We start from the raw sequence: 56,492 nt of genomic DNA, 5'->3' as shown, positions 1-56,492 counted from the left end.
TCAAGGAACATTTGGAAGCGATTAACCATGCGGAGGCGATTGACTTTATTGAAGAGTTAGTCGCAAACAAAGAACATTTGACCGAGCACGTGTTGAAACAGGTCCATTATTTAGTATTAAAGAGCATTGACAATGAAAATGCCGGGAAATATCGAACATACAATGTGCGCATTTCCGGCAGCTCGTACACCCCCCCTCACTTTTTGCATGTACAAGATGAAATGAATCGATTGTTTTCTTGGTATGAAACGAATCAATATGCTCTTCATCCAATCGAACTGGCGGCTCGTTTCCATTTTCAGCTCGTATCCATTCATCCATTTGCTGACGGAAATGGACGAACTGCCCGCTTAATGATGAATTTCATTTTAATGCAGCATGGCTATCCGCCCGCTATTGTGAAAGCAAACCCAGAACAGCGCCGGAAGTATTACGAAACGCTGGAAAAAGCGAGCGTCGAGGGTGAGGTTACTCCGTTCATTCAACTGATCGCCGCATGTGTCGAAGAAAGCTTGCGCCACTATTTGTACGCGTTAGGGATGGAAGACGAATGAAACAGTACAAGAAAAAGACACGGAAGTGGACATGATTCCGTGTCTTTCTTGCTCCAATTCTAAGGTTGGCATTTGATCGGCTATTCAAGCAACACGTTCCACAACCACGCCATCAAAGGAACGATGACAAAAAAAGCGAAGGCGATGTATCCGACATATCGAATCCACCGGGGAAATCCTCGCCAATCGAGGGCTTCCCGCTTCATCGCCCCTCCCGCAGCGATCCGATCCAACTCTTCGGTCGGCGAAAACACCCGGTCGTCCACCCGTTGAACCTCTTCTATCCGTTGCGTTTCATGCCTCTCTTCTTCTCGAGATCCCTTCATGACGCCCCCTCTTCCCTATGATTTTCCTAAACAGAACAAAACATCTAACAACCGCCATCCCAAACATCCAACCGAATCCGCTTTGCTGTTTTCCTCTGCATTATACCGTCTCTCGTTGTCAGAAAGCACCACTATTTTCCACGAAGGAGGACAAATCCCCCAGAGGGGCGGAAAACGGTCCGTTCCCCGTTGCCCGGAGCCCCCGTTCATTCCTTCACCCGCAGCAGGCGCATGCTGTTGAATGTCACGAGCAGCGTCGCGCCCATATCGGCGAACACCGCGAGCCAAAGGGTGAGCCAGCCCGGGACGGCGGCCACGAGTGCCAGCACTTTAAGCCCTAAGGCGACGGCGATGTTTTGCCGGATGACGGCAAGCGTTCGGCGCCCAAGGTGGACGGTGTACGGCAGCTGGCGCAAATCATCGGCCATGAGCACAACATCGGCCGTTTCCAAGGCGGCATCCGTCCCCGCCCCGCCCATTGCCACACCAATATCGGCCGCGGCCAAGGCAGGGGCGTCATTCACCCCGTCACCGACCATGGCGGTTATGCCGCAGCGCTGTTTCAACTCGCGGATCGCCGAAAGCTTCTGTTCCGGAAGCAGCCCGGCGCGAATATCGGATACGCCCGCTTGGCGGCCAATGGCCTGTGCGGTTTGCTCGTGGTCGCCCGTCACCATCACCACTTCCGCCACTCCAAGGCGCCGCAGCGCGGCGACCGTTTCCGGTGCGGACGGCCGCAGTTGATCGGCCGCGGCGATAAGACCCAACAGCCGATCGGTCGTGCCGACGGCCATCACGGTTTTTCCTTCGTCTCGGAAGGCAGAGATTTGCTTTTCCGCTTCATCGGGCAACTTCCCGATCAAACTGGTGAACAAGGCCGGGCTGCCGATATAATACGTTTCGTTTCCGACAGCGGCCTTGACTCCTTTTCCGGTCAACGACTGAAACGCATCAACTGACGCGTCAAGAAACGGCGCTCCTTCCTCTTCCGCTTTGCGGATGATGGCCGAAGCCAAAGGGTGCTGCGATCGTTTTTCGATGGCGGCGGCGATAGCCAACAGCTGTTCACGTGTCCCTTCATATACGACGACATTGGTCACGGCTGGTTTCCCTTCCGTCAACGTCCCCGTTTTATCCAAGGCCACCGCCCGCAGCCGTCCGATTTGTTCGAGATATACCCCGCCTTTGATGAGCACGCCGCGCCGGGCCGCGTTGCCGATGGCCGTCACAATCGCCACCGGCGTTGAGATGACGAGCGCGCACGGGCAGCCGATGACAAGAACGGCAAGACCGCGGTAAATCCAATCAAGCCACTCCCCACCCATCACGAGCGGCGGCACAAGAGCGATCAGAAGCGCGGTCACGATCACAAACGGCGTATAATAGCGGGCAAACCGGTCGACAAACGCTTGCATCGGAGCCCGCTCCGCTTGCGCCTCTTCCACAAGATCAATCATTTTCGCCAATGTCGTCTCGTCCGCCCGTTTTGTCACTTCAACTTCGAGGAATCCTTCTCCATTCAGCGTCCCGGCAAACACTGCGTCTCCCACTGTTTTTTCCACCGGCAGACTTTCGCCGGTGATCGCCGCTTCATTCACTGTCGAGGCGCCGCTTATGACAATGCCGTCCAAAGCGATTTTTCCACCCGGCTTGACGATCATGACATCCCCGACGCGAACGTCTTCGACCGGAACGGTCATTTCCTCGGGGCCGCGACGAATGATCGCTTCAACGGGCGCCATCTCCATCAACGAAGCGATCGACCGCCGCGCGTTCTCCATCGAATAGCGCTCGAGCGCTTCACTGATGGCGAACAAAATGACAACAACCGCCCCTTCCTGCCATTCCCCGATCGCCGTTGCACCGAGAATGGCGATCGTCATTAACGTTTTCATATCAAACTGCCAGCTGACCAAATTCCGGAGCCCCGTCCAAAACAGTGAGTAGCCGCCGATCACGATCGCCGCCAAATACATCGCAATCGCCAGCATCCCCTTGTCTGCCGCATCCGCCGCAACGCCAAACAGAAGCAGTGCCACAGAGGCGAAGACATTTCGATTTTCTTTTCGCTTCCAAAACGGCTCTCGCTGAACCGTGCGCTCTCGTTCTTCACGAATGGTCAACTGTTCAAACGCTCCTGCCTGCTCAAGTTCATCAATCGTCGCCTCGCCCCAAACGGTGAGCTTGGCGGCGCCGAAATTCACTTTCGCCTCTTTCACGCCGGGCAAGGATTTCACGTTTTGCTCAAACTTAGCTGCGCAGTTTGTGCACGTCAGTCCTTGCACGCGGTATGTTTTGGCCTCAAGCCGATCCAATGTTTGTTCATTCCCCACGGCCGTCCCCCTCTTTCCGATGGGCGAGCGCGACAAGCAGCAGCTCGCGAATATGGTCGTCATCCAGCGAGTAAAAGGCCAGTTTCCCCTCTTTTCGATATTTCACAATTCCTTGCTTATACAAAATGCGCAAATGATGTGATGCCGTCGCCACTGTCGCCCCAATCACGTTTGCGAGGTCACAGACGCACAGCTCCTCTTCACCGCAAAGCGCATACACGATCTTCGCCCGGTTTTCATCGGCAAGCGCCTTAAAAAAAGGGACAATCTCGGCAATTGGTTCATCGCGAAGCCGCCGCTGAACCCGCTCGACCTTCTCGTCGTCATAACAGTAAACGTCGCACACATCATGACGGTGCATTCCTTCTCGCTCCTTGTCAATATTCAAATATTCATTTGAATATAGAATAGCATATCTCCCCCTTATATTCAAATATTCATTTGAATAAAAAATGTGCTCAAACGAAAAATCCGCCTTTTTTGTTTAAAAGGCGGATTCCCTCTTGTGAAGCACGCTTTAGCTGACCACAAACATGTTCGTTTCCTCATTGCCGATTTTGCTTACACATGCTCGCGAAACCAGCGCACCGTCTCCAAAAACGCTTCACGCGTCACTTTATGGCCGGCGTGCGGATCGGCGATGAATTGCAGCCGATCTTCGTTTCCTTCATAAAGTGGTTTAATTTGCTTGTAAAACTCATATGTATAAGCATACGGGACGACTTGGTCGGCTTTCCCGTGCCAGATGAACAACGGCCGCCCGGCGAGTGTTTCCGGCTGCTTGGATAAATCGTAGCGGGCGAGCTTTTCTTTTTCGAGCGCAAGCAGCGTCGGCGGCATCGGGATGTCAATCTGACGCCGTTTCGCTTCTTCCATCATCGCGTCAAAAAAGGCGCTGTAGTTCGGGCAGCCCATAAGCGCCACCGCCGCCTTCACCCATGGATACACAGCGAGCGCGCCAAACGTGACGATGCCGCCCATCGATGTCCCAGCGAGCCCGATCCGTTCAGGATCCGCCAATCCGTGGCTGACAAGGTCGTTTTTCATCTCCTCGATTTCGGTGATCGTGCGCACGACAATGTCCCAAAACGACAGCTGCAATTTTCGTTCGCTCAAGCCTTCGTCCCGCTCGCCGTGAAACAGCGCGTCGGGAAGCACAGCGCGGTAGCCCGCCTCCGCAAGCAAGTAGCCGAAATGCAAATTATGTTCTTTGGCGCTCGTAAAGCCGTGGATAAAGAAAATCAGCGGCAGCCGTTCGTCCCGCTTTTCCGGCTTGACAACGTGAAGAACCGGCACGCCGGCCAACTGTTCCTGTTCAATGATCACCATGGTTGCACAAACCCCTTTTCTTTTTCCATCGCTGTATAGTGTACCATATGGACAGCGATTTTGGAAAAGAGTTACACTATGTAGTGTAAAGAATAACGAGGGCAAAGGAGTCGGACATGAAGCCGTATTTAATCGCGTTGGATTTGGATGGAACGTTGCTCAAAGAGGATAAAACGATTTCTCCATTTACCAAAGACGTCATCCGCCGCGCCATCGACGCTGGCCATTTTGTTGTCATCGCCACCGGCCGCCCGTACCGGGCAAGCCGTATGTATTACGAGGAACTCGGGCTTACAACGCCGATCGTCAATTTCAACGGCGCGTTTGTCCACCATCCGCGCCAGCCGTCGTGGGGCATGCACCATTACCCGCTGCCGCTTGCGGTCGTCAAAGACATTGTTGAAATCAGCGAATCCTATGGAATCAAGAATATGATGGCCGAAGTGTTAGACAATGTTTATTTTCATCAACACGACGACGTCTTGCTTGACATCGTCCGCCTTGGCAACCCGACCGTGGAAATCGGTGATTTGCGCCGCTCGCTCGGCAAAGATCCGACGAGCGTGCTCGTGTACACAGACGATGATCATATCGAGCGGATTCAATCACACTTAGCGAATGTGTACGCCAACGTCATCCACCAACGGCGTTGGAGCGAACCGTGGCATGTCATTGAAATCATCCGCCATGGCGTCCATAAGGCCGCGGGCTTAAAACAAGTCGCCAACTACTTCGGCATCCCAAGGGAGCGCGTCATTGCTTTTGGCGATGAAGACAACGACCTCGAAATGATCGATTGGGCCGGTCTCGGTGTTGCGATGGGCAACGCCATCGAACCGTTGAAAACTATTGCCGACGATGTGGCAAAAACCAATGAAGAAGACGGCGTCGGTGTATACTTGCAGGATTTGCTTCGTTTGTAGTTTCCATCGTTGCGGCTTCCGAGCCGCCTTTTTTTGGCGCCATCCATTAAGGGTGGACGAAAAAGCGCGTTTCTCCAAAAAAGAACCGTTTCGATGCTGCTCCGTTGGCGAACGCTTTGCCGGAGCGTTTTCCTCGCTCTATCGCCAGCCTTATCTGCTTCCTACAATCTAAACGCTGGCTGATGCTCCTCTTTTCACCTTGCTCCAACCGCCTTGCCGTTTTGTAGAGCGACTTGTGTTGTAACGAATTTCCTTACTACTGTTCCCCCCGTGCGGTTACACTATACGTGACGCAACGCGCGTCTTCAACTTTTTAAAGGGGGAATCGGTCATGGGCAAACGAAACAAATCGAAGCGTTTCGTCCAGCAAAGCGTCGATGCGGTTGAACGGCATGACAAGCGAATCCCTTACCATTTAACGTACGCCGAGGCGGAAGCGCGCAAAGCGGAAAAAGCGATGGAAACGTCGCTTGGAGGAGCGTAGCGATGGGCAACCGCCTGTTCCAAGAGGCGCGCAAAGCGGTCGCGCAGGCGAAACAAGCCAAAAGCGGCGAGATCGACATGAGCGTCGACCGCGCCATTGCCATCGCCAAAAACGCCTTGTCATCTGCCTATGCGCATTCCAACACGGCGGAAAAAGCGCAGTTGCGTCAATTTCAAGCCGAGCTTGATGAGCTCACTCAATAACAGCTGCGGGCTTCCCGCAGCTCTTTTTTCTCTCGTCCCCGATTTTCCGTTGTATTCTGAGCTGAAAACCGCTACACTGAACATAGAAACATGAATCGCCGTTCACCTGCGGAAACGGTTCGTTCATCTGATAGAGCCGTGGGGAACACGAAAGGAGAAAAGAGGAGGACGAAAGATGTCCATTCAAATCATCACCGACAGCGGCGCGGATTTGCCTCAATCGTACATTCGCGAGCATCAAATCGCCTTTTTGCCGCTTGTCGTTCATTGGAACGGCCAAGATTACGAAGACGGCATCACAATCGAGCCGAAGCAAGTATATGACGCCATGCGCCAGGGGCATACGGTGAAAACGGCACAGCCAAGCCCGCTGGCGATGAAGGAGCTGTTTTTGCCATACGCCAAAGAAAACCGGCCATGCCTTTACATCGCCTTTTCATCGAAATTATCCGGTACATACCAAACAGCGGTGGCCGTGCGCAGCGAGCTGCTTGATGAATATCCGGAATTTCGCCTGACAATCATCGACTCGAAATGCGCCTCTCTTGGCCAAGGGCTCGCCGTCATGAAGGCAGTCGAGCTGGCGAAACAAAACACACCGTACAACTTGCTTTGTGAAACGATCGAATCGTACTGCCGCCATATGGAACACATTTTCACCGTTGACAACTTGGATTACTTGGCGCGCGGCGGCCGCATCAGCAAAACCGCCGCGGCCTTTGGGGGCTTGCTCAACATCAAGCCGCTTCTCCACGTCGAGGACGGAGCGCTTGTCCCGCTTGAAAAATGGCGCGGGCGGAAAAAAGTGTTGAAACGAATGGTCGAGTTGATGGGTGAACGCGGCGACGACCTGCAAAAGCAAACGATCGGCATCAGCCATGCCGATGACGAAGAAACCGCCTTGGAGCTGAAACAAATGATCGAAGAAACGCACGGCTGCACGCGCTTTTTCCTCTCCGACATCGGCAGCGCCATCGGCGCCCACGCCGGACCGGGGACGATTGCTCTCTTTTTTCTGAGCAAATATATTGAGATCTGACGCCTTTCCCGCTGGACGAAACAAAGGCGCCTGCCCAACACAGGCGCCTGTTTTCATCACCGAAGTTGATCAAGAAGGTTGTAGTAGTAGTACGTTTTGGACCGCATCCGGCCATCCGAAAAAATGAGCTTCTGCTCCTCAAACCGATTCAAATAGCGCCGAACCGTTGCTTCCGGCAAACCGGTCAACTCCGCCATCATGTTCGCGGTAAAAATCGGGTGCTGGAACATGACATTGACAACGGTTCGAATATGATGGCTGTTCACAAGCGCGCTTGCCTTTTCCAAATCTTCTTCATACAAATCGTTTACTTTTTGAATCAATCGAACATTTTGTTTCGCCTGCAAATGGACACATTGCAGGAAAAATTGAATCCATTGCGTCCAGTCTCCTGTGTAGCGTGTATCATTCAAATAGCGGTAATACTTGTGCTTATCCCGTTCCAGCACATCGCTGACAAAAAAGAAAACGCATTTGATTCACGACATCTTCGCTAAGCGGAAGCTTGAAGGGGACAAACGGGTTTCGTTTCATTTTCTATTGCCCTTTATGAACATTTTTATTAAAAAATGATCGTTAAACACCTATATTTACCTTATTACAAACATTTATCTCTATTTTTGCACTTAATTATACTCTGTGGCGAACCATTTGTGAAGAAAAATTCTCCATTTATCTTTCCATAAACTACCTTCCCCTATTTCCATATAGTTTATTTCCATTTGCCGCATACTAATGATGGACGATCGAAACAAGGGAGGGCTACCGATGCCAAACACGAGCGACAACGACAAAAAAGCGCGCGACAACCAAGCGAAGCGCCATGAGAAAAACATGATGCGCGAGAAAAACCGCGAAGCCGGGAAATTCGCGTATTCGAAGAAGACGGATCATCTATGAGCAAAATGACAAAAAGGCGGCCGAAACACCGCCTTTTTCACATTGTTCCCCCCGCACCAAGCCCCCACTTTCAGCATGGCGCTACATGCCGGCCTCTTCCAGCTAAAAGACGAAACCGACCTTCTTGCCTCTTTGATCATTGTTGTCTTTCCTCCCACCTTTTTCTATAATGAAAGTACATCACACGCCCGGGAGGTTGCTTATGTCCAAAGAAAGTTCGTTCGATATCGTATCGAAAGTCGATTTGGCGGAAGTGGCGAACGCCATCAACATCGCCATGAAAGAAATCAAGACGCGCTATGACTTCAAAGGAAGCAAAAGCGACATTTCGCTCGAGAAAGACGAACTCGTTCTCATCTCCGACGACGAGTTTAAGCTTGAGCAGCTGAAAGATGTGCTCATCGGCAAGCTCATTAAGCGCGGAGTGGCGACGAAAAACATCCAATACGGCAAAATCGAGCCGGCCGCAGGCGGCACGGTGCGCCAGCGCGCCAAGCTCGTCCAAGGGATCGACAAAGAGAATGCGAAAAAGATCAACACGATCATCAAAAACACCGGCTTGAAAGTGAAAAGCCAAGTGCAAGACGACCAAATCCGCATCAGCGGAAAAAGCAAAGACGACTTGCAAAAGGTGATCGCCGCCATTCGCGAAGCCGATTTGCCGATTGACGTGCAGTTTGTGAACTACCGCTGAAACAGGCAGAAGCGCGCTGCCTGTTTTTTCATCATATAGAAGAGTGATGTTTATAGGGGGAGGAAGCAAGTGTGTCTGATTGGGGGATGGTTGTTTCGTTTCTTCTCGGCTTTTCCCTTCAATGGGCGTCCAAAAAATTGGAAAGATGGAACGCAGCCTTATACGTCCGGCTATTCGCTGCATTGATTGGAGCGGTTTGGGCATGGTGCGGTTTTGTTCAAGGCGGATTGCTGCAGTCTGTTGCGATGTTCGGCGCGTTTTGGCTCAGTTGTGAAGTCATCCCGCTGCCAAAACGAAACCGCGTGCCAACATATGACATCATGGCCGAACTGCAAGCGAAAGGAGCAAAAGAAAATTCTTGTTCCGCGCGAAAAAACGCGAGCGTTGCTTGATATCGGCTTCTCGGCCTTATTCATCGGCATCGCCATTCCGTATTTTTGGATTGGCTCTCCATCTCCCGTTGTGGAGCTGTTTCTCTTATACGGCTTTTTATCGATGACGGCGGGACTTTTCAAACGGATGGCGCTTTTTCGTTCGCTCCGCCTGTTTTATGACCAACACGACCATGCGCTCTATCTCATCTCTTCCGTTGAGGTGAAGCGATATCCATTGGATCAGTGCGTTGACATCCAAATGCATACAGCCCCGGATATTTTGCAGCTATTCCATCTGTTTCACTTGTTCTCCCCTCATGCCGACTATACCGTCAACATAGGAAAAACGTAGAAACTGTCGTTTCCAGGGGAGCGAGTGTATCTCAATCCTGGATCGCTGGCATCAATGAACATTCTTCCAAAACCGTTGTCTTCACAGAAAGTGATTCGCATCCAGCCGTTTTATCATCCAAGCAATTGGAAGCGGCTGCTTGGAAAAGTGTATTTCTCCGCGGGCCGATGTATTGGCGCATTCATTCGCTCCGCACAACCGAAATCGGATGGAGCACTAAAAAACTTCGATTATGGTGGCGCGACTGTTGGCGCGAATCACTTCCTGATTTTGTGAAAGAGTGGCTGCATATATAGATGCAACGAAATCGTTTCACATATCTTTGACGGAAGACCGAACAACAACCTGGAAACAGCGTTGTTCGGTCACCCGACAGCCGGGTGCAATGACCGGCAAAAGCGATAAATGTTAAACAGACAACCATCATCAGACGCCAACCATTCTTCCGACCAGAACATCGGCAACAGTGATCACCAGCGCCGCTCCGACAATCGGCCTCACAAGGCGCATCGCCTCCCCTTCCCCGCCGGGGCGGCCGATGCAGAAGCAACCAGAGCAAAGCGGCTGAAGCGATCCTTAATCTATTATCGGTATTTCCGAATGACGGGCATCCAATAGGTGCTTCTTCACTGTACCGCCAAGATGGCGTTGTATTAAACAGGCCAGTTCCTCTAACGCTTGATGAAGCGCTTCATGCCTTGTGTCATCTATTGATTCCATGCAAAGAAAGGCGCGCTTCGTCTGTTCGGTGAGCATCGTCCGTTGGGCTTCCCGCCAATTCCAGCAGCGGCATATGACTCCCATGTCATCTTTATACACGATTTCCCCTTCATACGGTGGGTCGTTTTCCTCTCCTCCCAACGGGATGAATGGTTCATTGCCATCCGCCAGCGCCAGCCGGATGTCGCCGACAAATGTGTCGATATCCTCTCCACCACATGGAAGCCCGTAGCGCAATGAAATACAGTTATAGATATCCACAAGCGGGTTGATCGTTGGAATGTGATGGCCGTTTTTCACTCTTTTCAACAGCGCTTCAACCGAACAACGCGCCCCTTTTTTTGTTCTGAATCGTCGAAATGCCTCTCGCCAAACACTGATGACGGGGTTGCGGCTCAACTCTTCAAACTCTAGGAATTTCCGTGCCTCTTTCTCCGCCTCCCGCAGCATTTGTTCGTAAACACTGGCATTCTTGATGCTGTTGTCAATCCCTTGGGCAACGACCACACCGATTTTGGCATGGGGAAATATGGCCCAAACATCGTCTTCAACAACAAAACGTGTCATCATTCACTCCTCCATTTCCTTACGGTTTCGAAGGGTTCGCCAATGCGGAGAATAGTCCTAACAAGATATAACAACAGCCCGCCACCCGGTTCATCACCTTCACACTTCCTTTCTTGGCAGCCAGCCGTTTTCGGATGCCCGCGGCCAACATGGCATACAAGCTGTCATTCAGCAAGGCGAGAACAACAAATATCTCCCCCAAAAGCAAAAATTGACCAGCCACCGATCCAGCAGAAGGCGAAATAAATTGGGGAAAAAAGGCAAGAAAAAAGAGCGCTGTTTTTGGATTGGTCACTTCGACAAATAGAGATTCGTAAAACACTTGCGCCAATGTTTTCTCCTTGGCCTTCGTGTTCGGGATTTCCTCATCCTTGGTGGAAGCAAAAAATAACGTTTTGCCTCCCAAATAGATAAGATAAACGGCTCCTAAATATTTGATCATCGTAAAGGCAGCCGCCGATGTCATCAAAATCGCGGAAACGCCCACGGCTCCAAGGATAACATGGACAGCGCCCCCAAAAGCTACGCCGAGCACCGGTACAACCCCTGCTTTCGTTCCTTGGCTCATGCTCCTAGCCATGATGTACAATACTGCCGGTCCGGGGACGATGAGCAGCGCCGTGGCTGCCACTATAAACACACCGATCGCCGCAAGATCCATCACATCTCACTCCTTCATTTTCTATTTCACTGCTGTTGCTTTTTCATCAGGAAAGCGATTTGCTTTTCGTTTTCAAATGGCATTTGCTCGAGCTGCTTGATGATCCGTTCTTGTCGGTGTGCAGGATGGTTTTGGCTCAACTTGGCTTTTCCTTCGATTCGTTTGATGATGATTTTGAAAGCTTGAATTCCTTTGTTCATGCCGGACAGCATCCTAGAATCGACCTCTGACAGCTGGTAACGGCTGCCCGGTGCTTCGTATTTTTCTACCATATCGTGCAGCGACTGCATGATTTCTTCTTCATCGTCGATCAACTCCACGTTCCCATACACATGGACGGCCACATAATTCCATGTTGGCACCGCCTGGTTCGTTTCATACCAAGAAGGAGAAATATAACAATGCGGACCGTGGAAAATCGCCAAGACCGTCTGATGTTGAATGTCGTTCCATTGCGGATTCGAACGGGCAAAATGGCCGTACAAACACGTTTTCTCTCGATCGAGCAACAGCGGCAAATGGGTGGCAAACAGCTCCCCTTGATGCATCGACACCAAGGTGGCAAAACTGTTCTCCTCGATCACCTCATAGACGACAGACATATCGTTGATGACAAAATGCTTCGGAATATACATCAGTCCTCTCCCCCCATCTTTTCAATTACAGCATTCCATTGTTCACAATGTATAATATAATCAAAACTGACATAAAAAAAGTGACAATAACAAAAAAATAAACATGTCAGGAGGATGAACATGAAGACGATCATTTTTGACTTGAAGGACGGCTCGCCTAAATACAAGCAAATCTACGAAAAATTGAAATCATTGATTGAACAAGGCGACATTCGAGCTAATGAGCCGCTTCCTTCCATTCGCCAACTCGCCGAATCATTAAATGTCAGCCGGAACACAACTTTAATGGCTTACGAACAGCTAGTAGCGGAAGGATATATTCGCGCGGAAAAACGAAAAGGGTATTTTGCCAATGAAGTGGAACCTCTTTTCATTCCAAAAGCCCGCATTTCTGCACGCCAATCGGCAAGGGAAGCAGCAACGTCCGTTGTTGTCGATTTTCGCGCCGATACCGTCGATGCCGATCATTTCCCCGTTAAAGCATGGAGAAGAATTTCCAATCAAGTATTGGCGGCCAAAGGATGTTTTCGCTATGGGGATCCGTTTGGGGAATTATGCTTGCGCAAACAAATCTCCATCTATCTTCTCGAATCCCGCGGGGTGATCACAGAGCCAAACGCCATCATCATTGGAAGCAGCACACAGCAAATACTTCTCTCCCTTGGCCATATTCTAAAAGATGAGTTCAACAGCGTGATCGTCGAAGACCCTGGCTATGACGGCGCCAGAGAAGCGTTTTTGTTTCACCGCTTTCAGCTGGAAACGGTGCCTGTTTCCGAAACCGGCATCGATCTTTCGCCGCTCGAGAACAGGCGATCGCGGCTCATCTATGTCACCCCTTCGCATCAAAGCCCCATGGGAGTCAGCATGCCGATCCAGCAGCGGCACAGGCTCATTCAATGGGTGAACAACGTCGATGGCTATATTATCGAGGACGATTACGACAGCGAATTCCGTTACACGCAAAAGCCGTTTCCTGCTCTTTCCTCCATTGATTCGTCAAGAGTCATTTATCTGGGCAATTTCTCAAAATCGTTTCTGCCTGGGATTCGCTTAAGTTACATGGTGTTGCCGCCGTCGCTTTTGGACCGTTATCAGCAGCGGTTTCGCCTTTTCGAAAGCACTGCGTCCATCCTCAGCCAATTGGCGATGGCCAAATTTATGGAGGAGGGGGAATGGGGCCGCCATATTAAACGCATGCGCCTCGTGTATAGACGAAAAATGGAGCACTTAACATCACTGCTGCGAAAAGCATTTGGAGATATGATCTCCATTATTGGCGAACAGTCCGGTTTATACGTGTTAATCAAAGTTCAGTCGGATTGTACAGAAGAACAGTTGCTTCAGCGCGCCCTATCGTGTGGGGTAAAAGTGTATCCCACTTCGCGCTATTTTGTGAACCAACAGCCGGACCAACCCATGATCAAGATCGGTTTTAGCGGCTTGTCGCTCGAGGATATTGAGCTTGGAGTCCAACTGCTCAAAAAAGCGTGGTGTTGACGACGACTTCAAGGAAAACGACCCTCTTTTTACACAAGCTCCCGGAGTCCCTGTCTTGGCGTGTATTTTTGATCGGTTTCTAATGTCACGTTAATTTTAAATATTTACTTTTTTTCTTTTTTTGTATAATGCAATTAAATACAGGAAAAGAAAGGGTAGAAAAAAATGATCACCGTGCAAGACGTAAACAAAATCTATCCGCCAAACCGCCAAGTATTACATGATGTCTCTCTCGAACTGGTTGAAGGGGATCGGCTTATTCTGTTAGGGCCGAATGGAGCCGGAAAAACTACTTTAATAAGGTGCATCATCGGGCTTACCGCACCAGACAGCGGCAGCATCTATGTCAATGGAGTGGATGTTGTCCGCCATCCAGATGAAGCACGCGAGTCGATTGCGGTCGTATTTGAAGAAGCTGACAACTCCTATTCCTATTTAACTGTTTTGGAAAATCTCTTATACTTCGGCTTGCTGAACAAATGGAGTCGTGCTGAAGCAAAACGAAGAGCCGAACGAATGATGGCCGTGTTGAATCTAACCCCATACGCTGAGCGTCTTACCCAAACCCTTTCACGTGGGATGAAACAAAAACTGGCATTTGCGATCGCCTTAATGAAAGGAGCGCCGTTTTTGTTCCTTGATGAGCCGACTCTTGGCCTTGATGTGGAGTCGCAGCATCATATCCGCACCATGTTAACGGAAGAAAACCAATGGTGGAAAGCCGTTCTCATCACCACCCATGACATTCCTTTTGCCCACGCCGTTGGAAATAAGTTTGTCTTTATCCAAGACGGAAAAATCGTTTGGAGTGGCACAAAAGAACATTTTTCAACTCCAGCCGACCTTGAAACTCATTTTTTGGCCGCTGTTCGTTCCAACCTATCCGCCTAAGGAGGTGAGTCGGTTGTCCCCGCAAATTTTGAATGTCGTATGGGCTTCCTTTTTGAAAAAAAGGGCAGAGTATCGTCGGTATTGGTTCGATTTTACCGTTGGACTTATCATTAAATTTGTCTTTTTTCTCGGTACGCTGTACGCAAGCCCGATACAGACCGGAAAAGAAGCGACGGTCAAACTGTTCGGTTTCAGCCTTTGGTACTTAAGTGCTCATTTGATCTCGAAGCTCGGCAACACGGTGATCGAAGAAGCGTATCTCGGCACCGCCGAGCAAGTGCTTTCCACCAAGACTGCTCCATGGAAAATTTTGATCGGCGTAGTGATCGCTGAAATCGCGTTATCGTCCATGTGGGTGACGCTCTTTTTCATTTGTGCGGCTTTGATGATCGGATTTTCCGAAATTCTCTCGGGAATCGCATCCATGATAACGGAGATCGTCATCTTTGGCGGCGTCAGCCTCATCGGGATGACGGGAATCGGCGTGTTCATTTTAGGGCTGTCCCTTCGCTTAAAGCAAGTGGGAGCCGTTACCGAGGTGCTGCTTTATTATTTATTGATCTTCTCAGGATTTTTTCTATCTTCGAATGTATTGCCGACAGCGTTTCATATTCTCAACTGCTTTTCTCCTCTTTCTTGGGCCGTGCAAGGAGTGAATGAAGGATGGCCCGTATTCTTTCCTGCTCTCGGTATCTCGCTATTCTGGCTGGCCATGGGCTCATTGGTCTTGAAGCAACAATGGCATTGGGCGAGAAAAAATGGAAAAATCGGAAGCTACGTCTAAAAGAGTGGACGTTATCCCTCACCTTTTGCACCCTTTCGGCGAAAATCGAGAGGATGTTTTCGCGACCATGCCGAATGAATCCTCGGCACTCAGGGAAAGCAAAGGAGTTTTCATAACACGGACATCTTGCGCGAAGAGAGCTCTCTTTATTCCGACGCCGGCTGCGAACATCAGTTGATCAACACGGGCAAAGAAGCGTGCCGCTATGATCAGATTATTCACTCGCCTGCTTCGAAAACATGACCCATAGTCATGTCCGCCCAAGGCGTTGCTTTTTTTTTTGCCGTCACATAGAAAGAAATCACCGCATCGACGGCGAATAAAAGAGATGGCATTTCTTTGACGGAGGTGTGTGAATGAACATCGGCCAAGAATATTTGCGAGTGGTGCGCGCGCGCTTTCTCGACATGAAAAAGACCGCCGAACGGGCTATGGACCAATGTTCGGAGGAACAGCTGTTCCATTGCTTTCATGAGGAGACAAACAGCATCGCCATCATTGTCAAACATATGAGCGGAAATATGGTGTCGCGCTGGACAGACTTTTTGTCATCGGATGGGGAAAAACCGGACCGAAACCGCGATGATGAGTTTATTAACGACTTCCATACGCGCAAAGAAGTCATGGATTGCTGGGAAAAGGGGTGGTCTGCTTTCTTTCAGACGCTGAACGAACTGCAAGAAACGGATTTGTTGCGGACGGTCACGATCCGCGGCGAACCCCATTCCGTCATCGAAGCCATTGAGCGGCAAATGTACCATTATTCGTATCATATCGGGCAAATCGTCTATATCGCGAAACAGCTGAACACAAACAACTGGAAAACACTGACCATACCAAGAAATCGAAAAACAACATAGGCAACTCCTTACTCGAATCATCTTGCAAACGCCATCCACCCCTCGGAACCGTCAGCCGATAAAGGTGGATGGCTTCTTTTTGTTGCTTGTTGTTCCTTCCCAATCCTATCGCTTATCGGGATCACGGTCAGCGCCTTGAAAGTTTCACAATACCGACCAACAAACAAACCATCCCCGCTCCCCACGCCCTCCCCGCCTTGCCAAGAAGGAGGGAGATTTCTTCGGATGCCTGCGCATGGGTAAGATCAAAGGAAATCGCCTTCAGCGCAAATGAAACAGCCAGAGACAGCAACAAGAAATGGGCCAATATCCACAGAAACACTCGCCCTTCTCGATTCCTTCGCCAAAGAAAAACGATTGTCACAACCGCGATCAACATCACAACCGAAAAGCCGCCGATGAGCATATCCATCACATTTTCTTCCATAGGCAAATGATTGGGCAACGTTCCCACCTCCTCTTTTTCATCATATCATGTCTTTCTATTCTTCTTCCCTGCGTCCGATCCCTTCTTGTATGTGAAGCCGCCCATGGGCTTCTTCGTTCCCGCGTGCTAGGGAAGCGGCGCAACCCTTTACGCAAACGACAAGCAGGCGCCCATCTCCCTATTACAGAGGGCGGCGCCTGCTCTGATTGTATAGATGCAATGTAAAGCTTTAACTTTACCGGTCATTGCATCCGATTGTCGAGTGACCGAACAACGCCGCTTAAAGACCCAGGAATGGGTCTGTGAAGCGAGTCGTTGTTCGGTCTTCCGTCACGCTAAAGCGTGACGGAGGCAAGCCTGTGGCTTGTGCCTTCGACAGTCAAAAATGGATAAGCCACTTTTTCGTCAAGGATATGTGAAACGATTTCGTTGCATCTATATGGTTACTTTTGCTGCATCTTAAACTCCAAAAACAGCTCGTTGTAGTAGGCGAGCATGTGTTTTCCTAAGTTTTCGTACACTTCGAGATGCCCTGCTGAATCCAAATCGGGGTAAAAGCGCCGATCGCCCGCGATGTCTTTTGGCAAATAGCGAAGCGCCGCGCGATTCGGCGTCGAATAGCCGACATACTCGGCGTTTTGCGCCGCGTGTTTCGGGTCGAGCATAAAGTTGATGAACGCGTGCGCTCCTTCGATGTTTTTCGCTGTTTTCGGAATGACCATGTTGTCAAACCATAAGTTGGATCCTTCTTTCGGCACGACATAGTCGAGTTTGTCGTTTTCCGCAATGATTTCCGCCGCATCGCCCGACCAGACGACTCCAACGGCCGCTTCTTCATTGGCGAGAAGCAGCTTGATTTCATCGCCGACAATCGCCTTCACGTTCGGCATCAACCGGTCGAGCTTTCGCTTTGCTTCTTGCAAATGGGCTTTGTTCGTGTCATTGAGCGAATAGCCGAGGCTGTTTAGCGCCATCCCCATCACTTCCCGCGCCCCGTCGACAAGCAAAATTTGATTGCGCAAGCTTGGATCCCATAAGTCGTTCCAGCTTGTCATTCTTTTGCCGCCAAACATCTCGCGGTTGTAGACGATGCCGACCGTCCCCCAAAAATACGGCACGGAATACCGGTTGTGCGGATCAAACGGCAAGTTGAGAAACCGCGGCTCGATATATCGCAAATTGGGAAGCTTACGGTGATCAAGCGGCAGAAGCAGCTTTTCTTCGATCATTTTGCTGATGGCGTAATCGGACGGAACGGCGACATCAAACGTCGCCCCGCCTTGGGCGATTTTCGCCATCATCGCCTCGTTGGAATCGAACGTTTGGTAAATCACTTTCCACCCTGTCTCTTTTTCAAACTCTCGAATGAGCGCAGGGTCGATGTAATCGCCCCAGTTGTAAACGGTCACCGTTTTGCCTCCGCCGTACCCTTCCGCTTCGTTCAACCGGTGGGTGATGAACATGAGGACGAACGCCGCGATGAACACGGCCGCAAATCCTTGGACAAGCCGTTTCACCTACTTTCGCCCCCCTATCCCGTACATTCGGCCGCCTTTTTGGCTGAGCACATAATAACCGATGACAAGCAGCATCGTAAATAAAAATAACAGCGTCGACAGGGCGTTAATGGACAGCGAAATGCCTTGGCGCGCCCGCGAATAAATTTCCACCGACAGCGTCGAGAATCCATTTCCCGTGACAAAAAACGTCACGGCAAAGTCATCAAGCGAATACGTGAGCGCCATGAAAAAGCCCGCCCATATGCTCGGGGCCAAAAACGGCAGCACCACACCGGACAGCACTTGCCAAGGCCCTGCTCCTAAATCTCTAGCCGCATCAATCAGCGTCGGGCTCATTTCCTCGAGTTTCGGCAGCACCATCAACACGACAATCGGCACACTGAATGCGATATGGGACAACAGCACGGATGTAAAGCCGAGCTTGATGCCGGCTATCGTAAACAGCAGCAAAAACGAAGCGCCGATGATGACGTCTGGGCTGACGATCAGCACGTTGTTGAGAGCGAGAAGAGCGTTTTTCGTTCGCTGCCGCTTGACATAGTAAATGGCGAGCGCCCCGATGACCCCAAGTATGGTCGCGACCGCCGCCGACAGCAGCGCGATGACGATTGTATTCAAAACGATGATGAGCAAGCGGTCGTCGGACAGCACGTCGCGGTACCATTTGAACGTGAACGATTGAAAATCGTGCATCGTCCCGCCGCTGTTGAACGAATAATACATCAAATACACAATCGGCGTATACATCACGGCAAACACGGCTAACAGGTACACACGTCCCCACCAATGCGTCCGTTTCATCGGCTTCCCTCTTTTCTTCCACTTCCTGTCAGGCCGACGATGACCGCCATCGCGATCATTAACACAACAGCGATCGTCGCCCCCATTCCCCAGTTTTGGGTGACAAGAAAATGCTGTTCAATGGCGGTGCCGAGCGTAATGACGCGGTTGCCAGCGACAAGGCGTGTAATCATAAACAACGACAACGACGGGATGAACACCGCTTGGCAGCCGGCCTTCACTCCGCCAAGCGTGAGCGGAAAGACGACGCGGCGGAACGTCGTCCAAGCCGAAGCGCCCAAATCGCGGGCGGCATCGACAAGCGATGGCGGCAGCTCCTCCAGCGCGTTGAAAATCGGTAGCACCATAAACGGAATAAAAATGTACACCGACACAAACACAAAACTGAAATCGGTAAACAACAGCTGCCGCGCTCCAATGCCAAGCGTCTGCAACAGGGCGTTGGCCAGCCCGTACGTGCCGAGCAGCCCTAAAAACGCATACACCTTCAGCAGCAAATTCACCCACATCGGCAAAATAAGCAACAACAGCCATAACTGCTTGTGGCGCGTCTTCGTCAGCCAATAGGCGGTCGGATAGCCGATGAGCAGCGACACAAGCGTGATTAAAAACGCATACCAAAACGAATACGCCATCATTTTCAAATAAATGGGCGTCAACACGTTTTCATAATTCGCCACCGTCCAATGGCCGTCAAGATCCAAAAACGATTCATACACCAAAAAGACAATCGGGGCCACGACAAACAGCACAAGCCAAATGCCATAAGGGATTAAATACCAGTTTCGCCACGCCCGTTCCGTCATGCGCCCTCATCCTCCCTTTCGACTCGCATGACGTGAATCGCTTCCGGTTCAAAACGGAGGCCGACCGTTTCCCCGACTTCCGCCTTTTTCGTCGAATGGACAAGCCATTCGTTGCCGTTTTCATCATAGCCGCAAATTTCGTAATGGACGCCGCGGAATAAGAGCGAATCGACGCGGATGACGATCTGCCCGTCTTCCGGCGCTGCGAGTTCCAAATCTTCCGGGCGGATAACGACATCAACCGGTTCGTTCGGGGCAAAGCCGCGGTCAACGCAAACAAACCGCTTGCCCGCGAATTCGACGAGGAAATCGTCGATCATGCGCCCCGACAAAATGTTCGATTCCCCGATGAAATCGGCGACGAATCGATTGATGGGCTCGTCGTAAATGTCTTTCGGCGTCCCGAACTGCTGAATTTTCCCTTTATTCAGAACAAAAATGTAATCGGACATCGCCAGTGCTTCTTCTTGGTCATGCGTGACAAAAATAAACGTAATGCCCAATCGACGTTGGAGCTCACGCAATTCATACTGCATTTCCGTGCGTAATTTCAAATCCAAGGCTGACAGCGGTTCATCCAAGAGCAACACCTCAGGTTCATTGACAATCGCCCGGGCAATGGCGACGCGCTGGCGTTGGCCGCCGGACATCTCTTGAATGCGGCGGCGCTCATAGCCTTCCAAGTTGACAAACCGGAGCGCTTCGCTCACTTTTTGGCGGATGTCCGCTTCTTTCATCTTTTTCACGCGCAAGCCAAATGCCACGTTTTCAAACACATCGAGGTGAGGAAACAACGCATAGTCTTGAAAGACAGTGTTGACTTGCCGTTTGTTCGGCGGGACGTTTTGAATCGGCTTCCCGTGGAAATAAATCGTTCCTTCCGTCGGTTCGATAAACCCGGCAATCAGCCGCAAAATCGTCGTCTTCCCGCACCCTGACGGGCCAAGCAGCGTATAAAACTTCCCGCGCTCCATCGCAAAACTGACGTCATCCAATACGACCGTTCCGTCGTATTCCTTCGTCACTCGCTCGAAGCGGATGATCTCTTCCCCGTTCACTTCCAGCCCCCCGTCTTCTTGATGTTCACTATTCCTAATTAGAACATAGGAGAGTGGAAAGTGCAACGGAAAAATCCTTGATCACACGTATGAAAACTGAATTTTTCCTGAAGATCCCGCCGTCATTTTTCTATTTTGTCTTCATTGTTTGGACGTGTAAGCGAGATTATGCGGGAGCCAGGGAAGCGCTCTTGATGAACGTGAGAAGCAATGAGATAAGCATGTTGACGGTCGCCTTGAATCCACTCCGCCAACCGATCGCGACTTAGCCTATCAAGGGAATTGAACGGTTCATCCATCAAATACAATTCGACCGGGCGGGCTAAAGCAATCGCAATATGCAGTTTTTGTTTTGTTCCTAATGAATACTGATCCACCGGGAGCGGGAGCATCTCCTCCATTCCAAGCAGACTGCATAATTCGTTCGCTTTGCGGACGTACTGTTGATCCAGCTTCCATAAAAGCCGGAAACATTCGATATTTTCATAACCCGTCAATTTTGAAAACATGACAGTCTCGGATGTCACATAAGACAAATGAGCGCGCATGTCGGGAAGCTGAATCGGATTGCCTTTATAAAAGGCTTGATAATGCAGCTCTCCTTTATCGAGCAATCCCGAAATAATATGCAAAAGAGTCGTTTTCCCCACTCCATTGGGGCCGGTGAGAAGCACGGTCTCCCCTGAAAAAATGGAAAATGAGAATTGCTGAAAAATCGTGGCTCCCCCATCATAGCGATACGTCAAGTTTTGCAATGAAAATAACGGTTCCATCTATTTCTTCCCCTTTTCCTGCTTGGCTCTTCACCAAAAGTTGTACTTGATTTTTTCTGAACTCTATTTACGCTTGTAAGGGAAAATCAACAAATCAGTGATTTTTTCAAATCTTTGTGCAGGAAGCTGTATTGCTTGTCAAGTACATGTTGTGGTGAAGAGCCAAAACTTTTTTCAAAAACATTCTGTGTCTATCTCATCCTTCGCACTAAACGAGAATAAACCCCGCCGTAAAGCAGCACCAATACAATAAATCCTATTTTGATGGGCATGCTGGCCGCTTTTAGGCGAAAAGCAACTCCAATCAACACAACAAGCGGCAGGCTAATCAGAATAAAATACGGCCACGACCATTGTTTCACCCACTTCACTCCTGTCTGCGATGCGGTTTCTAGTAAATTCCTTGTTAATATCATCCATTTTAATCATACACCTTGACTCTAAAAAAAAAGAGAAATCGTTCGACAATTTTGTCTTTTTTACATATTTCGACATATTTCATGCTATTGAAATGAAACAGAGATGCTTTTAAGAGCTTGGTACAAGGTAAGCGTTGATCCAAGAAATTCTTTTTGAAATTTCCTTGCTTCACCGTATTGAATAATTTCGAAAAATACATTAAATTATATAGTAATCATCAAAACGTCACCGCACAATTGCATACGGACATTCTTATCAAGAGAGGGGGAGGGACTGGCCCGGTGAACCCTCAGCAACCTGGCCCGCGGCCAAGGTGCTAAATCCAGACAGGCGGAAGCCTGGAAGATAAGAAGAAGCGAATGAAAAGTCTTCTTCTTATAGAAGGCTTTTTTCTTTTACTACGGAGAAACGGGGGAATCGAACGTGGGATTGCTGGATGAGTTGAAAGAGCGCATTCTCATCGCCGACGGGGCGATGGGAACGCTTTTATATTCGCACGGCATTGACCGTTGTTTTGAAGAATTGAATCTATCCAATCCAGATGAAATCGTCCATATTCATGAAGCGTATATCGCCGCGGGCGCCGACGTCATTCAGACGAATACATACGGCGCCAACTATGTGAAACTCGCCCGCTACGGCCTTGAAGATGAGGTGCCGGCCATCAACCGCGCGGCGGTGCGGCTCGCCAGGCAAGCGGCGAACGGGCGGGCGTACGTGCTCGGGACGATCGGGGGGCTACGCACGTTAAACAAAAGCGTCGTCACGCTCGAAGAAGTGAAACGGACGTTTCGCGAGCAGCTGTTTGTGCTGCTGGCTGAAGGGGTTGATGGCGTGCTGTTCGAGACGTATTACGATTTGGAAGAGTTGGAGACGGTGCTTGCCATCGCCCGCAAAGAAACGGATTTGCCGATCATCGCCCATGTGTCGCTCCATGAAGTCGGCGTTTTGCAAGACGGCACGCCGCTCGCGGACGCCCTTGCCCGCCTAGAGGCGCTCGGGGCCGATGTCGTCGGACTGAACTGTCGTCTCGGTCCATATCATATGCTTCGGTCGCTCGAGGAAGTGCCGCTGCCGAAGCAGGCGTTTTTGTCGGCGTATCCGAACGCCAGCCTCCCGGATTACCGCGATGGCCGGCTTGTCTATGAGACGAACGCGGAATATTTTGAAGAGGCGGCCAAAGCGTTCCGCGATCAAGGGGTGCGCTTGATCGGCGGGTGCTGCGGCACGACGCCGAAACATATTGAGGCAATGGCAAAGGCGCTCGCCGACCGGACGCCGGTGACGGAAAAAACGGTGAAGCGGCGCACGGCATCTGTATCGGTGCAAGCGGATCGGCCCGCGCCGACTCCGCTTCCCGAGCTCGCCCGCACGCGCCGCTCGGTCATTGTCGAACTCGATCCGCCGAAGCAACTCGGCATTGACAAGTTTCTCGCTGGGGCGAAAGCGCTCCATGACGCTGGCATCGACGCGCTGACGTTAGCTGACAACTCACTTGCCACGCCGCGCATCAGCAACGCCGCCGTCGCCACGATCGTGAAAGAGCGGCTCGGCGTCCGCCCGCTCGTGCATATTACGTGCCGCGACCGCAACTTGATCGGCCTGCAGTCGCATTTGATGGGGTTGCATACGCTCGGCATCACCGATGTGCTCGCCATTACCGGCGACCCGTCGAAAATCGGCGATTTCCCGGGAGCGACGTCCGTGTATGATGTGTCGTCATTCGATCTCATCCGCCTAATCAGCCAATTCAACGAGGGATTATCGTACTCGGGCAAACCGCTCGGGCAAAAAACGAACTTCTCGATCGGTGCGGCCTTCAATCCGAACGTCCGCCATTTGGATAAAGCGGTCGAGCGAATGGAGAAAAAAATTCAATGCGGCGCCCACTATTTCTTGACCCAGCCGGTTTACTCGGAAGAAAAAATCGTGCAAATATACGAAACAACGAAACATCTCGCCACGCCGATCTACATCGGCATTATGCCGCTAGTAAGCGCGCGCAACGCCGAGTTTTTGCACCATGAAGTGCCGGGGATCACCCTGTCGGACGAGATTCGCGCCCGCATGGCCGCCTGCGGCAGCGACCCAGTAGAAGCGGCGCGCGAAGGAATTGCCATCGCCAAATCGCTCATTGACGCGGCGTTTGATTTGTTTAACGGCATTTATTTGATCACGCCGTTCTTGCGCTACGACATGACGGTCGAGCTCGTCCGCTACATTCACGAAAAAGAAGCGGCCGCCAAAGAAAGGAAGGTTGTTCATGGCTAACGTCACCTTAGAACAGCAGCTGCAGCGAAAAATTCTCGTCATTGACGGCGCGATGGGGACGATGATCCAAAGCGCCAACCTATCAACCGCCGATTTTGGCGGCGAGGCGTATGAAGGGTGCAACGAATATTTGACCCTCACCGCCCCGCATGTCATCCGCCGCATTCATGAAGCGTACCTAGAAGCCGGTGCTGATATCATTGAAACGAACACGTTCGGAGCGACACGCATCGTGCTTGACGAATATGGCCTCGGTCATTTGGCGCTTGAGCTGAACATCGAAGCGGCCAAACTCGCCAAACAAACGGCTGAGTCGTTCTCCACCCCGGACTGGCCGCGCTTTGTCGCCGGGTCGATGGGGCCGACGACGAAGACGTTGTCGGTGACAGGCGGCGCGACCTTTGAGGAACTCGTCGCCGCCTATGAAGAACAAGCGCGCGGGCTGCTGTTGGGCGGCGTCGATCTTCTGTTGCTGGAGACGTGCCAAGATACGTTGAACGTAAAAGCCGGATTTCTCGGCATTTCCAAGGCGTTTGAGGCGGTCGGCCGCCGCGTGCCGCTCATGATTTCCGGCACGATCGAGCCGATGGGCACGACGCTCGCCGGGCAGGCGATCGATGCGTTTTTCATCTCGGTGCGCCATATGAAGCCGATCGCCGTCGGCTTAAACTGCGCAACCGGTCCGGAGTTTATGACCGACCATTTGCGCACGCTCGCCTCGCTCGCTGACACGGCGGTCAGCTGCTACCCGAACGCCGGTCTGCCGGATGAGGAAGGCCGCTATCATGAAACGCCGGAGATGTTGGCAGAGAAAATCCGCCGCTTTGCCGAAAAGGGATGGATCAACATCGTCGGCGGGTGTTGCGGCACGACGCCGGATCATATCCGCGCCATTGCCGAAGCGGTGCGTGATCTCCCGCCGCGGGCGATTCCGTCTTCGTTTGATGTCCACGCCGTTTCCGGCATCGAGGCGCTCATCTATGATGAAACGATGCGTCCGCTCTTTGTCGGCGAGCGGACAAACGTGATCGGCTCGCGCAAATTCAAGCGCCTCATCGCCGAAGGGAAATACGAAGAAGCGGCGGAAATCGCCCGCGCCCAAGTGAAAAACGGCGCCCATGTCATCGACATTTGCCTCGCCGACCCAGACCGCGACGAACTCCATGACATGGAGCAGTTCGTCCGCGAAGTCGTGAAAAAAGTGAAAGTGCCGCTTGTCATCGATTCGACCGACGAGCGCGTCATTGAACGCGCCCTCACCTATTCGCAAGGAAAAGCGATCATTAACTCGATCAACTTGGAAGACGGCGAGGAGCGGTTTGCAAAAGTCGTGCCGCTGCTTCATCAATACGGCGCCGCCGTCGTCGTCGGCACGATCGATGAACAGGGAATGGCCGTCACCGCCGAACGGAAGCTGGAAATCGCCTTGCGTTCGTATGACTTGCTGGTGAACCGCTACGGCGTCCCCGAGCGCGACATCATTTTCGACCCGCTCGTCTTCCCGGTCGGCACCGGCGATGAGCAATACATCGGCGCGGCGAAAGAAACCATTGAGGGCATCCGCCTCATTAAAGAGCGGCTGCCTCATTGCTTGACGATGCTTGGCATCAGCAACGTCTCGTTCGGCTTGCCGCCGGCCGGGCGCGAGGTGCTCAACTCCGTCTTTTTGTACCATTGCACGCAAGCCGGGCTCGATTACGCCATCGTCAACACCGAGAAATTGGAGCGGTTCGCCTCGATTCCGGAAGAGGAAGTGCGAATGGCTGAGGCGCTTCTTTTTGACACAAACGACGAAACATTAAACGCCTTTATCGAATTTTACCGAAGCAAAATCACCGCCGCCAAACCGGCGCAGACGAACTTGAGCTTGGAAGAGCGGCTCGCCCGCTACGTTATTGAAGGGTCGAAAGACGGGCTCATTCCCGATTTGGAAAAGGCGCTTGAGACCTACTCCGATCCGCTGTCCATCATCAACGGTCCGCTCATGGCCGGCATGGATGAAGTCGGGCGGCTGTTCAACAACAACCAGCTTATCGTCGCTGAAGTATTGCAAAGCGCGGAAGTGATGAAAGCAGCGGTCGCCTTTTTAGAGCCGTATATGGAAAAGAAAGAAGGAAGCACAAAAGGAAAAGTCATTCTCGCCACCGTCAAAGGCGATGTGCATGACATCGGCAAAAACTTGGTCGACATCATTTTAAGCAACAACGGCTACGAGGTGATCGACCTCGGCATTAAAGTCGCTCCGCAGCAACTCATTGAAGCGGTGCGCGAACATCAGCCGGACATCATCGGGTTGTCGGGCTTGCTTGTGAAATCGGCTCAACAGATGGTCGTCACCGCCCAAGACTTGCGCCAAGCGGGCATCTCGACCCCGATTTTAGTCGGCGGCGCCGCCTTGACGCGCAAATTTACCGAAAACAAAATCGCGCCCGAATACGACGGCATCGTCTTGTACGCAAAAGACGCCATGGACGGGCTCGCCCTTGCCAACCAAATCCAGCAGGGCGAGATTGACTACAAGAAAAAAGAAACGGCCGAAAGCGAGCCAACGCGGCAAACGACGGTGGTCACAGCGGTCAAATCGAACGTCTCGACCGACGTTCCCGTCTACATCCCAGCCGATCTCGAGCGCCACGTGCTGCGAAATGTGCCGCTTGACCACATTTTGCCGTACGTCAACTGGCAAATGGTGCTCGGCCACCACCTCGGCTTGAAAGGAAAAGTGAAACGGTTGCTTGAAGAGAAAGACGAAAAAGCGTTGGCGTTAAAAGCGGTCATCGACGAACTCGTCCACGAAGCGAAAGAGCGCCGCTGGATTCAGCCTGCCGGCGTCTACCGCTTCTTCCCGGCGCAAAGCGACGGCAACCGGGTTTACATTTACGATCCGACTGACGGCAAAACAGTGCTCGAGATGTTCGACTTTCCGCGCCAGCCGCGGGCGCCGCATCTTTGCCTCGCCGATTATTTGAAATCGAAAGAAAGCGGCGAAATGGATTACGTCGGTTTGTTCGCCGTCACCGCCGGGCATGGCGTCCGCGAACTCGCCCAGCGCTGGAAGGAAGAAGGCGAATTTTTGAAAAGCCATGCCATCCAAGCGTTGGCGCTCGAGATTGCCGAAGGGTTCGCCGAACGAGTCCATCAAATTATGCGCGACCGCTGGGGCTTCCCGGACGACCCGGATTTCACGATGGAAGAGCGCTTCGCCGCCAAATACCAAGGCCAGCGCTACTCGTTCGGCTACCCGGCCTGTCCGAACTTGGAAGACCAGGAGAAACTGTTCCGTCTGCTTCATCCAGAAGACATCGGCATCCGTCTCACCGACGGCTATATGATGGAACCCGAAGCATCGGTTTCCGCGATCGTCTTCGCCCATCCGGAAGCGCGGTATTTCAATGTGTTATAAGCGGGGAACGAGAAACGAGCTGGACTATGTGAGCCAGCTCGTTTGCTTTTTACGCACCAACCCTTGGCCGCGGAGATGTTTCCCGTTTTTTAGCAAAAAAAGACGAGGAATTGGCGATCTAGGAAAATCGCGATGTTTGTTCAAGTGTCAACCATCATTGATTCAAATGATGGATTCAGGCATATAGCATTCCACGCCAAGCCGACGAAAATCTTTTTCGTTCCAGGTGATGATCCCTTGGATGGATGCAGTGTGCTGCGCCAGCGCCGAAAGATACGCGTCAGCAAAATCGACACTGCAACGGGCGTAATCGTCCAATGCCTTTCCAACAACTTCTTTGTCTATCGTCTTAATACAAGAAGCCTCCATGATTTGCTTCAGCTTACTTGCGATTTCTCCTTTCGTATACCCGTACCGTTTCGACTCGAGCACCCAGCAGCATTCCGCCACGACAAGAGGATGCAATAGAAACGCAAATTCACCGTTGACCGCCTTTTCAAATACCCGATAGGCAACCAAAGATTGTTTCTCATCGTCATTGGCTAAAAAACGAATGATGATGTTCGTGTCTAAAATATACACGTTTTATCCTCTTCTCCCTATCATCTACTCCACGTCTTTTTCCCTCTTGGACATCCGTTCCTCTTTCGCCTGTTTGCGAATATCCTCCCATGTCATCGGACGACTGTCCCCCCTAGGCGGCATGGTGCCGAACAAAGATAGCAACGCATCTTTCTTTTTCACCTTTAACGTCACCTCTTGATTTTCCCCATAAACAAACGCGACTTGGTCTCCCGGTTCTGCCCCAAGCACTTCTCTGATCTTCATTGGAATCGTCACTTGATGTTTCGAAGAAAGTGTGGAGTAATACGTATACGTTTCATGTGAGGATGGCTTCATCACAAATCCTCCTTCCCTCTTTGCTAATCATTTTATCTTTGCTTAATCAAAAAGTAAAGATTGTCTAATCCCCCAAGACTTCTATGGCAAGAAACGAAAAAACAGAAGAGAAAAACATGTTCCCCAAATTTCCAGATCTATTGAACAGCACGGTCCATCCCCTCTTCACACATAATTCCCCTCCTCCGTCCCATACTAACGATGACAATACATGCTAAGGAGGAACAAACATGGTCACAAAGCAACAAACGACGCTGCCCCCGCAGCACCAGACGCGCCAGCCCGGCCTGCAAACGGAGATGAACCCGCAGCCGGTCACCATCAAAGACACCTATAAAGGAAGCGGCAAGCTCGAAAACAGAGTCGCCATCATCAGCGGCGGCGACAGCGGCATCGGCCGGGCGGTCGCGGTCCATTTTGCCAAGGAAGGAGCCGATGTGGCGATCATCTATCTCAACGAACATGAAGACGCCGAAGAAACGAAACGGCTTGTCGAACAGGAAGGAAGACGGTGCCTGGCGATGGCGGGAGACATCGGGGATGAAGCGTTTTGCAAAGAAGCGGTGAAACAGACGATCGAAGCGTTCGGCAAGCTCGATATCGTCGTCAATAACGCCGCTGAACAGCACCCGCAGCCGAACTTTCTCAACATCACCGCCGCGCAGCTGGAAAAAACGTTTCGCACGAACGTATTCGGCTGCTTTTTCCTAACGAAAGCGGCGCTCCCGCACTTAAAGAACGGAAGCGCCATTATCAACACCGCTTCGGTCACCGCCTACGAAGGAAACGAACAGCTCATCGACTACTCGGCGACAAAAGGGGCGATCGTCGCCTTCACCCGCTCGCTCGCCAAAGCGCTCGTCGGCCAAGGCATTCGCGTCAATGGCGTCGCCCCAGGCCCGATTTGGACGCCGCTCATCCCGTCGACGTTCAAAAGCGAGCAAGTCGCCACATTCGGCGCCAACACCCCGATGAAACGTCCCGGCCAACCGTGCGAAGTCGCCCCGTGCTACGTCTTTTTGGCGAGCGACGAATCGTCGTACATGACCGGGCAAATGCTTCATGTAAATGGCGGCAAGTTCATCAGCGATTGACCGCAGCCACCGCTGTTGCCAATCATTTTTAACAAAATCGCGTTACCTTTTCTCACAAAAATATGGCGTGATTGTAAAAAAACGAGTACGATAAAGCTACGATGTTCCTCTACTTCTTTACAAGGTGCCCCTCTTCTCTCCGTCCACTCCGGAATGGGGTGGATTTTTTTTTTCACGTTAAAGGTTCACTAAAGGTAGATCGTTTATCATCATAACTGTAAGGCGGCCGCTTACAACCATAATCTCAAGGAGGTATCACCATGCTCAACAAAGTATTATCTATGAAGACAGCCAAAACGAAAGCCGTCGCGATCACGCTCGGCACAGCACTTGTCACCTCGTTAGGAGCGGTAACAGGCTTTGCTGCAAATTCAATGAACACTTTTCCTGTTTTGGTTTTCGTGATCGTACAAGCCTTGATGATATGGTGGGCAGGAATCTCCCGGTGTTGCTTGAACTTGATCCATTTCAGTTTGGGCAGCTTGATATAGCCATCTGAAAGCTTGATGTTGCCATTCACCATATTTGTGGTGTACGACTGTTTCGCCTTGCGGTTTTTGAACTTAGGAAATCTAGCGCGGCTAGAAAAGAAGTGTTGAAACGCTTTCTGCAAATTCAATTGGGCGTTTGCCAGCGCAAGGCTGTCCACTTCTTTTTAAGCAACGCGATTCATGATGTGATATTGTACATGGAAGCTGCCGTGACTGACAAACATATTCAGCTCACGTGTTCCATTGAACCTGACGTCATGATAAAAAGTGATCCAGAAAGAATCAAACAGGTGATCGCCATTTTATTTGAGAATGCCATCAAATATACAAATGAAAACGGGAAGATCGATCTATCTCTCATGAAATCAAAACGTCATATTGTATTTTCCATAAAAAACACCGGGAAAGGGATCGGGAAACAAGACTTGCCAAGTCAAATAAGCATCGACACTCCGATTATCCAAAGGGTTGCTTAATTTTCCCTTAATTTTTTCGTTTCTTCCTTCCAAGCTTGAACATACACTGTCCATTATGCTTTTGCATGATGATCCCAAAAGAAACCGTGATCATGCCCGAAAACGAAAAAACGCCCGCCAATACGACGGACGTCTCTTTGCCAACACCGCTTCTTTCTAACGCTGTGCACACGACCCCCGCTCCACAAGCCGGTGGGGAATGATGATGCGCTTGATCGGTTCATTCGGGTTGGTGATTTTCTCAATTAAACTTTTCGCCGCTTCATAGCCGAGCTGAAAAATGCCGATGTCAACCGACGTGAGCGGCGGACGCGACATTTCGGCGAGCAGCGTGTTGTTGAAGCTGACGATCGAAACATCTTCCGGGACGCCAAGCCCCATTTCATCAAGCGTTTTCAAGATGCCGAGCGCCATGAGATCATCAGCGACGACAAGCCCGGTCGGCGGCTCAGGCAACGAAAGAAGCTCCTTCATCGCCTCTTGGCCGCCTTCCTGCAAAAATTCTGCATGGACGACGTATTCCGGCCGGTACGGAAGCCCCGCCTCCTGCAAGGCCGCGGCGTAGCCGGTTTGGCGGTCGACGGTCACCAAATATTGCGGATTGCCGCCGACAAACGCGATGCGTTCGTGCCCGCGAGCGATCAACCAGTTTGCCGCATCTTTCCCCGCCTGGACGTTGTCGTTGTCGACATGGGTCACTTGTTCCGCTTTTTGGTGCGGTTTGCCGATGACGACGAACGGAAAGCCATGCTTTAACAAGTACTTCATGAGCTTATCGTTTTGCCGCGAGTAAAGCAAAATAACGCCGTCGACGCGCCGTCCTTGCAGCATCTCCACGACTCGCTCGTAAATGTCGTTCTCTTTCTCTCCGGTCGACATTTGCAAAGCATATCGCTTTTCATGGGCGGCTTTGCTGATGCCGCGGATGACTTCCGGGAAAAACGGGTTTTGCAGCGCTTGGTCGGCGGAGCTCGGCATGACGATGCCGATCACTTGCGTCATTTGGCTCGCGAGGCTGCGAGCAATAAAGTTCGGGTGATAGCCGAGCTCTTTCATCGCTTCGCGCACCCGCTGTTTCGTCTTCTCGCTGATGCGCGGGCTGTCGGCGATGACGCGCGAGACGGTTGACGGCGCAACGTTCGCTCGTTTCGCCACATCTTTAATCGTAACGGTCATAAGGTCCCTCCTTTCCCTCTATTCCGGCATCCGCTTCGCCCGTTTTTTCACCAAATACAAAAACAAAAGAAACAACACGTAAACCGATACGATGGCGGCGATAAACGGAACGTTGATCCCCGTTTTTTCCCGCAGCTTGTATACTTCCGCCGTTTCGCGATCGAGCACAAGGTCGTAGCCGTCATCATCGCCGCGGACGAGATCGTCCAATAAAAAGCCGCGCAGCTCTTTGTTTTTTGGCAACTGGTCGTTCGTTAGGTGAACGTGCTGCGTTTCGCCCGTGTTGTTGATGGCGATAACCGTTGTTTCATCTTCATATTGCCGTTTCCACACCGCCATGCCGTCTTTTTCATACAGGAGCGTAAAATCGCCGCGCCGCAAAGACGGCAGCTGTTGGCGGAGCGGGCCGATTTTTTTCAAGTAATCGATGATCTCCGGATCGGCGCGGAAATCCATCAAGCGGCGGTTGTCCGGGTCTTCGCCGCCGTTCATGGCGATTTCCGTTCCGTAATACATGATCGGGATGCCGGGGGCGGTGAACAAATACGTCATCGCCAGCTTGATGCGTGAAATCGGATTGTTGCGGTTGTCAATCGCGAGCTTCGTAAACCGCACGGTATCATGGTTGTCCAAAAACGACCCGAGCAAATACGGTCGGTCGTAAAACGTTTTGTTGTATTCCCAGACATCATACAGCGGGCGCAGTGACGCATCGCGCCTAGCAAGCGACTGCTTCACCGCGCCATACAGCGGGTAATCGACAAATCCGTCGATGCCGTATTTGCCGTATTCCGCAATATAGCGCGGATCGTCGCTCCACACTTCGCCAAGAAGGAAAAAGTCTTGTTTCACCGATTTGACTTCTTTCGCAAACTCCTGCCAAAACGATTTCGGCACGTGGCGCACTGTATCGAGCCGGTAGCCGTCAATGTCGGTCTCTTTAATCCACCATTTGGCAGCGTCAATTAAATACGTTTTGACCTCTAGATTTTCCTGCGCCAAATCAGGCAACCCATACACCCAGCCGTTTTCAAGCTGTGTTTGGTCGTTCCAGTCGAAAATCTCTTTTTTCGGGTGAAACCAATCTTTTTTCGTTGGGTCATGTAACCATGGGTGATTGTAACCGACATGGTTGGCGACAAAATCCAAAATGACTTTCATGTCGCGCTTGTGCGCTTCTTTGACGAGTGTTTTCAAATCGCCCAGCGTGCCAAAGTGCGGATCGACTTGATAAAAATCTTCAATCCAATAGCCATGATAACCGCCCGGCATGTTTTTAAAAATCGGCGTCAGCCAAATGGCGGTAAATCCCATCTCCTTGATGTAATCGAGTTTCGCCGTCACCCCTTTCAAGTCGCCGCCGAAATACCCTTTCGGATCGTTCACATTCACGTTCTGGTCGTTTGTCGGATCCATATTGTTAAACCGGTCGACCATAATGAAATAAATGGCTTCATCTTGCCACGTCCGTTCTTCTTTCTCCGCCGCCGCAGCCGGCATGGCATAAAAAAGAAGGAACGGAAGGACGAGCAGCATAAAGAGCCGGTTCCCCATTTCCATTCCTCCCTTCCCGATTCATTTGCTCATTCGGAAACGGGTAAGCCCACTATTTATGATAGCGGTTCTTACCCTTTTGTGCCACCGGCCGTTAAGCCGGAAATCAAATACCGTTGCAGGAACAAAAAGACGACGGCGATCGGCGCGGCAATCAAAATCGAGCCGGCGGCAAAGCGGGTGAAGTTGTTCGCAAACCGGTCGCTGATGAAGTTAAACAGCCCGACCGCCAATGTAAATTTATCCGGGTCGCGCAAGACGATCGACGGCAGCAAAAAGTCGGTGAACGGCGCCATAAAGTTGAACAACGCGACAACGGCCAAAATCGGCTTGGCCAAAGGCAGCATAATGCGGAAAAAGACGCCGAAATGCCCGGCGCCGTCGATGCGCGCCGCCTCATCCAGCTCGCGCGGAATCGTATCAAAGTAGCCTTTGACCAGCCAGGCGTTAAACGGAATTTGTCCGCCTACATAAATGAGAATGAGCCCCCACAGCGAATCGAGCAAATGGAGCATATTGAGCAAAATATAGATCGCGACCATCGCCATGAGCGACGGAAACATTTGCAACACTAAAAACAAATACAGCCCCGTTTTCCGCCCGACGAATTTGTAGCGCGAAAACGCATAGGCGATGAGCGCCGTAAACAAGACGGACAACGCCGCATTGGCCGCCGCGACAAACAAGCTGTTTTTATACCAAAGCAAATAGTCGCTCTCTGGGCTTGTAAACAGCCACTTGTAGTGTTCAAACGACCACTTCTCCGGGATGAGCGATGCCGAATACAGGCTCGTTCCTGGATTGAGCGACATGCTGATCGTCCAAAGGAGCGGATAGGCGATGACGACAAACATGAAGGCGATAAACAAATAAATAAGCGCTACTTCCACGCGCGATTTCCATTTGCGGTTCATCAAATGTTCCCCTCCTCTTTAAAGGAACGGGTGCGCCGGAACTGGTAAATGGCAAACCCGCTGACGATCAAGCCGATGATGAGCGAGATCGCCGCCGCCATATTGTAGTTGTTCGTCGTGAACGTCAAATCGTACACCCATGAAATGAGAATGTCCGTCCCCCCGGCGTTTTGTCCGCGCACGGCGGGTCCCCCGTCGTTGAACAAATAGATGATGTTAAAGTTGTTGAAGTTGCCGGCATATTGCATAATCAACAGCGGCGCCGTCGCATACAAGACGTGCGGCAGCGTGATCGATTTGAACTTTTGCCAGCGCGTCGCTCCGTCGATGTCGGCCGCTTCGTACCAGTCGCGGGAAATGCTTTGCAAAACGCCGGTAAACAACGCAAAGACGAACGGGAAGCCAAGCCACGTTTGAATCAAAATAAGCGCCACTTTCGTCCAAAACGGATCGGTCATCCACGGGATCGACACCCCAAACAAACTCAACACTTCGCGGTTGATGGCTCCGAATTTGTCGTTGAACATCGCCGCAAACACCAAAATCGTGACAAACGCTGGCACGGCCCACGGCAAAATCAACACCGTGCGGATGAACCGCTTGAACTTGATGCGCGGGTCGTTGACAAGGAGCGCCAAAAACAGGCCAAGGGCGATTTGCGCCGTTGTCGCCACCACGGTCCAAACGATCGTCCAGGCGAGAACGCTAAAAAACGTGCTTTTCCAAATCGGAATCGACACTAAGTTTTTGAAGTTTTCCAACCCAACCCAATTCAACAAATGGCGCGGCGGCGAGTGGTACAAGTTGTAGTCGGTAAACGCGAGCGACACCATAAACAACAGCGGCAGCACCACGATAAACAACAGCATCACAAGCCCGGGCGTCACAAAGATGTACGGAAACCCCCGATCCCACGCATGACGGCACGATTCGATCAGCGATGGGAACGGCTCGCCGCGTTGCCGGCGGCGGGCATCGTTGCGCGCATCAATGATGTTCGCAATATGCAGGGCGGCGGCAAAAGCGATGATGATGACCGAAACCAATCCTTGAATCAAGAGAAAAATCGAATGATCAAGCATCGGGATTTCGCCAAGCGTGACGAGTCCCCACAGCCCGATGTTCAAAAAGTTATAAAACGTCAGCAAAAACGAAGCCTCAATGATGATGAACAAGATGCCTTTGACATACCGGCGGTTGTACAATTGCCCAAGGCCGGCAAACAACAGCGACAGCGCCATCGCCACCGCCGGCCGATGGCGGACGTTTGCTTCCGGCATTCCAATCCCCCCTATCGTATGGATAAGAATGGTGGATAGGGCTGATCCTATCCACCACGATATCACGCGTTATTTTCCAGCGCCGCTGGCGGCGATTTTATCTTGAATCGTTTTGACCGCCTCACTCAGCACCGCTTTCGGGTTGTCGCCTTTCGCGATAAATTGCAAGGCATTGCCCATCGGCTCCCACACTTGCGACATTTCCGGCACGTTCGGCATCGGCTCGCCGTATTGGATTTGCTCCGCAAAGCCGGCGATCAGCGGGTCGTTCGTAATTTTCTCATTTGTCAACGCTTTTTCATTCGCCGGCATTTCACCTGCCACTTCATAGTAATGGAGCGAATTTTCTTCGTTCGTCACAAATTTCATGAAATCGACCGCCCATTCTTTGTTTTGTGAATAGGCTGATAACATCCATGTTTTCACGCCGACGAACGATTTCGGATGCTCGCCGTTGTCTAAGACCGGCAACGGTGCGGTCGCTAATTTGTCGCCCAACGCTTCTTTATACGACGCGATGTTCCATGGTCCGGTGATGGCAACCGCCACATTTCCTTTCGTAAACAGCCCGTTCATAATATCGCCGGTGATTTCTTTCGGAATGTAGCCGTTTTTAAACCACGATTGGACGAGCTCGGCTCCTTTGACGGCTCCATCATTCGCGAGCCCAATGTCGCTTATGTCGTATTTGCCGTTTTCATTTTTAAACACATAGCCGCCGTATCCGGCGAAGAACGGATAGACAAAATAGAAGTTGGCTGCTTCCATTAAAAAGCCATATTGGTCTTTCGCTGCATTCGTTTTTTCCTTGGCGATCTTCATCAAGTCTTCCATCGTTTTCGGCGCTTCTGAAACTAAGTTTTTATTGTAGAACACGCCGTACGTTTCGACGACCATCGGCACGCCGTACGTTTTCCCGTCATAGGTGACCGCGTTGATGGCTGTCGGACTGTACTCGCCTTTCGCATCGCCAAGGTCGACTGGATCGGCCAATCCTTGCAGCACAATGTCGCCGATGCGGTCATGCGGCTGGTAGAACACATCCGGCCCTTTGCCAGCCGGTCCGTCGAGCGCTAGTTTTTTCGTTTGATCGAGCATGTTGACCCCAACCATCTCGATTTTGATTCCGGTTTTTTCTGTGTACTTTTGAAAAATATCCTTTAACGCTTGTTTTTGTTTTTCATCATCGTTCACCCACACGACGAGTTTCTCTGGCTTTTTGTCCTGTTCTGCCGTCTTTTGGTCGTTTCCTTTCGGCTGCTGGACATCGCGCTTGGGACCGCAGGCACCCAGCACGCCAATCAACAACACGGCCATGAGAAAGAAAGATAACGCTTTTCTCATAATCCCCCTCCTGTCATCATGACGGAATCTTAGCGGTACAATCATAAGGAAAACGTTTGCGCAAATAAGTTTTAATCCTTTCTATGAAAACGATTGCACCACTCATCTCCATTATAACGCTTATTTTTCATTTTACAAGCCTTTTTTCTATAAAATTTGACTTTTCTTTTCTCTTAACGTACTTTTTATTATAGCTGAGCATTAATGCAAACGGTTGCTTCAGATAACAAAGGAGGAAAAAGAAAATGAGGAAAGAAGCCATCCACCACCGCTCAACCGACCATTTCGCTTATGCTTATGACAGCGAGACGCTCCATCTCCGGCTTCAAACAAAGAAACATGATGTCGACCACGTCGAGCTGCTTTTTGGCGACCCGTACGAATGGCACGATGGCGCCTGGCAGTTTCAAACGATGCCGATGCGGAAAACGGGAAGCGACGGGTTGTTTGACTATTGGCTCGCCGAAGTCAAACCGCCATATCGACGGCTGCGCTATGGGTTTGTGCTTCGAGCTGGGGGCGAACAACTGGTCTATACGGAAAAAGGATTTTACCATGAAGCTCCGAGCGACGACACCGCTTACTACTTTTGCTTCCCCTTTCTTCATCGGGTCGACCTATTCCAAGCGCCGGACTGGGTAAAAGACACCGTATGGTATCAAATTTTCCCCGAGCGGTTCGCCAACGGCAACCCGGCCATCAGTCCGAAAGGGGCGCGGCCGTGGGGAAGCGAGGACCCGACGCCGACGAGCTTTTTCGGCGGCGACTTGCAAGGAATCATCGATCACCTTGACTATTTGGCTGATCTCGGCATCACCGGCATTTACTTGACGCCGATTTTCCGCGCGCCGTCGAATCATAAATACGACACCGCTGATTATTTTGAAATCGACCCGCACTTTGGGGACAAAGAGACGTTGAAAACACTTGTCAAGCGCTGCCATGAAAAAGGGATCCGCGTCATGCTCGATGCAGTCTTCAATCATTGCGGCTATGAGTTTGCCCCGTTTCAAGATGTGTTAAAAAACGGTGCAGCGTCTAGGTATAAAGATTGGTTCCATATTCGCGAGTTTCCGCTCCAAACGGAGCCGCGCCCGAATTACGACACATTTGCGTTCGTGCCGCAAATGCCCAAACTCAATACCGCCCATCCGGAAGTGAAGCGCTACTTGCTTGATGTCGCGACGTACTGGATTCGCGAGTTTGATATTGACGGCTGGCGGCTCGATGTGGCAAACGAAATCGATCACCAATTTTGGCGCGAATTCCGTCAGGCGGTGAAGGCGCTAAAGCCCGATGTGTACATTCTCGGCGAGATTTGGCATGACGCCATGCCGTGGCTGCGCGGCGACCAATTTGACGCCGTCATGAACTACCCGTTCACGGACGGAGCGCTTCGCTTTTTCGCGAAAGAGGAAATCAGCGCCCGCCAGTTTGCCGATATCATGGTCCGGTTGCTTCATTCGTATCCGAAACATGTGAACGAAGCGGCGTTTAACTTGCTTGGCAGCCATGATACACCAAGGCTGCTTACGGTTTGCGGCGGCGACGTCCGCAAAGCGAAGTTGTTGTTTTTGTTCCAGCTCACGTTCACTGGTTCGCCGTGTATTTACTATGGCGATGAGATCGGAATGACGGGGGGAAACGATCCGGAATGCCGGAAATGTATGGTGTGGGATCCAGAGAAGCAAAACAAAGAACTGTATGAACATGTCAAGCAACTGATCGCTCTTCGCAAGCAATATCGGGCGCTTCGACGCGGCGATGTCGCTTTTCTCGCCGCCGATGATGAAGCGAACCATCTTGTTTATGAAAAAACGGATGGCAATGAAACGGTCATGATCATCATCAACCGGAGCAACGAAGCAGCAGAAATTCCCATGCCGATCGATGCGCGTGGAAAATGGCTGGTCAACCTTCTGACAGGGGAGCGATTCGCTGCAGAGGCGGAAACACTTTGCGTGTCCTTGCCGCCGTACGGGTTTGTGCTTTACGCGGTCGAAAGCTGGTAAGGCGACTGAGCGGGCGGTTACGGACAAACATATCGGTTGCCGGTGCAGAGGACAAGCTGCACCGGTTTGATCTTTTGCTGACCGTCCCCATCTATACCACCGGCATAGAAGAAGGTCAATTACGCCGCGCCATGCGCCGATATTCGGTCGGCGTGATTCCTTCCACCTTTTTAAACAGGCGCGAAAAGTAGGCGCCATCGTCAATGCCAACCCGCTTGGCGATCGCCTCAATCGTCTCGTTCGTCTCCGCCAACCATTGCTTTGCCTTTGACAACCGATAATGCGCCAAGTAGCGGCTAAATCCCATGCCCATCGTTTTTTGCATGCAGCGGGTGATGTAGTCCGGGTGGAATCGGAGCTCCTGCGCGAGCATGTCCAGTGTAATCGGCTCGCTGAAATGTTTCTCGATATACGCAACCACCGCGGCGCTGATCTGTTCAGACGCACTCGGGACGGAAAGCTCTTGTTTTTGCAAGTGCCAAAGGAATTCGATGAACAACAGCAGCTGCCGGAGTGGCTGATCGATATCCCGCCGAATGTTTTGTTCCACGATTTGACTTAGCAGCTGTTCCACCCGCTCGCGCTGCTTGACTTCGCCATATTGACGGATGGAGAGCCGGTATTGGATCGGCTCGGTGTATGTCGCCTCCTTTTCGATCACGATCTGCCGGCTGACACCGCAATCGGAAACGACCGCAAAGTCTGGCAGCAAAAAATGAAGCCAAACCAGCTCCGTCCGTTCTTCGCATGGGCGGTGTCCGTAATGTTCCCTTCCCGGAATCAACAACAAATAGTGTCCACTGCCAACCGCAAACTCGCGCCCGTTTTCTGTCATATACAAACAGCCTCGTTTCACGTAAAGCAAATCAAAGACGGAAAATGTGCGGCGGAAATGCTTCTTTCCTTCCAGAAATACACTTTCCGCCCCTTTGATGAACACCGGCAGCGGCGGCATGGAAAATGTGACCGTATCCATCGGCCTCTCCCCTCTTTTGTCGGAAATGTGCAAGCAAAATCGCTTCTTTCTCTTTCCATTATGCAACAAACTAGCTAAACTGAATATATCGTTCAAGTCGGAATAAGAAAAAGGAGTTGTCTCAACATGCGCCATGAGGCCAAAACGCGGTCACTGTTTTCCTTGACGTGGCCAATTTTTATTGAAACGCTGCTCTATATGGTGATGGGCAACGCCGATACACTGATGCTCAGCCAGTATTCAGATCACGCGGTTGCTGCCGTCGGGGTGGCGAACCAAATCATCACTTTAACGATCGTGCTGTTCAACTTCGTCGCTTTAGCGACAGCAGTGCTTGTTGCTCAATATTTAGGCGCCCGCCGAGAGCAAGAAGCCGTTGACGTATCGCTTGTATCCCTCGTGGCCAATTTGTTGTTCGGATTGTTGTTAAGCGCCATTCTCGCCGCATTCAGCGAGCCGATTTTGCGAATGATGGATTTGCCCGCCGAGCTGCTCGATGAAGGAACCCATTATTTGGCGATTGTCGGTGGATTTTTGTTCATCCAAGCGCTGATGATGACGGTCGGCGCCATTTTGAAAAGCTATGGCTTCACCCGTGACACGATGTATGTGGCGGTTGGCATGAACGTTTTGCACGTCATCAGCAACGCGGTCCTCATTTTTGGCTTGTTTGGCCTGCCCGCCCTCGGCATCCAAGGGGCTGCTATATCGACCGCCGCCAGCCGTGGCATGGCCTTTCTCGCACTTCTTGCTTTGTTGCGCAAACGAACAAACATTCCGCTCGCACCAAGGGCGTTTCGCCGCCTTCCGTTTCACTATTTGCGCTCACTGCTGAAAATCGGTGTTCCGGCAGCCGGGGAACATCTTTCGTACAATACGGCGCAAATGGTCATTACGTATTTCATTACATGGCTTGGCGCTGAGGCATTGACCGTCCGTGTATACACGCAAAACATTATGATGTTTGTGTTTTTATTCGGCATCGCCGTCAGCCAAGGAACGCAAATTCTCGTCGGCCACTTCGTCGGGGCCGGGCGATACGAGGAAGCCTACGCCCGCTGCTTGAAAAGTTTGTACAGCGCCATCGCCATCTCAGTGTTGCTGGCCGCAGCCGCCTATTGGTTTGCCGAGCCGTTGCTGTCGCTCTTTACCGATGACCGCTCAATGATTGTTCTTGGCCGCAAACTGTTGCTGTTAACGATTATCCTTGAACCGGGGCGCTCATTTAATTTAGTGATTATCAGCTCGCTTCGTGCCGCTGGCGATGTGCAATTCCCTGTCTATATGGGCATTTTGTCGATGTGGGGCGTCGGCGTGACCATTGCTTACGTATTTGGCATCGCCCTCGGATTTGGCCTCGTCGGCATTTGGCTGTCGTTCATCGCCGACGAATGGCTGCGCGGACTGTTGATGCTTTGGCGCTGGCGGTCGCGCGTCTGGATGAAAAAAACGATGGTGCCACAAGCAAAAATGGCGTAGCGCCGCCAAATCGAATAAGAGCTGCGCGTAGGCGCAGCTCTTATTCTTTAATGCGAATGCCGTAATGATCAAACCAAACGTGCACTTGGCCAAGGTAAGCGAGCAGCTGCGGACCGGTCATGAGCTGCCCAAACCACGGCACTTGGAACGACTTCCCTTCTGTTTCAATGAGCGCCAACAATTTTTCCCGGTCGAAAAACTCGTGCAAAACCGAAGAGCGGTCATGGAGCAACTGCTCAAGCCATTGCTTGACAAGTTTCGTATATAGAGGATGGTGCGTTTTCGGATAGGGGCTTTTTTTCCGGTAGAGCACCTCTTCGGGAAGCAATCCCTCGAGCGCTTTTCGCAAAAGGCCTTTTTCTCGTCCTCCATACATTTTCATATCCCACGGAATGTTCCAAACGTATTCGACAATGCGATGGTCAGCGAACGGCACACGCACTTCCAAGCTTGCTCCCATGCTCATCCGGTCTTTTCGGTCAAGCAGTGTCGTCATAAACCAAATCATATTTAAGTAAAACAGCTCACGCCGCTTCGCCTCCTCGGCGCTTTCCCCCTCGAGACGCGGCACTTCAGCAAGCGTTTGTTCATAACGCATTTGCACATAGTCGTCAAGGCGAAGCTTTTGCCGCCATTCTTCCTTTAACAACCCGATGCGCGCCTCAATCGAGCGCATCCATGGGAATCCTTTCCGCGCCAAATCGTCCGGCCGATGAAACCATGGATAGCCGCCGAAAATTTCATCGGCGCACTCCCCTGATAAGCTGACGACAAACCGTTCGCGAATTTGTTTGCAAAACCAAAGAAGCGAAGAATCGACATCGGCCATGCCCGGAACGTCGCGGACGATGACGGCTTCATGCAAATGGCGGAACAGTTCCTCTTGCGTGATCACACAGCGATGATGAACCGTTTGAAATTGGTTTGACACCTGTTCGATAAAGGGCGCATCCGTGTTTGGTTGAAAATCGTTGGCTTTGAAATACTGGTCGTTCCCTTCATAATCGATCGAGTAGGTGTGCAGCGGCCCTTTTCCAGCTGCCGCGAAGGCATTGGCAGCAATCGCCGTAATGGCGCTCGAGTCGACCCCACCAGAAAGGAAGGTGCAAACCGGTACATCGGAAACGAGTTGGCGCGTGACCGCATCCGTCAATAGAAAGCGCAGCTTTTCGACCGTTTCCTCGAATGAATCGCGATGGACGTCGCTTTCGACATTCCAATACCGCCAAATGCGAAGCCCGCTGCGAGAGAACGTGAGCGCATGTGCCGGGCGTAGCTCTCGAATGCCGTCAAACACGCCGTGCCCCGGTGTGCGCGACGGTCCGAGGCCGAACACTTCGGCGAGTCCTTCATAATTGACTTCTGCCTTTACATCGGGATGGGCCAAAATGGCTTTCACTTCCGAGCCAAACAGCAACCCCTCGCCATCTTCTCGATAAAACAAAGGTTTTACTCCGAGCCGGTCGCGCGCCATAAATAACAGCTCGCGCTCCTCGTCCCAAACGGCGAAGGCAAAAATGCCGTTGAGCCAATCGACGCATTTCTCCTTCCATTCCATATATGCGGCAAGCAACACTTCTGTATCGGAATGACCATCAAATCGATAGCCTTGGCGCAACAGTTCCTTGCGAATGTCTTCCGTATTATACAGCTCGCCGTTATAGACGATCGTATAACGATGTCCGTTTTTTTGCCGGACCATCGGTTGTTTGCCGCCAGCCGGATCCACGACGACAAGCCGTTTATGGCCGAAGGCGACATGAGTGTCCAGCCACGTATTTGTATCATCCGGTCCACGTTTGGCGAGCGTCTCTGTCATGCTGTCAATGACCGTCCGCTCGCGGCGCAAATTGCGCCCGAAATGGACCCAGCCAGTAATGCCACACATACAAACCAATCCTTTCTTTTTATCAAAGATGGCAAGTTCTCACCCGTTTCCATCATTTCGTCCGTTCTTTTTCACGATCGTTTCCAGCGATCGCTCCTTTGATTCACGATGGTTCTCCACGTCGGCATGATTCCATTTTATGCACCCCCCGTCATTTCGATGAATTGTCCGACGTCGGTCGCCGCACGAATAAATCAGCAAAAAAATGGAAAAACAGAGGAGTACAAGGAGGATGAGAGACATTGAACATCGAGGAACGACTGCAATGCATTGTGGAACAGCCGCGGGCTTATGTGTATGGAACAGTGGAGTTCGTCAACGATGAATGGATCTTCTTCGACGAAGAAGAAGAGGAAGCCTCTTTAGTAGAAGAAATGGCCGAGCAAGGCATCGAATGGTTTCACTGCGGGCATTGGCTGTCCGGGCAATGGCAGGATCAGGGCGCGGTCGCCACGGATCTTGGCGTCTTTCCCCTCGAAAACGGAGATCGCATCCGTTTCCGCAAACGGCTGACTTATGCCTATCAACAATGGCTCGCCGCGCTTCCTGATTCAACCTTTTTCCAGTTTGTTCAATGGCTGAACAGCCTCGGATTTTCGCTGTATGACTGCTTATATTGCTACAACGGCCTATTGTTTGCCAAATCGTCTGGCGTGAATTTCATCATTTACGACAACACCGAACAAATTGGCAGCATCCACCATTATTACGAGCGCGGACGGGCGTCAAGCGACCGTTTTGAAATCACATTAAACAGCGGTGAGCGAGCCATTTGCGCCCAAATCGGCTGAATCGCCTGTTGATCCTCACGTCGTCGAAGTCCAACGGTGATCTGTCAATGTTTTTTTACCGGCCATCCTTCCGCCCGAAGCGAAGCCTAGCAGCCGTTTTGCTTCAGGCGGAGTGCCGACGGACGACAGCTGTCAACCGACGCGGGCGGGGGATCACTTTTGCTTTTCCGTCACATACCGCATCACTTCTTCAGCGAGAAGCGGCGGACAAAACACGTATCCTTGCGCATACGTGCATTGCAAATCGCGAAGCCGGTTGAGCTGTTCCGGCGTTTCCACCCCTTCGGCGATCGTCTCAAGCCCCAACCCGTGTCCCATCGTAATCATCGCCTTGACAATGGCCTCATCGGAAGCGTTGGCATGCAATTGTTCAATAAAGGCACGGTCAATTTTCAATATTGTCGCTGGCAACCGCTTTAAATAATGGAACGAGGAATATCCGCTGCCGAAATCATCGACGGCGATGCCGACGCCAAGCTTCCTCAACTCGTCCATTGTCCGCATCGTGCTGGACAGATAACGGAGCATCGAATGTTCGGTCAATTCGAGATGCAAACAGGACGGAGACAAGCGTGACTGCTTAAGCGCTTGTTTTACATTGTCTACAAACCGCTCGTGTTGAAACTGGACAGGGGATACGTTAACAAAAATGGAAAGCCGGTTATTTCCTGTAATTTCCTGCCATTGTTTCGTCTGTCTGCAGGCGGTTTTCAGCACCCAGCGCCCAATCTCATGAATCAACCCGGTCTCTTCCGCCAAAGGGATGAATTCATCCGGCCGCACAAGCCCAAGCTTCGGATGGCGCCAGCGAATCAGCGCCTCCGTCGCCTTCACCGCACCCGTATGTACGTCGACAATTGGTTGGTAGCAAAGAAATAATTCATTCTCTTCGATCGCCCTGCGCAAATGTCCGCCCATTTCCAATCGGTGCATTGCTTCTTCGTTCATTTGCGCGCAGTAGCGCTCCACCCGGTTGCCGCCGCCTTTTTTCGCCATATTGACCGCCATATCGGCGTGCCTAAGGAGCGCATGTTCGTCCTCTCCGTCATCTGGAAACATCGCTAGACCAACGCTTGCTGTAACGAAAAATTCCTTTCCGTCGTACACAATCGGCCGCGCCACTTCGCGCACGATGCGGAGCGCCGCTTCCGTCGCCGCCTGGGCCTCTGTTTTGAGCGGAAAAAGCAAGCAAAACTTGTCGCCATGAAATCGGCCAAGCTCCGCACTAGGCGGCAAGGCGCGGCGAATGCGCTCGACAAGCTGGCGCAAAATGTCATCTCCGGCGTAATGGCCGACGCTGTCGTTAATCCATTTAAACCGGTCCAAATCGATCAAAGCAACCGCCATCTTTCGTCGCTTCTGCTTGGCTTTATCCAGCTGTTCGGAAAACAATTCCATCCACTTTGTCCGGTTGGGCAAGTTCGTATCGATGTCGTAATATGCTAAATAAGAGATTTTCTCTTCCGCCTTTTTTTGCTCGGTAATGTTGCGTCCGATTCCGTAAATGCCGACCTTTTTGCCATCCACAATGATGGGAATGTTTTTCATTTGAAACAAAAGCCGTTCTCCCGATTTCGTCGGAATTTCCAAGTTATACGTTTGGATATTCCCCTGCAGCGCTCGGTAAAAATAGCGAGTGACGCGGGGAATATCATTCGGATGAATATACTTGAGCGAATTCGTATACAAAATCTCTTCTTTCTTGTAACCGAGCACTTGCTCAAAAGCGGGGTTGACGCTTGTCAAACGGCCGTGCAAATCTGTGGAATAGACAATGTCCGTGTTATGCTCAAACAACGATTTGTAGCGTTGCTCCGACATTTGCAGGCGGACGTGCAGCCGCTCCATGTCGCGGGATGATGTTGACATGAGCTGCGCCAATGTCATCATCCCTTCTGGCGGCGATGACCACGGTGACAGTAGGCCGCTCTCCGCCGAGGCCGCTGTTTCCGCCAGCGAAATGGCCGCAAATGCGGCCGGCCGCACCGCCGTATACGCATCTTTCACCAACACCTCGACGGCCGGAAACAGCGCTGCCTGTCCAAACGCCGCAGCCACGCCGTCAAACAGCGGGCGCGTATACCCACCGAGCGCCGCACTGTAGTAAAGCAGCATTCCTTCTGCTGGTTGCTTGGCCGTTTGCATCGCCACATCACGCGCGCTCCAGTAAAGGGACGCGGCATGAATATAAGCAAATCGCACCTTTTCTCCGTTATGGACATGGCTCCTTACGGCAACCGAGCCATCCTGGTTGACAGCGACAATCGGCAGGCAGACATCGCGTCCGTTCCGTTCGATAAGAAACGGAAATTCCATCCCAGAAAACGGAAGGCGTTCGATAAACTCTTTTCCTAAATACCGTTCCAAATAGCTCGACGCTTTTTGCCCGTTTAGCTCGTCAATCTGCTGATCGCGGCTTTTCGTGATGGAAAACGCCAAGCCAATCGGCTCCCATAAAAACGGTGCGGCACAGTGGCCGCGAAGCGCTGTTCCACTGAAAGAGACGGCGATTCCTCCGCGCTCAAGCCGACCGTCGGGCGAAAATAACACGCTGCCCTCGGGAAGCGCGCAGCCGATGATAACCATTCGTTCGTTTGCAAGCGGCAAATGGCGAAGCAAAGGCGGCAAAGCCGAGCGGTGATTCGTAAACAACAAAAGCAACGTCGTATCGTGACGAACGACCGCCTCCGCGATCAACGCCGCCAATCCATCCGGTCGGTCAAACTCATCAGCTGGCAGCGCCAACGACGAAACGGTTGAAGACGTCATCGACGCGACGCCAACAGCGAGATTCGCCTCCCCGGCCATTGGCAGCGGTCCTGCCATCCCAACCATATGGGCGTGCGGCCAACGACGGGCTAACGCGGCGGCCGCATGGCGCACTGCTGCCTCATCATTGCCCGCGATTTGGACAAACAACGGCTCATCCAAGGAAGAACTATGCTCCCTGAGCAAATGATCCAGCTCCTCGGCGCGGCGGCAGCAGAACCAACGCATAAACGATCATGCCCCCCTCCCGCTGACCAACGAGGTCGAAAAATGCAAAAAACATTGTTTGTTTTACCATATCATATTTTCGCCTTCGACAAAAGCGGCAACCAATAGAAGGCTGCCGCTTCGCTTTAGAATAAGTCAAAACCAAGTGGCAGCAACAGGCCAAGGAACAGCGTCACCACAAGGGCAATGACCCATTGCGTCCATCCTGCCGCCGCGCTTTTTCCTTTTTTTACAGCTGCTAAAACCATTTCCATCGCTCCGATCACCCACAGCCCGGCAAGCGCCTTTAGCCAATAAAGCGCAGATATCGAAGCAATGCTATGCAGCAAAAGCAGGCCCGTCACGATCGTGAGAATGTAAAACAGCCGCAACACCATTTGCACGATCTTGGCTTTGCCCGCCCCTTGCCGCTCCATCGACACCGCAAGGAAAAACAAAACAATCGTGATGAGCCAGCTCGTAATATGGGCATGCGTCAACATCCATCCCTCCAACCATTCCTTGTTCCTTCCCATCATAGCACGGCGGGCTTACGGTTGACAAACTTCACGAAAACGAAAGACGCCCTTTCTTTTCAAGAGGACGCCTTTTGAGCATCAATGGGAGCTTCCTCACTTTCGCCGTTTACTCTCCCACTTTGTTGCGCAACATGCCGATGCCTTCCACCGTCACCTCAATGACATCACCCGTCTGCAAAAAACGCGGCGGGTTCATCCCTTTGCCGACTCCAGCCGGAGTTCCTGTCGCAATGATGTCGCCCGGCTCAAGCGTAATGCCTTTGGAGATCGTCTCGATGATCGATTCAATGGAAAAAATCAATTGTTTCGTGTTCGCTTGCTGGCGCACTTCGCCGTTGACCCGTGTCTCGATGCGCAAATCGTTTGGATTTGGCACAAATTTGCTTGGCACGATCCATGGCCCCATCGGGCAAAATGTATCCAAGCTTTTGCCGAGAAAATATTGTTGGTGCCGCTCCTGCAAATCTCTTGCTGTCACATCGTTGATGATCGTGTATCCAAATACGTAATCAAGCGCGTCTTCGCGGCGGATCGCCCGCCCTTGTTTGCCAATGACCACCGCCAGCTCCCCTTCATAGTCCATTTCATCCGTGACATCGGCATGGCGCAAAATCGTTTCCTCATGACCGATGACCGTTGTCGGCGCTTTCGTGAAGACGATCAAATGCTCCGGCACATCGGCGCCGCCGAGCTCCAGCGCGTGATCAACATAGTTTTTTCCAATGCAAAAAATGTTTTTCGCCGGCCGTGGGATCGGGGCCAAAAGACGGACATCGTTGAGGCGATAAACGTACTCCCGCGTCGGATGGCCTAGCGCCCAGTCAATCACTTTTTGCGCCCGTACGAGAAACTCCTCCCCTTGGGCAATCGCTTCAACCATCGTCGTCGGCATCGTCTCCGTTCCATCCATCGCCCGTTCGGCGCGGCGCAAATGAACCGCCCGGTCGTCTCCTTGCGGCACGGCTCCAACAAACGTTTCTCCATCGAAAAGTGCGGTGATCAGTTTCATCGTGCCTCTCTCCCTTTCTTTGTTATGCAGCGGACGCTTCGTGAACTCTTCTCTTCCACCCATCTTCGCCATTTTGGCGCGTTGAGGATGGTATTCGCCATCGAGGCGAAAAAGTCCTGCTTTTGTAGAATTTTGTCTAAATTAGGAAATTTATCGCTTATTTTCCCGAATCGCTTCCTTTTTTCGTCGTGATATGTATAATAATGTTTAGTTTCCACTAGGGCGTCGATTGCGACTTTCGTCATGCAACAAACGTCTTGCATCGACGCGGCATGCCTCAACCAACATTTCAAACGAATTGATGGTGAAGGAAATGGTTCTATTGCAAATTGAAGAAAAACGACAACAAATGATCGAATTGGCGCTCACGTATGGGTTCACGGCCAAAGAGACGATCGAATGCAGCCAAGAGCTTGACCAATTGATCAATCAATATTTGCAGCAAACAAGGATGTTGGAATCGCCTTCCCCGTCCGTTCAGTAAGCGGGGGTTTTTATTGCCCCGGCCGGCGGCGAAACGGCGGCCGCGTTCCGTATGTTCCCCACCTCCACATCCACTCAATCGGGCCATAATGAAAACGCGCAAACCAAAAGCGGCTTATCCACACTTGAGTTGCATACAAGGCAAACGCAATCAACATCTCCTGCCATGCGCTTGTGCGTCCATACCACCCAAGCCCATAACCATAAAACAGCGACGTGCAAACGAGCGATTGCGCGAGGTAATGGGTGAGCGACATTTTCCCGACGTCTTGCCACCACCGCCAAGCGCGCTGCCAACTTGGTTTCCGGCAGACAAACACGGCAGCCGCCGCGTAAAACACCGCCAAAGCGGCGCCTCCGAAGCTGTCTTGGATGTACATGGTCAAGTCGTTGGCCGCAGCCCAATGCGGAATGGTTTTCAGTGCTAAACCAAAACATAGCGCCCACCTCATCAGGCGGCGCAGCTTCGCAGGCGAGTGACGGTCGGCTTCAAGCCAACGTTGGTCGGCGGCATAGCCGCCAAGCAAACAAAACGGCAGCACGGTCAACACCGTAAGCAAAAGCCCTCCATCGCCGTTGATATACATCCAGTCGTTCCACCGTTGCCAAAACACGTCACGAAACGTTCCGTTTCGATAATGGCGAACCGCCGCGGCCGCCGCGGTCTCGTGGCCGCCGGCTGTCTCCATTTCTCCGGTCAACACATTGAGAGTTAACAACAGCGCCATGAGGCCGTGAAAAAGAAAAAAGACGGCAACAGCCGCCGTCCGCCACCAACGAGGCGGGGCGGCGAAAAAGAAAAGCATGATGAACCCGACGAGGGCGTAGGGGATTAAAATATCGCCAAACCAAAGGCCAAACGCATGAGCAATGCCGATCCCAAGCAAAAGAAAGAAGCGGCGCAAAAGAATCGGAATCGGCCGCTCCCCGCGGCTTTGGAGCCGGTGGAACATCATCACGGCGCCAAAGCCGAATAAAAAGGCAAACAGCGGATACGCGCTCGCTTCAAACAACACATCCACGACGGCAACGAAAACTCGGTCAAAATCACTGCCCTTGACGCCGTCGTCGTATAACGCCGGCGAGGAAACATAACGCATGTTGACAAGCAAAATGCCAAGCAAGGCGAATCCACGCAACACATCCGCTGCGGCGATTCGCTCGGTCGATCTGATCATCGCTTTCTCCCTTCTTTCTACCGCCTAGCCGTCTGCGCAATCGGCGACGCCTTACCGCCTTGCCGGCACGCCCGCCGCCTTATCCATTTCATTCGATGCGCTCTCCTCTGCCCGTCTGAAGGCGCATGCCTGTATCATCAGTTGACATAGCGGCCCGATTTTCCAATTGCATCCCAATATTGGCGGCGCAAGTGTACTTTCTGAATTTTTCCGGAGGCTGTTTTCGGCAGCTCATCGACAAACGTAACGCCTGTAATGGCTTTGAAATGAGCCAGTTTTTCCCGAGAAAAGGCGATCAGCTCTTCCTCTGTCACATTGTGCCCTGGGCGGACGACGACAAACGCATGCGGCGTTTCTCCCCATTTTTCGTGCGGCGCGGCAATGACGGCTGCCTCAAGCACAGCAGGGTGTTCATAAAGCGCACCTTCGACTTCAATCGACGAAATATTTTCCCCTCCGCTAATAATAATATCCTTTTTCCGGTCAACGATATCAATATGCCCGTATTCATCGACGGTCGCCATATCGCCGGTATACAGCCAGCCGTCGCGGATCGTTGCGGCGGTTGCTTCTTCGTTTTTCCAATATCCTTTCATGACGCCATGGCTGCGGACGATCACCTCGCCGATCGTCCGGCCATTATGAGGCACTTCGTCGCCGTTTTCATCGACCACTTTCACTTCACAGCCGATCATCGGATAGCCGGCTTTTGCCTTGATCCGCTGCTTTTGCTCCACAGGCAGTCCGTCAAGCTGCGGACGAATGAGCGAAATCGTGCTGAGCGGAGATGATTCGGTCATGCCGTACACCTGGATAAACTCCCAGCCGAGCTTTTCCTCAACGCGTGCGACAAATGCCGGCGGCGGCGCAGAACCGGCGATGACGACCCGCACGCCTTCCGGGACATCTGGTTGATATTGCTCATAATATTGCAGCAACATATTGAGCACAGTCGGAGCCATATGCATAACCGTCACCTGATGTTCCTTGACAAGATCAAAAATGACTTTCGGATCGACTTTACGCAAACCGATTTGCGTTGCCCCGTTGGCGGTGTAATAAAACGGAGCCCCCCAGCCGTTGACGTGGAACATCGGCAACACATGCAAATACGTATCGCGGTCGGACACACGCAAATGGTGCATCGTCACAAGCGCATGCAAATAGTTGTTCCGATGCGTCAGCATGACTCCTTTTGGATTGCCTGTCGTCCCGCTTGTATATAGCAAGCTGCATATATCATTCTCATCGATCATCGGGCGCGGAACCGGCGCTGACGACTGGGCGGCGAGCCATTCATCGTAAGCGGTTTCATCAATCGCCGCCTCTGTTTTATGGTGGACAATGATCTCCTCGACCGTTTCAAGCTTGTTTTTGACTGGTGCAATCAGCCCATACAGCTCCTGATCCACAAACAACACTTTCGTTTTTCGCTGTGATTCAAAATAAAAACGTAATCATCCGGTTTCAGCCGCGTATTCAGCGGCACCATCACCCCTCCCACTTCAAACACACCGTAAAACCCTTCGAGCATCTCGAGCGTGTTGGGCGCCAAGTACGCCACACGGTCGCCTTTGCGAACGCCAAGCCCCCGCAGCCCGTTGGCGAGTCTCGACACCCGTTCGCCAAGCTCACGATACGTCACCGTCCGCCCCGAACAAATCATGGCTGTCTTGTCCCCATAGAGAGCCACGGCGCGACCGAAAAAGTGATGGAGCACGAGCGGCGCATTCATTCTCCCATCCCCCTGTTTTATGTTTTAGAAAATTCACAATTGTATTATATAACAAAGATGGCATAAAGAAAAAGAGGGCCATCCCAAAAGTCGTAAAATGACTTTTGAAGCCAGCCCTCTTTCTTGGCTAGTCCGCTCCATTGCGCCAAAAAAGAACCCAGTTTCTTCTTTTTTCCCAAAAACGAATGCTAGGCGAATCGTCTCGACAACCGCTAGTTATTTCCTTTCACCCCGGCGTCGGAGACGTCCGGATCGACCGTATTCGTGACGCTGCAAAACGTATTCGTTTGCAAGAAATCGCCAGTATTGCCGCCGCCGGCACCTGAGTTTGACTTCGTGGTGCTTTTCGGAGCGATTTGCAGCACATCGCCCATGTTGACAGTGCCATTGCCGCTTACGTTCGTCACTTTGAGCCCACCAATGACGATTGCTGGCATCCCCTTTCCCCTTCCTTTCTGCCCGTTCCCTTTCTTTATCATACGCGGGAGCTGCTTTCCTCAATTGGACTCTCGCCCCGCATTGAACCGTTTTTTCTCCGTTTTCATACAATAACGATAGCGACACGACGAAAAAGGAGGGGGCTCTTCATGCCTTCATTTATCAGCGGTCCAATTAAAATCACCCATGTCAGCGGCGACGGCACGGTGAATTTCGGCGACGTCTTGCAAATCACACCAAAGAGCACGTTGAAATCCAATACCGGCTCAGGCGGCGGCAACAACGGGGACTTCCTGCAGACGAATACGTTCGTCAGCTTTACAAACAACGGCGATCCGGATGTGTTCGACTCAAATAATGCCGCCAACAATTAAAGCGAACGTTTCGCAGCTTGCGCCCATACACTAGTATCAACGAAGAAAACATGGAAGGGAGCATGCCCACATGCCGGCTTTTGTCGGAGTCGTCAAACTGAACAGCATCGGAAGCAGCGGCGTGTTCCATATTGGCGATGTGTTTGCGATTTCCCCGCAAAGCGTGACGAAAACGTTCGCTGGCGCCGGTTCGTTTAACACCGGCGACGGGCTTCATATCTATAACTATTACAGCAATACCAATACGAATGACGCCGATGTCGCCGATGAAAATGTCGTCGGAAACGTTTGAAGGAGGAGAAGGAGGGTGCACGTTTACATCAGCCAAAGCATCTGCATCCACCAGTTGCGGATCGGCTCGGTCACCAATTCATCCGTTTTGCAAATCGGCAGCGCCGGAAGCATTCAAGCGCTCTCAACGCTTGCCAACACCGGCGGATTCACCGGTTCGGCCCCACAGGCGACCGTGCCGCCCGGTGCATCCGCTCCTCTCGTTCCTCTCCATTCAGCCACCCGCTAAATTCAGCGAAAAAAAGTGATGAGAGCGAAAGGCCGTCCATATATTGAAGTAAGAGGGCTCTTTGGAGAGGATGATGGTGCACAATGAGCATTTACGAGTATTTCGTCAAGCTGCACCGCTATTTATTATGGCAAACAAAAAAAATACGGGCTCTGGAACGCCGTCTCCACGCACTCGAAGCCCGGCTTCGGGAAATGGAGGCTCAGCCGCGCACATCGATCGAACGAATTGAATATAAATTTGACCAGCTCAAAGTGGAAACGCTCGAAGGAACGCTAAACATCGGGATCGCTCCGTCCGGAGCCGGCGGTACAATTGAAGACTTTGCCGTCGAACCGGTCAAAACCGTAATTCCAAAGCCGGAACCGGTGCTGATGCGCCCGATTCAAGAAAAAGTAGCCGCCTATCTCAACGGGGAAGCGTCGGAAACGTTAAAACGCCTTGAGCAGCAATACGGCCGCCGCCTCGACGATACGTACCGCCAGTTCATTTTGCAAGACATCGCCCGGCAAACAGACGAACGCATCCGCTTCTATTTGCAAGAGAAAGCCAACCATGGCTACGTTCCGTCCGGCGACCGCGATGAAGCAGTCGAAAATGAAATTTTTCAAAAAGTGAAAGCCGATATCGAACAATCGCTCGATGCGTTTTTGAAACATTTGCCTTCAAAGGAGGGATAGACGTGAATTATACAGTGATCAATCGTCATCTGCATGTTGGCGACATCCGCCTCGTGGCCGTCGCCAGTGCCTCGCTGTTTTTAATCGGCGACGCCGATGCGATTCACTTGTCATCCGCGTTTGACACACCGCCTGAATCGCTCATCATCGGTCCGTTTGTCCCACTTGTACCGACGCGAGGGGAAGCACCGTGAAACGAACGTCAGTTGTGCAAACGTTCCATGCTGAAACGCTTATCATTAGCTCTGTCCTGCAAATCGGCGACTCAGAGCGAATTTCCGCCCGCACGCGCGCCTTTGCCGTTCAGCGGCAATATGAACTGTTTTTTGGTCCAGAAGGAGAACAAATATTCCCTGTTTTGACGAAGCCGATTCCGCGCTGGACTTCTCCATCGCCGGTAGCTGCACGCCAAACGCTCCATGAGTCCCCGGTCATTTCCGTTCAGTCTGTGCGCGTGCTCGCCATTTCTTCGTCCGCCATCGTCCATATCGGCTCGACCTCGACAGCGGAGGCAGAGGCAAGAATTAAACATATCCGCCAGCTGGCCGGCTCTGAGTCGAGCGCGCCAACAAGAGGGAGGGATTTATAATGCCTTCGTTTGTCGGCCCGATTAAAATCAACAACGTCAGCAGCGGAGCTGTCGTCCAAATGGGCGACTGTCTGTACATCGCGCCGAAAGTCGCCACGAAAACGCAAGCCGGATCCGGCGGGTTCAACACCGGCGATTTTGTGATGACGAACAACGCGATCAGCTTTACAAACGCGTTTGATCCGGATGTATCCGACCAAAACGTGGCCGCCAACAACTGAACGTTGCAGAAAACGAATCCCCTCACCTTTCATTTGCCAACATCAACCTTATCAGCCGAACGCTGCCGAAACCAAAAAGAGAAGGTGTCCCAAAAGGATCCGGACACCTTTGCTTATTTACCTCTATATCTAAAAAACCATACATTGTGCTTGATCGAAAGGAAACCAACCTTTTGCGACCGCATCTCTCCATTATTCCCCTAAAGCCCGTTCAGCTCAACGGGCGAGCCATTCACATCATTTCCAGCCAGACGTGCGTGCCGCGTCCGGACGGTTCAGCCGGTTCGACGATGAGCCGTCGCGGCAGACGGTGGCGAATTTCTTGTACATGACTGATGACGCCGACCGCCAGCCGCTCGGTATGCAGCTTTTCCAAGGCGGAAATGACCGTCTCAAGCAGCTCAGCATCGAGGGTGCCAAACCCTTCGTCCAAGAAGAAAAAGCGGAGCGGATACTCGCCGCGCAGCTGAATTTGCGCCGATAACGCCAACGCCAACGACAGTGACGTCAAAAATGTCTCCCCACCCGAGAGCGTCGATACCGGCCGTCTGACGCCGCCATTGGCATCATCACGGATCAGAAACCCGCCTTGCGAATCCAATTCGAGCGAATACCGGTGCCGTGTCAGCCGCTGCAGCCGTTCCGAAGCCATGGCGGTGACTTGCTCGAGCTGCTCTTCAGCCATAAATTCGACAAAGCTGTTGCCGCGAAGCAGCGCCTGCAGCTGTTTATACCGCTCGATGCGCCGGCTGAGCTCCGTCTGCTTCTCCTCCAGTTCAACAAAGCGGCTATGTTTTTTTCTCAACTCTTCCACCTTCGCTTGAGCCGCCCCAAGCTGCTGCGTCATCGCCTCCACTTGCCCCTTCAACTCGGCGTATACACGCTGCATCGTCTCCCATTGTTCAGCGCTCACCGCCGCCCCCCCGATGGCGGCGGCCAGCTGGGCGAGGCGATGTTCGGCTTGCCCGATTTGGCGCCAATAGCGGCGGATTGCCTCATCCCATTCATCTCGCTGCGCTTTTTCCGCCTTTGCTTGCTTGACTTGTTCGGCATCGGCAAACATGGTGTCCAAAAGCGCGCCGCGCCAGCGAGCGAGCGCCTCTTCTTCGCGGCGGACGCCTTCTTCCCACGCCTGCTTGGCTGCTTTTGTTTCGCTTTCAAGCATTTGATATTCCCGCTGGGCTCGCTGCCAGGCCTCATACGCCTGTTGCTCGCCGTTTTGCAGCTGGCGCCATTCGTCCTCCGCCTTCTGAAGCTGCACGGCCGCAGGACCTTCCCCCGCCTTCTCGCCCCGTTGCCGCTCATATTCGTTCCATTGCTGCTGTTTGGCACTAATCAGCGAGTCAAGACGCACCCGCTCCGTCTCAAGCCGGCTCCGCTCTTTGGCCGCTTCCTCTTTCGCCCGCTGTTTTTCCTCTAAAAACAGCACGCTGTCCTCCAGCCGTTTTTGCACGTCGCGCCGCACGTTTTCCAGTTCACACAGCTGTTCATACACCGTATCGATCGTCTCAAGCGAATGGAAAGGATACATCTGCCGCCATTGCTGTTCAAGTTGCCGCCGCTCTTCCTCCAGCCGCTGCTTTTCAACTTGCAGCGCTTCGATGTCCGCCGCTATCCATTGGCACGCTTTCTCCGCTTCGCGCCGCGCTGACTCGGCTTCATTCCATTGGGCAAGCACCCGGTAGGCCGCTTCTTTCAATTCAATGACATCTTGCGCAAGCGCCCGCACTTCCACAGTGAGGTCGACGACCTCCTCCACCGATCGGC

The 56,492-nt window shown here is 51.9% G+C and carries 58 protein-coding genes, 2 pseudogenes and 1 riboswitch (1 of these 61 running past the window's edge); of the genes and pseudogenes, 28 read left to right on the top strand and 32 right to left on the bottom strand.

What is annotated here, in order from left to right:
• Window positions 1-554 carry the 3' portion of a Fic family protein gene (locus GZ1_RS03390; RefSeq protein ID WP_033005429.1) on the top strand. 196 nt of this gene lie to the left of the window's left edge, so 554 of the gene's 750 nt are visible here — the last part of the coding sequence; its start codon lies beyond the left edge, outside the window; it ends in the stop codon at window positions 552-554.
• An 80-nt stretch (window positions 555-634) separates the two neighbouring features.
• Here GZ1_RS03390 and GZ1_RS03385 read toward each other — a convergent pair whose 3' ends face one another.
• From GZ1_RS03385 to GZ1_RS03370, 4 genes are all read right to left on the bottom strand, one after another.
• Window positions 635-880, bottom strand: a complete 246-nt coding sequence (locus GZ1_RS03385) for a hypothetical protein (protein WP_015374108.1) — start codon at window positions 878-880, stop codon at window positions 635-637.
• A 206-nt stretch (window positions 881-1,086) separates the two neighbouring features.
• Window positions 1,087-3,213 (bottom strand): heavy metal translocating P-type ATPase, encoded by a 2,127-nt coding sequence (locus GZ1_RS03380; RefSeq protein WP_060787867.1) that lies wholly within the window; start codon window positions 3,211-3,213, stop codon window positions 1,087-1,089.
• On the bottom strand, window positions 3,203-3,574 hold the full coding sequence (locus tag GZ1_RS03375) for an ArsR/SmtB family transcription factor (protein ID WP_033005425.1): 372 nt from the start codon (window positions 3,572-3,574) through the stop codon (window positions 3,203-3,205). The genes GZ1_RS03380 and GZ1_RS03375 overlap by 11 nt, the downstream gene beginning before the upstream one ends.
• A gap of 200 nt (window positions 3,575-3,774) precedes the next feature.
• Window positions 3,775-4,542, bottom strand: a complete 768-nt coding sequence (locus GZ1_RS03370) for an alpha/beta fold hydrolase (RefSeq protein ID WP_015374105.1) — start codon at window positions 4,540-4,542, stop codon at window positions 3,775-3,777.
• Between the two features lie 116 nt (window positions 4,543-4,658).
• Here GZ1_RS03370 and GZ1_RS03365 point away from each other — a divergent pair, with 116 nt between their 5' ends.
• The 4 genes from GZ1_RS03365 (at window position 4,659) to GZ1_RS03355 (ending at window position 7,191) form a co-directional block, all read left to right on the top strand.
• Complete coding sequence (locus tag GZ1_RS03365; protein WP_060787866.1) at window positions 4,659-5,465, top strand: Cof-type HAD-IIB family hydrolase; 807 nt, start codon at window positions 4,659-4,661, stop codon at window positions 5,463-5,465.
• Window positions 5,466-5,796: 331 nt separating this feature from the next.
• Entirely contained in the window at window positions 5,797-5,949 is a 153-nt protein-coding gene (locus GZ1_RS19175; RefSeq protein ID WP_011230248.1) for a hypothetical protein, read from the top strand.
• A gap of 2 nt (window positions 5,950-5,951) precedes the next feature.
• Window positions 5,952-6,152, top strand: coding sequence for a DUF3813 domain-containing protein (locus GZ1_RS03360; RefSeq protein ID WP_060787865.1), 201 nt, complete (start codon window positions 5,952-5,954; stop codon window positions 6,150-6,152).
• A gap of 175 nt (window positions 6,153-6,327) precedes the next feature.
• Window positions 6,328-7,191 (top strand): DegV family protein, encoded by an 864-nt coding sequence (locus GZ1_RS03355; RefSeq protein WP_060787864.1) that lies wholly within the window; start codon window positions 6,328-6,330, stop codon window positions 7,189-7,191.
• A gap of 56 nt (window positions 7,192-7,247) precedes the next feature.
• On the opposite strand, the gene GZ1_RS03350 is transcribed toward GZ1_RS03355, so the two are convergent.
• Complete coding sequence (locus GZ1_RS03350; protein WP_255211266.1) at window positions 7,248-7,604, bottom strand: Fic family protein; 357 nt, start codon at window positions 7,602-7,604, stop codon at window positions 7,248-7,250.
• A gap of 355 nt (window positions 7,605-7,959) precedes the next feature.
• Here GZ1_RS03350 and GZ1_RS17990 point away from each other — a divergent pair, with 355 nt between their 5' ends.
• From GZ1_RS17990 to GZ1_RS03335, 4 genes are all read left to right on the top strand, one after another.
• Window positions 7,960-8,091 (top strand): DUF3941 domain-containing protein, encoded by a 132-nt coding sequence (locus GZ1_RS17990; protein ID WP_008879040.1) that lies wholly within the window; start codon window positions 7,960-7,962, stop codon window positions 8,089-8,091.
• A 202-nt stretch (window positions 8,092-8,293) separates the two neighbouring features.
• Window positions 8,294-8,785 (top strand): YajQ family cyclic di-GMP-binding protein, encoded by a 492-nt coding sequence (locus GZ1_RS03345; RefSeq protein WP_033005418.1) that lies wholly within the window; start codon window positions 8,294-8,296, stop codon window positions 8,783-8,785.
• 71 nt (window positions 8,786-8,856) lie between these two features.
• Window positions 8,857-9,177 carry a hypothetical protein gene (locus GZ1_RS19170; RefSeq protein ID WP_015374091.1) on the top strand — a complete coding sequence of 107 codons (321 nt, stop codon included), beginning with the start codon at window positions 8,857-8,859 and terminating at the stop codon, window positions 9,175-9,177.
• Entirely contained in the window at window positions 9,098-9,511 is a 414-nt protein-coding gene (locus GZ1_RS03335; RefSeq protein WP_020754811.1) for a hypothetical protein, read from the top strand. Before GZ1_RS19170 ends, GZ1_RS03335 begins: the two co-directional genes overlap by 80 nt.
• A gap of 576 nt (window positions 9,512-10,087) precedes the next feature.
• On the opposite strand, the gene GZ1_RS03325 is transcribed toward GZ1_RS03335, so the two are convergent.
• Genes GZ1_RS03325 through GZ1_RS03315 form a run of 3 tightly spaced genes read right to left on the bottom strand, consistent with a single transcriptional unit; the run spans window position 10,088 to window position 12,094 of the window.
• Window positions 10,088-10,798, bottom strand: a complete 711-nt coding sequence (locus tag GZ1_RS03325) for a B3/B4 domain-containing protein (RefSeq protein WP_060787862.1) — start codon at window positions 10,796-10,798, stop codon at window positions 10,088-10,090.
• A 19-nt stretch (window positions 10,799-10,817) separates the two neighbouring features.
• Window positions 10,818-11,459 (bottom strand): LysE family translocator, encoded by a 642-nt coding sequence (locus tag GZ1_RS03320; protein WP_033005411.1) that lies wholly within the window; start codon window positions 11,457-11,459, stop codon window positions 10,818-10,820.
• A 26-nt stretch (window positions 11,460-11,485) separates the two neighbouring features.
• On the bottom strand, window positions 11,486-12,094 hold the full coding sequence (locus GZ1_RS03315; protein WP_015374087.1) for an FMN-binding negative transcriptional regulator: 609 nt from the start codon (window positions 12,092-12,094) through the stop codon (window positions 11,486-11,488).
• A gap of 120 nt (window positions 12,095-12,214) precedes the next feature.
• Between GZ1_RS03315 and pdxR the strand changes: the two genes are divergently transcribed.
• The 4 genes from pdxR (at window position 12,215) to GZ1_RS03295 (ending at window position 16,129) form a co-directional block, all read left to right on the top strand.
• On the top strand, window positions 12,215-13,594 hold the full coding sequence (gene pdxR / locus GZ1_RS03310; RefSeq protein WP_060787861.1) for a MocR-like pyridoxine biosynthesis transcription factor PdxR: 1,380 nt from the start codon (window positions 12,215-12,217) through the stop codon (window positions 13,592-13,594).
• A gap of 165 nt (window positions 13,595-13,759) precedes the next feature.
• Window positions 13,760-14,485: an ABC transporter ATP-binding protein gene (locus tag GZ1_RS03305; protein ID WP_015374085.1), complete on the top strand. Its 726-nt coding sequence runs from the start codon at window positions 13,760-13,762 to the stop codon at window positions 14,483-14,485.
• 4 nt (window positions 14,486-14,489) lie between these two features.
• Window positions 14,490-15,269 carry an ABC transporter permease gene (locus GZ1_RS03300; RefSeq protein WP_240673862.1) on the top strand — a complete coding sequence of 260 codons (780 nt, stop codon included), beginning with the start codon at window positions 14,490-14,492 and terminating at the stop codon, window positions 15,267-15,269.
• 356 nt (window positions 15,270-15,625) lie between these two features.
• A complete protein-coding gene (locus tag GZ1_RS03295; protein ID WP_060787859.1) occupies window positions 15,626-16,129 on the top strand; it encodes a DUF1572 domain-containing protein in 504 nt (167 codons plus the stop codon).
• A 127-nt stretch (window positions 16,130-16,256) separates the two neighbouring features.
• On the opposite strand, the gene GZ1_RS03290 is transcribed toward GZ1_RS03295, so the two are convergent.
• The 7 genes from GZ1_RS03290 to GZ1_RS19165 form a co-directional block, all read right to left on the bottom strand.
• Window positions 16,257-16,574, bottom strand: coding sequence for a hypothetical protein (locus tag GZ1_RS03290; RefSeq protein WP_157074354.1), 318 nt, complete (start codon window positions 16,572-16,574; stop codon window positions 16,257-16,259).
• 425 nt (window positions 16,575-16,999) lie between these two features.
• The gene (locus GZ1_RS03285; protein ID WP_060787858.1) at window positions 17,000-18,073 is read right to left on the bottom strand and encodes an ABC transporter substrate-binding protein; all 1,074 of its coding nucleotides are present in this window, start codon (window positions 18,071-18,073) and stop codon (window positions 17,000-17,002) included.
• On the bottom strand, window positions 18,074-18,877 hold the full coding sequence (locus GZ1_RS03280) for an ABC transporter permease (protein WP_060787857.1): 804 nt from the start codon (window positions 18,875-18,877) through the stop codon (window positions 18,074-18,076).
• Window positions 18,874-19,683 (bottom strand): ABC transporter permease, encoded by an 810-nt coding sequence (locus GZ1_RS03275; protein ID WP_060787856.1) that lies wholly within the window; start codon window positions 19,681-19,683, stop codon window positions 18,874-18,876. The genes GZ1_RS03280 and GZ1_RS03275 overlap by 4 nt, the downstream gene beginning before the upstream one ends.
• Window positions 19,680-20,741 carry an ABC transporter ATP-binding protein gene (locus GZ1_RS03270; protein ID WP_041470407.1) on the bottom strand — a complete coding sequence of 354 codons (1,062 nt, stop codon included), beginning with the start codon at window positions 20,739-20,741 and terminating at the stop codon, window positions 19,680-19,682. The genes GZ1_RS03275 and GZ1_RS03270 overlap by 4 nt, the downstream gene beginning before the upstream one ends.
• Before the next feature lie 122 nt (window positions 20,742-20,863).
• Complete coding sequence (locus GZ1_RS03265) at window positions 20,864-21,514, bottom strand: ABC transporter ATP-binding protein (RefSeq protein ID WP_011230225.1); 651 nt, start codon at window positions 21,512-21,514, stop codon at window positions 20,864-20,866.
• A 191-nt stretch (window positions 21,515-21,705) separates the two neighbouring features.
• Complete coding sequence (locus GZ1_RS19165) at window positions 21,706-21,876, bottom strand: hypothetical protein (protein ID WP_015374078.1); 171 nt, start codon at window positions 21,874-21,876, stop codon at window positions 21,706-21,708.
• 307 nt (window positions 21,877-22,183) lie between these two features.
• Window positions 22,184-22,286, top strand: a riboswitch (SAM riboswitch).
• A gap of 71 nt (window positions 22,287-22,357) precedes the next feature.
• Here GZ1_RS19165 and GZ1_RS03260 point away from each other — a divergent pair.
• Together GZ1_RS03260 and metH are read left to right on the top strand one after the other, a co-directional pair.
• On the top strand, window positions 22,358-24,205 hold the full coding sequence (locus GZ1_RS03260) for a bifunctional homocysteine S-methyltransferase/methylenetetrahydrofolate reductase (RefSeq protein WP_060787855.1): 1,848 nt from the start codon (window positions 22,358-22,360) through the stop codon (window positions 24,203-24,205).
• Window positions 24,198-27,608 (top strand): methionine synthase, encoded by a 3,411-nt coding sequence (gene metH / locus GZ1_RS03255; protein ID WP_060787854.1) that lies wholly within the window; start codon window positions 24,198-24,200, stop codon window positions 27,606-27,608. Before GZ1_RS03260 ends, metH begins: the two co-directional genes overlap by 8 nt.
• A gap of 162 nt (window positions 27,609-27,770) precedes the next feature.
• Here metH and GZ1_RS03250 read toward each other — a convergent pair whose 3' ends face one another.
• Together GZ1_RS03250 and GZ1_RS03245 are read right to left on the bottom strand one after the other, a co-directional pair.
• Entirely contained in the window at window positions 27,771-28,190 is a 420-nt protein-coding gene (locus GZ1_RS03250; RefSeq protein ID WP_060787853.1) for a type II toxin-antitoxin system VapC family toxin, read from the bottom strand.
• Between the two features lie 24 nt (window positions 28,191-28,214).
• Window positions 28,215-28,508, bottom strand: a complete 294-nt coding sequence (locus GZ1_RS03245) for an AbrB/MazE/SpoVT family DNA-binding domain-containing protein (RefSeq protein ID WP_033005228.1) — start codon at window positions 28,506-28,508, stop codon at window positions 28,215-28,217.
• 230 nt (window positions 28,509-28,738) lie between these two features.
• Here GZ1_RS03245 and GZ1_RS03240 point away from each other — a divergent pair, with 230 nt between their 5' ends.
• On the top strand, window positions 28,739-29,602 hold the full coding sequence (locus GZ1_RS03240) for an SDR family oxidoreductase (RefSeq protein ID WP_015374074.1): 864 nt from the start codon (window positions 28,739-28,741) through the stop codon (window positions 29,600-29,602).
• Window positions 29,603-29,975: 373 nt separating this feature from the next.
• Here the strand turns inward: GZ1_RS03240 and GZ1_RS03235 are convergent.
• A pseudogene (locus GZ1_RS03235) lies at window positions 29,976-30,257 on the bottom strand (RNA-guided endonuclease TnpB family protein); the annotation flags it as partial.
• 33 nt (window positions 30,258-30,290) lie between these two features.
• On the opposite strand from GZ1_RS03235, the gene GZ1_RS03230 reads away from it, so the two are divergent.
• The gene (locus GZ1_RS03230; protein WP_033011693.1) at window positions 30,291-30,569 is read left to right on the top strand and encodes an ATP-binding protein; all 279 of its coding nucleotides are present in this window, start codon (window positions 30,291-30,293) and stop codon (window positions 30,567-30,569) included.
• A 156-nt stretch (window positions 30,570-30,725) separates the two neighbouring features.
• Here GZ1_RS03230 and GZ1_RS03225 read toward each other — a convergent pair whose 3' ends face one another.
• From GZ1_RS03225 to GZ1_RS03205, 5 genes are all read right to left on the bottom strand, one after another.
• The gene (locus tag GZ1_RS03225) at window positions 30,726-31,745 is read right to left on the bottom strand and encodes a LacI family DNA-binding transcriptional regulator (RefSeq protein ID WP_013146183.1); all 1,020 of its coding nucleotides are present in this window, start codon (window positions 31,743-31,745) and stop codon (window positions 30,726-30,728) included.
• Window positions 31,746-31,763: 18 nt separating this feature from the next.
• Window positions 31,764-33,299, bottom strand: a complete 1,536-nt coding sequence (locus GZ1_RS03220) for an alpha-amylase family glycosyl hydrolase (protein ID WP_060787852.1) — start codon at window positions 33,297-33,299, stop codon at window positions 31,764-31,766.
• 71 nt (window positions 33,300-33,370) lie between these two features.
• Complete coding sequence (locus tag GZ1_RS03215; protein ID WP_033005605.1) at window positions 33,371-34,213, bottom strand: sugar ABC transporter permease; 843 nt, start codon at window positions 34,211-34,213, stop codon at window positions 33,371-33,373.
• Window positions 34,213-35,493, bottom strand: coding sequence for a carbohydrate ABC transporter permease (locus GZ1_RS03210; protein ID WP_033005602.1), 1,281 nt, complete (start codon window positions 35,491-35,493; stop codon window positions 34,213-34,215). Before GZ1_RS03210 ends, GZ1_RS03215 begins: the two co-directional genes overlap by 1 nt.
• Before the next feature lie 69 nt (window positions 35,494-35,562).
• Entirely contained in the window at window positions 35,563-36,837 is a 1,275-nt protein-coding gene (locus GZ1_RS03205) for a sugar ABC transporter substrate-binding protein (RefSeq protein WP_015374068.1), read from the bottom strand.
• Between the two features lie 245 nt (window positions 36,838-37,082).
• Here GZ1_RS03205 and GZ1_RS03200 point away from each other — a divergent pair, with 245 nt between their 5' ends.
• Window positions 37,083-38,849, top strand: a complete 1,767-nt coding sequence (locus GZ1_RS03200; protein WP_015374067.1) for a cyclomaltodextrinase — start codon at window positions 37,083-37,085, stop codon at window positions 38,847-38,849.
• A gap of 115 nt (window positions 38,850-38,964) precedes the next feature.
• Here the strand turns inward: GZ1_RS03200 and GZ1_RS03195 are convergent, their stop codons facing one another.
• Window positions 38,965-39,825: a helix-turn-helix transcriptional regulator gene (locus GZ1_RS03195; protein ID WP_015374066.1), complete on the bottom strand. Its 861-nt coding sequence runs from the start codon at window positions 39,823-39,825 to the stop codon at window positions 38,965-38,967.
• A 126-nt stretch (window positions 39,826-39,951) separates the two neighbouring features.
• On the opposite strand from GZ1_RS03195, the gene GZ1_RS03190 reads away from it, so the two are divergent.
• Window positions 39,952-41,304 carry an MATE family efflux transporter gene (locus GZ1_RS03190; protein ID WP_060787851.1) on the top strand — a complete coding sequence of 451 codons (1,353 nt, stop codon included), beginning with the start codon at window positions 39,952-39,954 and terminating at the stop codon, window positions 41,302-41,304.
• Window positions 41,305-41,344: 40 nt separating this feature from the next.
• Here GZ1_RS03190 and asnB read toward each other — a convergent pair whose 3' ends face one another.
• Window positions 41,345-43,192, bottom strand: coding sequence for an asparagine synthase (glutamine-hydrolyzing) (gene asnB, locus GZ1_RS03185; RefSeq protein ID WP_060787850.1), 1,848 nt, complete (start codon window positions 43,190-43,192; stop codon window positions 41,345-41,347).
• 242 nt (window positions 43,193-43,434) lie between these two features.
• Between asnB and GZ1_RS03180 the strand changes: the two genes are divergently transcribed.
• Window positions 43,435-43,983 carry a DUF2777 domain-containing protein gene (locus GZ1_RS03180; RefSeq protein WP_015374063.1) on the top strand — a complete coding sequence of 183 codons (549 nt, stop codon included), beginning with the start codon at window positions 43,435-43,437 and terminating at the stop codon, window positions 43,981-43,983.
• A gap of 153 nt (window positions 43,984-44,136) precedes the next feature.
• Here the strand turns inward: GZ1_RS03180 and GZ1_RS03175 are convergent, their stop codons facing one another.
• The 3 genes from GZ1_RS03175 to GZ1_RS03165 all read right to left on the bottom strand — a co-directional run bounded on the left by GZ1_RS03175 (window position 44,137) and on the right by GZ1_RS03165 (window position 48,507).
• Window positions 44,137-46,980: an EAL domain-containing protein gene (locus GZ1_RS03175; RefSeq protein ID WP_060787849.1), complete on the bottom strand. Its 2,844-nt coding sequence runs from the start codon at window positions 46,978-46,980 to the stop codon at window positions 44,137-44,139.
• A 125-nt stretch (window positions 46,981-47,105) separates the two neighbouring features.
• Window positions 47,106-47,459, bottom strand: coding sequence for a YisL family protein (locus GZ1_RS03170; RefSeq protein WP_060787871.1), 354 nt, complete (start codon window positions 47,457-47,459; stop codon window positions 47,106-47,108).
• A 145-nt stretch (window positions 47,460-47,604) separates the two neighbouring features.
• Entirely contained in the window at window positions 47,605-48,507 is a 903-nt protein-coding gene (locus GZ1_RS03165; protein ID WP_033005596.1) for a fumarylacetoacetate hydrolase family protein, read from the bottom strand.
• 313 nt (window positions 48,508-48,820) lie between these two features.
• On the opposite strand from GZ1_RS03165, the gene GZ1_RS03155 reads away from it, so the two are divergent.
• Window positions 48,821-48,991, top strand: a complete 171-nt coding sequence (locus GZ1_RS03155; protein ID WP_025038859.1) for an aspartyl-phosphate phosphatase Spo0E family protein — start codon at window positions 48,821-48,823, stop codon at window positions 48,989-48,991.
• A gap of 10 nt (window positions 48,992-49,001) precedes the next feature.
• Here GZ1_RS03155 and GZ1_RS03150 read toward each other — a convergent pair whose 3' ends face one another.
• The 3 genes and pseudogenes from GZ1_RS03150 to GZ1_RS03140 form a co-directional block, all read right to left on the bottom strand.
• Window positions 49,002-50,168, bottom strand: a complete 1,167-nt coding sequence (locus tag GZ1_RS03150; RefSeq protein WP_060787847.1) for a DUF418 domain-containing protein — start codon at window positions 50,166-50,168, stop codon at window positions 49,002-49,004.
• 137 nt (window positions 50,169-50,305) lie between these two features.
• A pseudogene (locus GZ1_RS03145) lies at window positions 50,306-51,903 on the bottom strand (fatty acid--CoA ligase).
• Between the two features lie 212 nt (window positions 51,904-52,115).
• Window positions 52,116-52,340: a spore germination protein gene (locus tag GZ1_RS03140; protein WP_013146199.1), complete on the bottom strand. Its 225-nt coding sequence runs from the start codon at window positions 52,338-52,340 to the stop codon at window positions 52,116-52,118.
• Window positions 52,341-52,490: 150 nt separating this feature from the next.
• Here GZ1_RS03140 and GZ1_RS03135 point away from each other — a divergent pair, with 150 nt between their 5' ends.
• The 7 genes from GZ1_RS03135 (at window position 52,491) to GZ1_RS03110 (ending at window position 54,725) form a co-directional block, all read left to right on the top strand.
• A complete protein-coding gene (locus tag GZ1_RS03135) occupies window positions 52,491-52,715 on the top strand; it encodes a spore germination protein (protein WP_013523084.1) in 225 nt (74 codons plus the stop codon).
• A 70-nt stretch (window positions 52,716-52,785) separates the two neighbouring features.
• Window positions 52,786-53,007: a spore germination protein gene (locus tag GZ1_RS03130; RefSeq protein ID WP_011230193.1), complete on the top strand. Its 222-nt coding sequence runs from the start codon at window positions 52,786-52,788 to the stop codon at window positions 53,005-53,007.
• A gap of 15 nt (window positions 53,008-53,022) precedes the next feature.
• Complete coding sequence (locus GZ1_RS17975) at window positions 53,023-53,235, top strand: spore germination protein GerPB (protein WP_011230192.1); 213 nt, start codon at window positions 53,023-53,025, stop codon at window positions 53,233-53,235.
• An 83-nt stretch (window positions 53,236-53,318) separates the two neighbouring features.
• A complete protein-coding gene (locus GZ1_RS03125; RefSeq protein ID WP_011230191.1) occupies window positions 53,319-53,915 on the top strand; it encodes a spore germination protein GerPC in 597 nt (198 codons plus the stop codon).
• Between the two features lie 2 nt (window positions 53,916-53,917).
• Window positions 53,918-54,109: a spore germination protein GerPD gene (locus GZ1_RS03120; RefSeq protein WP_020755034.1), complete on the top strand. Its 192-nt coding sequence runs from the start codon at window positions 53,918-53,920 to the stop codon at window positions 54,107-54,109.
• Entirely contained in the window at window positions 54,106-54,504 is a 399-nt protein-coding gene (locus tag GZ1_RS03115; RefSeq protein WP_020755033.1) for a spore germination protein GerPE, read from the top strand. Before GZ1_RS03120 ends, GZ1_RS03115 begins: the two co-directional genes overlap by 4 nt.
• Window positions 54,504-54,725, top strand: coding sequence for a spore germination protein (locus GZ1_RS03110; protein WP_011230188.1), 222 nt, complete (start codon window positions 54,504-54,506; stop codon window positions 54,723-54,725). The genes GZ1_RS03115 and GZ1_RS03110 overlap by 1 nt, the downstream gene beginning before the upstream one ends.
• Window positions 54,726-54,957: 232 nt before the next feature.
• Here the strand turns inward: GZ1_RS03110 and GZ1_RS03105 are convergent.
• Window positions 54,958-56,492 (bottom strand): SbcC/MukB-like Walker B domain-containing protein (locus GZ1_RS03105; protein WP_303621034.1); only part of this gene is annotated, 1,535 nt, incomplete at its 5' end.

This window comes from Geobacillus zalihae NBRC 101842 (assembly GCF_001544135.1).
Taxonomy (GTDB): Bacteria; Bacillota; Bacilli; order Bacillales; family Anoxybacillaceae; genus Geobacillus; species Geobacillus zalihae.
Note: the sequence above shows the minus strand (reverse complement) of the source record. Positions and strands in the feature narration are given on the sequence as shown.

What these genes read in the sequence shown, in the direction of transcription:
- GZ1_RS03385 (WP_015374108.1), bottom strand. Translation starts at nt 880, where the DNA reads ATGAAGGGATCTCGAGAAGAAGAGAGGCATGAAACGCAACGGATAGAA.
- GZ1_RS03375 (WP_033005425.1), bottom strand. Translation starts at nt 3,574, where the DNA reads ATGCACCGTCATGATGTGTGCGACGTTTACTGTTATGACGACGAGAAG.
- GZ1_RS03370 (WP_015374105.1), bottom strand. Translation starts at nt 4,542, where the DNA reads ATGGTGATCATTGAACAGGAACAGTTGGCCGGCGTGCCGGTTCTTCAC.
- GZ1_RS03365 (WP_060787866.1), top strand. Translation starts at nt 4,659, where the DNA reads ATGAAGCCGTATTTAATCGCGTTGGATTTGGATGGAACGTTGCTCAAA.
- GZ1_RS19175 (WP_011230248.1), top strand. Translation starts at nt 5,797, where the DNA reads ATGGGCAAACGAAACAAATCGAAGCGTTTCGTCCAGCAAAGCGTCGAT.
- GZ1_RS03360 (WP_060787865.1), top strand. Translation starts at nt 5,952, where the DNA reads ATGGGCAACCGCCTGTTCCAAGAGGCGCGCAAAGCGGTCGCGCAGGCG.
- GZ1_RS03355 (WP_060787864.1), top strand. Translation starts at nt 6,328, where the DNA reads ATGTCCATTCAAATCATCACCGACAGCGGCGCGGATTTGCCTCAATCG.
- GZ1_RS17990 (WP_008879040.1), top strand. Translation starts at nt 7,960, where the DNA reads ATGCCAAACACGAGCGACAACGACAAAAAAGCGCGCGACAACCAAGCG.
- GZ1_RS03345 (WP_033005418.1), top strand. Translation starts at nt 8,294, where the DNA reads ATGTCCAAAGAAAGTTCGTTCGATATCGTATCGAAAGTCGATTTGGCG.
- GZ1_RS03335 (WP_020754811.1), top strand. Translation starts at nt 9,098, where the DNA reads ATGACATCATGGCCGAACTGCAAGCGAAAGGAGCAAAAGAAAATTCTT.
- GZ1_RS03325 (WP_060787862.1), bottom strand. Translation starts at nt 10,798, where the DNA reads ATGACACGTTTTGTTGTTGAAGACGATGTTTGGGCCATATTTCCCCAT.
- GZ1_RS03320 (WP_033005411.1), bottom strand. Translation starts at nt 11,459, where the DNA reads ATGGATCTTGCGGCGATCGGTGTGTTTATAGTGGCAGCCACGGCGCTG.
- GZ1_RS03315 (WP_015374087.1), bottom strand. Translation starts at nt 12,094, where the DNA reads ATGTATATTCCGAAGCATTTTGTCATCAACGATATGTCTGTCGTCTAT.
- pdxR (WP_060787861.1), top strand. Translation starts at nt 12,215, where the DNA reads ATGAAGACGATCATTTTTGACTTGAAGGACGGCTCGCCTAAATACAAG.
- GZ1_RS03305 (WP_015374085.1), top strand. Translation starts at nt 13,760, where the DNA reads ATGATCACCGTGCAAGACGTAAACAAAATCTATCCGCCAAACCGCCAA.
- GZ1_RS03295 (WP_060787859.1), top strand. Translation starts at nt 15,626, where the DNA reads ATGAACATCGGCCAAGAATATTTGCGAGTGGTGCGCGCGCGCTTTCTC.
- GZ1_RS03280 (WP_060787857.1), bottom strand. Translation starts at nt 18,877, where the DNA reads ATGAAACGGACGCATTGGTGGGGACGTGTGTACCTGTTAGCCGTGTTT.
- GZ1_RS03275 (WP_060787856.1), bottom strand. Translation starts at nt 19,683, where the DNA reads ATGACGGAACGGGCGTGGCGAAACTGGTATTTAATCCCTTATGGCATT.
- GZ1_RS03265 (WP_011230225.1), bottom strand. Translation starts at nt 21,514, where the DNA reads ATGGAACCGTTATTTTCATTGCAAAACTTGACGTATCGCTATGATGGG.
- metH (WP_060787854.1), top strand. Translation starts at nt 24,198, where the DNA reads ATGGCTAACGTCACCTTAGAACAGCAGCTGCAGCGAAAAATTCTCGTC.
- GZ1_RS03245 (WP_033005228.1), bottom strand. Translation starts at nt 28,508, where the DNA reads ATGAAGCCATCCTCACATGAAACGTATACGTATTACTCCACACTTTCT.
- GZ1_RS03240 (WP_015374074.1), top strand. Translation starts at nt 28,739, where the DNA reads ATGGTCACAAAGCAACAAACGACGCTGCCCCCGCAGCACCAGACGCGC.
- GZ1_RS03230 (WP_033011693.1), top strand. Translation starts at nt 30,291, where the DNA reads ATGGAAGCTGCCGTGACTGACAAACATATTCAGCTCACGTGTTCCATT.
- GZ1_RS03225 (WP_013146183.1), bottom strand. Translation starts at nt 31,745, where the DNA reads ATGACCGTTACGATTAAAGATGTGGCGAAACGAGCGAACGTTGCGCCG.
- GZ1_RS03220 (WP_060787852.1), bottom strand. Translation starts at nt 33,299, where the DNA reads ATGGGGAACCGGCTCTTTATGCTGCTCGTCCTTCCGTTCCTTCTTTTT.
- GZ1_RS03215 (WP_033005605.1), bottom strand. Translation starts at nt 34,213, where the DNA reads ATGAACCGCAAATGGAAATCGCGCGTGGAAGTAGCGCTTATTTATTTG.
- GZ1_RS03210 (WP_033005602.1), bottom strand. Translation starts at nt 35,493, where the DNA reads ATGCCGGAAGCAAACGTCCGCCATCGGCCGGCGGTGGCGATGGCGCTG.
- GZ1_RS03205 (WP_015374068.1), bottom strand. Translation starts at nt 36,837, where the DNA reads ATGAGAAAAGCGTTATCTTTCTTTCTCATGGCCGTGTTGTTGATTGGC.
- GZ1_RS03200 (WP_015374067.1), top strand. Translation starts at nt 37,083, where the DNA reads ATGAGGAAAGAAGCCATCCACCACCGCTCAACCGACCATTTCGCTTAT.
- GZ1_RS03195 (WP_015374066.1), bottom strand. Translation starts at nt 39,825, where the DNA reads ATGGATACGGTCACATTTTCCATGCCGCCGCTGCCGGTGTTCATCAAA.
- GZ1_RS03190 (WP_060787851.1), top strand. Translation starts at nt 39,952, where the DNA reads ATGCGCCATGAGGCCAAAACGCGGTCACTGTTTTCCTTGACGTGGCCA.
- asnB (WP_060787850.1), bottom strand. Translation starts at nt 43,192, where the DNA reads ATGTGTGGCATTACTGGCTGGGTCCATTTCGGGCGCAATTTGCGCCGC.
- GZ1_RS03175 (WP_060787849.1), bottom strand. Translation starts at nt 46,980, where the DNA reads ATGCGTTGGTTCTGCTGCCGCCGCGCCGAGGAGCTGGATCATTTGCTC.
- GZ1_RS03165 (WP_033005596.1), bottom strand. Translation starts at nt 48,507, where the DNA reads ATGAAACTGATCACCGCACTTTTCGATGGAGAAACGTTTGTTGGAGCC.
- GZ1_RS03155 (WP_025038859.1), top strand. Translation starts at nt 48,821, where the DNA reads ATGGTTCTATTGCAAATTGAAGAAAAACGACAACAAATGATCGAATTG.
- GZ1_RS03150 (WP_060787847.1), bottom strand. Translation starts at nt 50,168, where the DNA reads ATGATCAGATCGACCGAGCGAATCGCCGCAGCGGATGTGTTGCGTGGA.
- GZ1_RS03140 (WP_013146199.1), bottom strand. Translation starts at nt 52,340, where the DNA reads ATGCCAGCAATCGTCATTGGTGGGCTCAAAGTGACGAACGTAAGCGGC.
- GZ1_RS03135 (WP_013523084.1), top strand. Translation starts at nt 52,491, where the DNA reads ATGCCTTCATTTATCAGCGGTCCAATTAAAATCACCCATGTCAGCGGC.
- GZ1_RS03130 (WP_011230193.1), top strand. Translation starts at nt 52,786, where the DNA reads ATGCCGGCTTTTGTCGGAGTCGTCAAACTGAACAGCATCGGAAGCAGC.
- GZ1_RS03125 (WP_011230191.1), top strand. Translation starts at nt 53,319, where the DNA reads ATGAGCATTTACGAGTATTTCGTCAAGCTGCACCGCTATTTATTATGG.
- GZ1_RS03110 (WP_011230188.1), top strand. Translation starts at nt 54,504, where the DNA reads ATGCCTTCGTTTGTCGGCCCGATTAAAATCAACAACGTCAGCAGCGGA.